The organism is Neisseria sp. P0014.S002 (assembly GCF_051958295.1).
GTDB classification, from domain to species: Bacteria; Pseudomonadota; Gammaproteobacteria; order Burkholderiales; family Neisseriaceae; genus Neisseria; species Neisseria flavescens_B.
Genome location: NZ_JBQCVO010000001.1, coordinates 371,998 through 428,511, shown reverse-complemented (window position 1 = coordinate 428,511; position 56,514 = coordinate 371,998). Strand labels below are relative to the sequence as shown.

The following is a 56,514-nucleotide window of genomic DNA, read 5'->3' as shown; positions in this document are numbered from 1 at the left end:
CCTTTTTTGTTTGCCTGTCCGATTTTAAAACTTCACGTTTACACTGCCGGTAAAGCTGCGGCCCATTTGCGGCGTATCAGAGAGGAAGCTGCTGTGGGCGTAAACGGATTGATTGAGCAGGTTGTCGGCTTTGACGTACCAATTCCACTCGCCATAGCGCGTATTGCGGCGGTAGTTTGCGCCGAGGTTGAGCATATGGTGTCCGGGCGTGCGCGTTTCGTAACGGGCGAGTTTGTTTTGGGCGAACACGCGGTAGTAGTCCAAATTGGCATCGATACGGTCGGTCAGCGAGGCTTTCAGGTGGACACCGAGGCGCGCAGCCGGAACGCGAGGGGCGTTTTGGTTATCCTGTGCGATGAAAGGACGGTTGCCGTAGGCATCTTCCCTACCCGGCAGGGACGGCAGGTTTTTCAGACGGCCTCGTACATAGTCGCCGGAAACGCCGAGGCGGTAGCGCGGTGTCGGTTTGAAGTAGATTTCACCTTCCGCGCCGTAGAAGTCGGCGCCGGATTGGTTGTAGCGCACGAGCTTCATTTCGCTGTCGTCTTCGATGGATTTGGGGCCGCGTCCGTCGTTTAAGGTTTGGGCGTAGATGTAGTTGCCGAAGCGGTTGCGGTAGAGTGCCAGATTGTATTGCCAGCGGTCGCCTTCGTAGTCCAGCGCGAGTTCGATGTTGTTGGAACGCTCTTTGTTGAGGTGTTTGTTGCCGACTTCAAAGGTGTTGGTGGCGACGTGTTTGCCGTGCGCGTACAGCTCTTGCGTTGACGGCAGGCGTTCCTGATGGGAGGCAGTCAGGCTGAGTTTGTGTTGTGGCGTGAAATACCAGTTGCCCGAAAGTGCGAACGATCGGGCGGTTTGGCGGTGCGTGCCGAGGTCGGGCAGGGGCTGGTTGTAGTAGTTTTCCCGATCAATCAATGCTTTGTCGTACTGGATGGAGGCTTTTTGTTTTTCCACGCGTACGCCGCCTTCAAGCGCGAAGTTGTCCCAGTTTGCCTGTTCTACACCGAAAAAGCTGTAATGGCGCACATTATTGTCAATCAGCATCGGTTGTTGGACGGTTTCAGGAATGGCGGAAAGCGCGCTGGATTTTTGTCCCAAATATTGCACGCCCCAGCTGCCTTTCAGACGGCCTATGGGTTGATGGCGCAACTCGATACGGGCGTTGTGTGTTTTGTTGTTGAAGAAGTTTTCTACTGCATCGCCTGCTTTTTCGTCGTGGTGGTAGTCGTTGCGGTTTAGGTGTACGCGTAGGGCTTCAAAACCGGGGAATGGCTGCTTCCATTCGGCGCGGAGTTCGTAGCGTTTGTTGCGCAGGTCTATCCACGGTTTGCCGTTGTGGGCATGGGCGTGTGCATTATCGTCGTCGTGAAAGCCGCAGCTCAAGCCCGGATTGTCGTAATCAACGTCTTCTTCGGTCAATAAGTGCGGATAAAGCTGCAAATAGCGTTTGTTGATCAAGCTCTTTTGCCAGATGATGTCGGCGTGGCAGTCGTCGTAGAGATGGCTGTGGGCAGGCAGGCCATAGCGGTCGCGACGGTCGCTGTACGCCACGCCGAGGAAACCTTTATCCCCAACCCAAGACAGGCCGATGCTGCCGGTTTTTGAATCGGCATGGCTGTCGGGCAGTCGTTTCAGACGGCCTTCTTCTTTTTGATAGCGCGGTACGGCGTAATCACCCGATTTGCGGTACAAGCCTTCGGTATGCAGCACGAAGTTGTTGCCCAAACCGATATTGATGCCTACGGATGTCAGTTTTTCCAAATTGTCGCTGCTCAAACGCAATCCGGCTTCGCCCGATACGCCGTTTTCAGGCATTTTTTCGGGGATTTTTCCATCGGCAACATCGACCAAACCGGCCACATTGCCCGAGCTGTACAAGAGCGTAACCGGGCCGCGCAGGATTTCGACCTGTTGAGACAAGGCGCTGTCCACCATCAAGGCATGGTCGGGCGAGAAGTCCGCCATGTCACCGGTTTCGCCGTGATGGTTCAACACTTTAATCCGTCTGCCTGTTTGACCGCGAATAACAGGAGCGGACGCGCCGCCACCGTATTGCGAGGCATGAATGCCCGGTACGCCGTCTAAAGCATCGCCTAGGTTGACGGCTTTCTGGCGCAAGGTATCGCCGGAGATGATTTTGTCGGAGGCGGTCGAAGTGTGTAAAAGCCCCGACGTGGTGCGCGGACGGCTTTTGCCGACGACGGTAACCTCTTCCAGTTCAACAGACTGCTCGGTTTCATGCGCTTGGGAGAGGATAGGGGTGCTGATTAAAAGAATAGATAAAACAATGGGCTTGAGTGTGGTTTGTGTCATTTTAGTTTCTCATCATATTTCGAAAGGCTGTTATTATATAACATTGCGCCATTTATATGATAAGACTTTTGAGAAAAAAAGGCCGTCTGAAAACGAAGCGTGGTTTTCAGACGGCCTTTAGCTTGTATGTAGGTTTAAATGAAAATGGAACAATCTCTCTGTTGCCTGGTTTGGGTAAGGCAGAAAGTCATGGCAGATGGTTTGCTTTCATTGAAAGCATTACTTGGTTTCGGCGGCTTTAGCGCCAGCGGTCTCTGCAATCAGATCAAGGAATACCAACGGCTTTTTGCCGATATTTTTGAGCGCATGGGACTGGCCGGGGCGGGCGATGGTAATGTCGCCGGCGCCGACTTCGGTTTGTTTGCCTTCGCTATCGGTAAACAGGCCTTTGCCGGATACGATGATGTAAACGTCTTCATTGCCGGTATGTTTGTGTTGGCCGATGGAAGCGCCAGGTGGAAGAGTGAGCCAGCCGATTTCTTTGAATGCGTCTTGGTCGGCGGTTTGATGGCGCGTGAAGGCAAAGCTGCCGAGCAAGGGGCCTTGGCCTCCGGCTGCGTTTTCGCGGTTCCATTCTGCTAAGTCGGCTTTTTTGTACACTTGGATGTTGCGGTCTGTGGGGGTAGTTTGTTCGGCAGCTTGAACGCTGATGGATGTGCCGAGCAGAAGGGCGACAGATAATGCGGCAAATAGTGGTTTCATGGTGATTTTCCGTTTGTCAGGTTGAGTCAGATAATGCGGATTCCGTTTTCAGACGGCCTGCGGGGTTGAAACGATTAACCCCGCAGGCTTCCCCCCAAGATTTATTTCACATTGCGCAGATAGTTCAACAATAAAGGAACAGGGCGGCCGGTCGCGCCTTTTTCACCGCCGGATTTCCATGCGGTACCTGCGATGTCGAGGTGTGCCCATGGATAGTCTTCGGTGAAGTAAGACAAGAATGTTGCGGCGGTAATCGTGCCTGCACCCGGCGTGCCGATGTTTGGAATGTCGGCGAAATTGGATTTGAGTTGGTCTTTGTAGGTCTCAAAGAGCGGCAGTTGCCATGCTTTATCGTCCACGTTGCGGGAGGCGGCGAGCAGGCTGTCGACCAAATCTTGATTGTTGCCCATCACGCCGCTGACGTCATGGCCCAAGGCGATGATGCACGCGCCGGTCAGGGTGGCGACGTCGATGACGGCTTTAGGTTTGAATTGTTCGGCGTAAGTGAGCGCGTCACACAAAATCAGACGGCCTTCGGCATCGGTGTTCAACACTTCGATGGTCAAGCCTTTCATGCTTTTTACGACATCGCCCGGTTTGTTGGCCGCGCCGGAAGGCATGTTTTCACAAGTGGCGACGACGGCGATGAGGTTGATCGGCAGTTGCAGTTTGACGGCGGCGCAGAAGGTGCTGATAACGGTTGCCGCGCCGCACATGTCGAACTTCATTTCGTCCATGTTTAGGCCGGGTTTGAGGGAAATGCCGCCGGTGTCGAAGGTAATGCCTTTGCCGACCAATACCACAGGCGCGGCTTCTTTGTCGGCTGCGCCGAAATAGCTCAGTTCGACCAAATATGGGTCTTCGACGCTGCCTTTGGCGACAGACCAGAACGAACCCATGTTTTCTTTGATGTAGTCTTTTTCAATGATTTTAGCGTGTGCGCCCAATTTTTCGGCTTCGGCTTTGGCGGTACGCGCGAGGAATTCAGGCGTACATTCGTTGGGTGCGGCATTGCCCAAGTCGCGGCAGAGGCTTTGTCCGTAAACCTGCGCTTCGGCAACGCGCAGGGCTTCTTTGACGGCGGCTTCGTGTGCGCTGTGGAACACAGCTTCTGCAAATTTGGCCGGTTTGGCTTCTTTTTTGTAGCGGTCGAAACGGTAGGCGGCATTGCCGAACGCTATCGCAAACGCTTCGGCAACGGCTGCTGCTTGCGCTTCATCGAAAGCATGAACGTCCACATTGACCGTTTCTTGATTTTGCGCCCATTTGGCGGCTTCGGCTGCGGCTTTGTTCAGCGCGGCGCGGTCGGTTTTTTCGAGGCGGGCAACGGCAATGGCTTGCAAACCGTTGTCCGTCGGGATTTTGGTGTCGGCGAAATTTTGACCTTCTTCAAGGGAAGCGAAGAGGGCGAGGGCAGTCGGGTTGCTCAGTTGCGATGCTTCGGCGCAGACAAATAATTGCGCACCTGCCTGTTGAGCCTGCAAAGTTTCGGCTTTTGTGCTAAATTTCACGTTTATTCTCCTGATTGGAACGGTTGTCGGTTGTTCAGACGGCATGTTGACCAACCGTCCGAACAGATGAAAATCATTGTACTCCATTTGTGTCATGCCGTCTGAAGCCTTATTAATAAATATAGGTTTCCCATAAACCGTATACCACGCTCAATCTTATGATTTACCAAAGAAACTTTATTAAAGAACTTTCCTTTACTGCCGTCGGCATCTTTGTCGTCCTCTTGGCGGTATTGGTGTCTACGCAGGCCATCAACCTGCTTGGCCGCGCAGCCGACGGGCGTGTCGCCATCGATGCCGTGTTGGCCTTAGTCGGCTTCTGGGTAATCGGCATGACCCCGCTTTTGCTGGTGTTGACCGCATTTATCAGTACGTTGACCGTATTGACCCGCTACTGGCGCGATAGCGAGATGTCGGTCTGGCTTTCTTGCGGATTGGCATTGAAACAATGGATACGCCCGGTCATGCAGTTTGCCGTGCCGTTTGCCATTTTGATTGCCGTCATGCAGCTTTGGGTGATGCCGTGGGCAGAGTTGCGCAGCCGCGAATATGCTGAAATTTTGAAGCAGAAGCAGGAATTGTCTTTGGTGGAAGCCGGCGAGTTCAATAACTTGGGCAAGCGCAACGGCAGGGTTTATTTTGTCGAAACCTTCGATACCGAATCCGGCATCATGAAAAACCTCTTCCTGCGCGAGCAGGACAAAAACGGCAACGACAACATTGTTTTTGCCAAAGAGGGCAATTTTTCGTTGACCGACAACAAACGCACGCTTGAATTGCGTGACGGCTACCGTTACAGCGGTATGCCCGGCAAAGCCGATTACAACCGCGTTTCTTTCCAACACCTCAGCCTGATTATCAGCACCACGCCCAAACTCATCGACCCTGTTTCACACCGCCGCACCATTCCGACTGCCCAACTGATTGGCAGCAGCAATCCCCAACACCAAGCGGAATTGATGTGGCGTATTTCCTTGACCGTCAGCGTTTTGTTGTTGTGCCTGCTTGCCGTGCCGCTTTCCTATTTCAATCCGCGCAGCGGCCATACCTACAATATCCTGATTGCCATCGGTTTATTTTTGGTTTACCAAAACGGGCTGACTTTCCTGCGCAATGCTGTGGAAGACGGCAAAATCCATTTTTGGCTCGGACTGCTGCCTATGCACATCATCATGTTTGTGATTGCCGTCGTCCTGCTGCGCGTGCGCAGTATGCCCAGCCAACCCTTCTGGCAGGCGGTTGCCAAAAGTCTGACATTGAAAGGCGGAAAATGAACCTGATTTCACGTTACATCATCCGTCAAATGGCGGTTATGGCGGTTTACGCCCTCCTTGCCTTCCTCGCTTTGTACAGCTTTTTTGAAATCATCAACGAAGTCGGCGATCTTGGAAAAGGCAGCTATAACGGCGCAAAATTGGGGCAGTATGTTTTAATGCAGATGCCTGCGCGCGCATATGAACTGATGCCGCTTGCCGTTTTGATCGGCGGCCTGATTTCCCTCAGCCAACTGGCTTCCGGCAGCGAGCTGACCGTTATCAAAGCCAGCGGCATGAGCACCAAAAAGCTGCTGTTGATTCTGTCGCAGTTCGGTTTGATTTTCGCCATTGCCACCGTTGCGCTCGGCGAATGGGTTGCCCCCGCGCTGAGCCAAAAAGCCGAAAACATCAAAGCCGCCGCCATCAACGGCAAAATCAGTACCGGCAATACCGGCCTTTGGCTGAAAGAAAAAAACAGTATTATCAACGTGCGCGAAATGTTGCCCGACCATACGCTTTTGGGCATCAAAATTTGGCAGCGCAACGATAAAAACGAACTGACCCAAGCGGCAGAAGCCGAATCCGCCGTTTTGAATCCTGACGGCAGCTGGCAGCTGAAAAATATACGCCGCAGCATATTGGGCGAAGATAAAGTCGAGGTTTCTACTGCTGCCGAAGAAAACTGGCCGATTTCCGTCAAACGCAACCTGATGGATGTATTGCTCGTCAAGCCCGACCAAATGTCTGTCGGCGAATTGACCACTTATATCGACCATCTGGAAAAAAACAACCAAAATACCCAAGTCTATGCCATCGCATGGTGGCGCAAGCTGGTGTATCCCGTTGCCGCATGGGTGATGGCGCTTGTTGCCTTTGCCTTTACCCCGCAAACCACGCGCCACGGCAATATGGGCTTGAAACTCTTCGGCGGTATCTGCCTTGGTTTGCTGTTCCACTTTGCCGGACGGCTCTTCGGCTTTACCAGTCAGTTGTACGGCGTGCCGCCGTTTTTGGCGGGCGCATTGCCGACGGTTTTGTTTGCGCTGTTGGCGGTGTATCTGATACGTCGTCAGGAAAAAAGATAAGGCAAAATAAACTTCAGGCCGTCTGAAAGGCAATCTTCAGACGGCCTGAGTATTTTGTGTGCAAAAAACAAAATGCTAAAGTAAAATAATACCTTTCCAAACCAATGCGGCTATTGAAAATGTCCCAAACCATCTGCTTGAATATGATTGTCAAAAACGAAGCGGCAATCATCGAAGAAACACTGGCCAACATCACCGACCACATCAAACTTGACTACTATGTCATCAGCGACACCGGTTCGACCGATGATACCGCCGGCGTGATCCGCCGCTTTTTCGATGCAAAGGGCATCGCAGGCGAGATTCATCATGATGGTTGGCAAAATTTTGCATACAACCGCAATCAGGCTTTGAAACACGCAAAAGACAAAACCGATTATGTGTTGATTTTTGATGCGGACGACCGCTTTGAAGGCAAATTGGAATTGCCCGAGCTGACCGCCGACCGCTACCGCCTCCGCATGAGAAATGCCATGGGCAGCGTGGTTTATTACCGTCCGCTGTTGTTGCGCAATGACGGTACATTCTACTGGCGCGGCGTATTGCATGAGTTTATCGAAACCGACAAACAAGATACCAGCGAAGCCACGCTTCATGGCGACTATACGGTTCTCAGCGGCCGTTTCGGCGCGCGCAGCAATATGGCGAATAAATACCTGCTTGATGCGGTTTCTTTGGAAAAAGCGTTTTACAGCCCTGAAGATGAAGACCTGAAACCGCGTTACGCCTTTTATGCGGCGCGTTCTTATTGGGATTCTGATATGCCCGAACGTGCGAGCGAATGGTTTAAAAAACGCATCGAGTTGGGCGGTTGGATCGAGGAAGTGACGGTTTCTTACCAACAGCTTGGCGAGTGCTACAAATTAATGGGCAAACGCGATGAAGCCTTGGCGACTTGGTTGGCAGGCTACGATTACAATCCGCGCCGTGCCGAGTGTCTCTACCTTGCGCAAACCATGCTGCGTCAGGAAGGAAAATACCGTATTTCCCATGCGATCGGCCTGATGGCGAAACGTATCCCGTTCCCGAAAGACGATATTCTTTTTGTCCAAAGCAATGTTTATCAGTTGGACATCGACTATGAATTGTCGGTTACCGCCTATGCGGCCGGCGATTTGCGCCAAGGCTATGAGTCTTGCCGACACTTGCTCTTGCTTAATGTACGCGAGGCATTGACCACAGTGACCATGCAAAATATGTGGCTCTACCGCGAACACGCGCAAACCGAAACGCGCGAAGTGTTGGAGCAGCTGGTGGCGGTAATGCAGCCTTATGCCGAGCAGGGCGGACGTTTGGCAGAAGTGACCGAATATTTTGCCGATATTTTGAAAAACCGTTAATCAGGTCTTTGACCCAGCCGTCAGGCCGTCTGAAAGGAAATTTTTTGAGCAAGCGCAATCTGTTTTCCGTCGATAAATCTTTGGATCAGCCCGAACGCGTCCTCTTGGTCGGCGTGATGCTGACGGCGGACTATTCCGGCGCAAACGAAACGCGCGAGCGCGGCTTTCAGACGGCCTTGACCGAAGCGGCAGAATTGGTGAGCGCGGCCGGCGGCGATTTGGTTTCTATCGAAACGTCACGCCGTGACAAACCGCATCCGGCTTTGTTTGTCGGTACGGGCAAGGTGGAAGAGTTGGCGGCAGTGGTCAAGCAGCATGATGTCGGGTTGGTTGTGTTCAACCACGAACTCACGCCGACACAAGAGCGTAATCTGGAAAAAGAGCTTCAATGCCGCGTACTCGACAGAGTGGGTTTGATTTTGGCGATTTTTGCCAAACGCGCCCAATCGCAGGAAGGTAAGTTGCAGGTGGAGCTGGCTCAGCTGAATCATTTGAGCGGACGGCTGGTGCGCGGTTATGGACATTTGCAAAGTCAGAAGGGCGGTATTGGCTTGAAAGGGCCGGGCGAAACCCAGTTGGAAACCGACCGCCGTTTAATCGGACAAAAAATCACGGCATTGAGAAAACAGCTTGCCGATGTCCGCAAACAACGCGCCACGCGCCGCAAATCGCGCATGAGCGGCCGTCTGAAAACCTTTGCCATTGTCGGCTATACCAATGCCGGAAAATCCAGCCTGTTCAACCGCCTGACCAAAGCGGACGTATTGGCGAAAGACCAGTTGTTCGCCACTTTGGATACCACTGCGCGTCGGCTTTTCCTATCGTACGAGGCGAGCGTGATTTTGACCGATACCGTCGGCTTCGTCCGCGATTTGCCGCACAAGCTGGTGTCGGCGTTTTCCGCTACTTTGGAAGAGACGGCGATGGCGGATGTGCTACTGCACGTCGTTGATGCCTCCAATCCCGATTTTGAACGGCAGATGGACGATGTCAACGAAGTCTTGGAAGAAATCGGCGCGCATGAAATTCCGCAATTGGTGGTGTACAACAAAGTTGATTTGCTGCCGTCAGGTATGCGTGAAGCAGGCATTTTGCGCGACAACTCCGGGCATGCCGTCGGTGTGAATGTTTCCGTTGCCGCAAGTTTGGGCTTGGACGGTTTGCGCGAAGCGATGATTGAATTGGCGGTACAGCCAAATGCTTGATAGTATGGAATGAAACAAGGCCGTCTGAATGTTCAGACGGCCTTACCGTAAAATTCTAAATCCGAGGATTATGCCGACAGAGGGCTTTTCTTTTTGAACACGCTTTCGTAAAGCATCCAAGCGGCGAGGCTCAGGTATACGGTGCTGGACAAAATGCCGATAACGGCAAAGATAGGCATAAGGCGATCAATCATGGTGAGGTTTCCCAATAAGTTAGTTTTATAAGTAAATGTGTGTTTTTTTATTTCCGTCTTCGCGGAATGGCTAAAGTATGCTGCTTAAATGGATTGAGGTCAATAAAAAATGTATTGGGATTTTTAAAAAAGTTCCATTTTTACATTAAAATAATTGGAAGTTTTTAAAGATAAACGGTATTTATATGTTACCGTTCATCATCTGATAAACGGTCAATACTTTGTTTTCCATGTTTTTTATAAAATTCGACAGTCTATTAATTCAAAAGTAAATGAAATGAGGCGGAAAAACGCTTTTTGCTAAAATGTAACACCCTGAGATGATTGTTTCAGGCCGTCTGAAAAATAAATCGAACACATTATGACATCTTCCACACATCCCCAAAAAAACTGCTTCCATTGCGGACTTGAAGTCCCGGAGCATCTGCATCTGACGGTTCGTTTTGAAGACGAAGAACACGAAACCTGCTGCGCCGGCTGCCAAGCGGTGGCGCAGAGTATTATTGATGCAGGTTTGGGCAATTATTACAAACAGCGTACTGCAGACGCGGAAAAATCCGAATTGCCGCCACCGGAAGTGTTGTCGCAATTAAAACTATATGACTTGCCCGAAGTGCAGGCTGATTTTGTTGAGGTTGGTGCAGGGGATGAGCGCGAGGCGGTGTTGATGCTGGGCGGCATTACCTGCGCCGCGTGTGTGTGGCTGATTGAGCAGCAGTTGTTGCGCATGAAGGGCGTGGTGCGCGTGGATTTGAATTACAGCACCCACCGTTGCCGCGTGGTGTGGGACAGTGCCCACATCGAATTGTCGGACATTCTGCTTAAAATCCGCCAAACCGGTTATACCGCCGCGCCTTATGATGCGCAAAAAATCGAGGCGCAGGCGCAGAAGGAACGCAAACAGTTTATCGTCAGATTGGCCGTGGCCGGTCTGGGTATGATGCAGACGATGATGTTTGCCCTGCCGACTTATTTTTACGGTGGCGACATCGAGCCGCTTTATTTGGAAATCCTGCATTGGGGCGGCTTTTTGATGGTGTTGCCCGTTGTGTTTTACAGCGCGTTGCCGTTTTACCGCGGCGCATGGCGTGACTGGAAAAACCGCCGTGTCGGCATGGATACGCCGATTGCCATTGCCATTGTGATGACCTTTATCGCCGGTATTTACAGCTTGGCTACCAACGCAGGGCAAGGCATGTATTTTGAATCCATCGCCATGTTGCTGTTTTTCCTGTTGGGCGGGCGTTTTATGGAACAGATTGCCCGACGCAAAGCAGGCGATGCGGCGGAGCGGTTGGTCAAACTGGTTCCGGCATTCTGCCACCGTTTGCCGTCTTATCCGGAAAGTGATGACATCGAGGAAGCCGCAGTCGTCCGCCTCAATATCGGCGATACGATTGTTGTGAAGCCCGGCGAAGTCATTCCGGTGGACGGTACGGTTTTATCCGGTGAGAGCGAAGTTAACGAAGCCATGTTGACCGGCGAAAGCCTGCCCATTGTGAAAAGGCCGTCTGAAAAAGTAACCGCCGGCACGCTCAACACCAGCAGCCCTTTAATCATCCGCACTGACCATACCGGCGGCAACACGCGCCTGTCCCATATCGTCAAACTGCTCGACCGTGCGCTGGCGCAAAAACCGCGTGCCGCCGAGTTGGCCGAAAAATACGCGTCCAGTTTTGTGTTTGGCGAACTCTTGCTTGCGATTCCCGTTTTTATCGGCTGGGCTTGGTATGCCGACGCGCACACTGCCTTGTGGATTACTGTTGCCCTGCTGGTCATTACCTGCCCGTGTGCCTTGTCGCTCGCTACCCCGACCGCGCTTGCTGCTTCTACCGGTGCGCTGGCCAAAGACGGCATTCTCATCAGCGGCAAACAAAGCCTGGAAACACTTGCCCAAATTGACGATGTCGTGTTCGATAAAACCGGTACGCTGACCAAAGGGCAGCTCTCAGTCAGCCGTATGTTGTCCGCAGGCCGTTTGAACGAAGTCCAAGCCCTTGCTATCGCCCAAGCATTGGAACAGCAATCCGAACACCCCATCGCCCGTGCCATTTTGAACCATATGCTTTCAGATGGCCCTGTATCCGCGCTTGATGTGAAAGTGCAACAACGGGTCAACCGTATTGGGCATGGCGTCAGCGCGCAAATCGAATTTGATGGCGAAACCCAAGTTTGGGCTTTGGGTAAAGCGGCGTTTGTTTCGGAAATTGCCGGTCATCTGCCCGAAGCCTTTACCCATATCGACCACACTGGCGGCATTATTTTCTTGGGCAATCAAAGCGGTTTTCAGACGGCCTTTTTACTGGAAGACCAAATCAAAGACAGCGCTGCTGAAATGTTGCAAACCCTGAAACAACACGGCATCTGTCTGCACCTTTTAAGCGGCGACCGTCAGGCTGCCGTAGCCCAAGTCGCGCAAGAGCTGGGTTTAGATGCCTATCGTGCCGAAGCCACGCCTGAAGACAAGCTGGCTTATGTAGAAAATCTGCAAAAACAAGGGCGTAAAGTCATGATGATCGGCGACGGTATCAACGATGCCCCCGTCCTTGCCCAAGCCGACGTGTCGGCTGCCGTGGCCACGAGTGCCGATGTGGCACGAGACGGTGCCGATGTGGTTTTGCTCAATGATGATTTGAACGTTTTGCCCGTGATGATGGAACAGGCACGCCGCACTCATCAAATCATCCGCCAAAACCTGACTTGGGCGAGTGCATACAATCTGGTTGCCGTTCCGCTGGCCGTGTTTGGTTACGTTACCCCGTGGATCGCCGCGCTCGGCATGAGTTTCAGCTCACTGCTGGTGTTGGGCAATGCCTTGAGATTGTTGAAAACCAAAAAGGCCGTCTGAAAACGGCAAATCCATTGCTCAAACGAAAGAATACGCCATGCCTAAAGCCACTTTTTATACACACGTCGCCCAGCCGGCTGCCTTTGCCTGCCGCCTGATTGCGCGCGCCATACGCGATGGCGGGCAGATTTTGGTGTGGTCGGATTCTGCTGCGGCAGTACAGCAACTAGACGTTGATTTATGGCAGCAGATTCCCGAAAGCTTTATTCCGCATGAAGTCTGGCTGCCTACCGACCCCATGTCGTCTGAAACGCCGGTATTGCTTGTGTTTGGAAACGCATTACCGAATATTCCGCAAGATTGCACGGTTTTAAACCTGTCTGCCGATTTTTGGAGCCAAGCACCGGCCATTCCAAACCGTATCCTTGAAATTGTGGGCAACAGCTTGGAAGATTTGGCCGAAGCCCGAGACCGTTTTCGAGCTTATCGTCAGAGCGGATTTGAGATTGAGCATTTTTCGAGAGAAGGGAAGGATTGAGTGTTGAAAATATTCAAGGCCGTCTGAATATAAACAAAGGGACATTTTGATGATGTCCCTTTATTTTTTAGATTGATTATCGGAAGGCTTCGCGCCATATGCCATAAAATATGAGGCAACAGCAGAAAGAGTAGAAATAGTGGAAAAAGCGTTCAAAAAGGGAGGTATTGGCAAGATACCATTGAACAGACTGATGGTGGTGTTGGGGATTTTTGAGGATTAAGTTGGGGAAACGGACAATCGAAGGTACGGCAAGCAAGTCAAACAGATTGAAGAAAACTGTAACCAATAATGAAAAACCGATTGTCTCATGAAATACGTCGAATGGCTGCAATGACAGGGTGTGTGTAAATAGGGAGGTCAGGGCAGATTTGTTGGACATCCATAAATAAAACAGCCCCCCGATAGACAGGTAAAGCGCCAATCAGGCCCATATGGATAGTTTGCGTGGCAAATAGAGGATAAAGAATAAGTTGAGCAGGATAAAGAAAATAGGGAAGACTGATTTCATGGGTTTGTTTGCTTACAGTTTGGTATTTAAAGCTGCTAAGGGAAACTTATTATTGATTGTATGAAGGGCTGCCTTAGGAAAAGACAGTCTGAAAAGGCCATTCTATTTTAGGCCGTCTGAAAAAGATTTGCGTAAGAGCAAGCAAGGGTTTCAGACGGCCTTAAGTCTTTTTGAAGTCAAAATCCGATGGTTCAGGGTTCGGTTTTTGAGGCCGAGTTGGCGAAATAGCGGTTGGATACCGGATTGAAGATGAGGAGCAGCAAAACAGGGTGGAGAATGGATTGAATAATGATTTGTTGAAAGCTATAGCTCGCCATATCGCTATACACCATGATCAGCGAAGCGGCCGCTAGCACAACAGCCAGCCAACGGGCAGCACGGTTGCCTGAAAGCAGACCGACGGCAATAAATACCGGCAAGGAAAGGAGGATGAAGTATAGAGGCATAGACAGCCACCAAGGCAGGAAAGGGAATGCTAAAGCTGCAACTTCTATCAGTAAATCGCCCGAATAAATCGCAAGAGCAACAGTGGTAAAGCAAGTAAGGGCAGTTAGGATGAAATAGAGAACTACGGCGACGGTAACAGGGACTGGACGTTTCATATAATAAAATCCTTGGAGGGGATATCGGGGATAAGGATTGAAATCGGCATCGGCCAAACCTTGTTATTGAAGGCGATAGCCGTCTGAAAGCAGGCTATTCGTCTTTCTCAAATGAAGAAAGCTTGATAATGGCAGGCTGGAAGACTGCAACCAAATAGATCATGATAGGAAGGATGAGATACGTAAAAGGAATATCTGCGCGAAATAGTGCAATCAGAAAGGCAAGGTATAAGGTCAGCAGGGCGATGAAAATAACGCTCTTTTTCCATGTCGCCTGGCGGATTTCTTTTGCAGTCGGTTGCTTATAGCGGACTTTTTTGTGGCAGGTCGGACATTCTTTAATGCTCTTCAATCCTTTGAATGCACTACCTCGAATCGGATTGGAACAATGCGGACAAGAGAATGGGGACGGTTTCATTATTTTTTACTGAGCTGTAGGTATTGCCCATCCGGGAAAATGGGTTGGATGGGCAATGTATATGTTTATTCGTCTTTTTCAAAAGATGAAAGTTTGTTTTGAATCGGGATAATGTAGTAGACGAGAAAGCCTATAACTAATGCCGTACTGATATATGGGGGAAATGTACCAAACAGGCTGATCAGTATTGCCGCTACGATGCAGACGACTACTACAAAAATAGCGAAAGGCTTTAGTAAAGCTTTGAAATATTCGCCAACAGGCGGTTTTTTGAATTTGACTTTTTTATGGCAGGAAGGGCATTCTTTAACTGCAGCTAATCCTTTAACCAATCCGCCTTGGATCGGGGCATGGCAGTGTGGGCAGGGGAGTGAAGGATTAAGATTGTTCATTGTATTCAACCTGACTTATGGTTTGGAAAGGTGGGGTGGTATCGATGTTGCCGATACCACCGCTATTTATCGGAAACAATAGGCTTATTGGGAGTATTTTTTGCCTAAAGCTTCGGCAGCTTTTTGTATTTCTTGATTGGCTGCACGCAGGGTTTCTTGCAGTTTTTGAGATTTTTCTTGGAAATCTTTGGCAAATTTGAGCGAATCTTTATCTTTGCCGTTGATAGTCAGCTCAGAAGCATGTTTGCCTGCATAAATCATCATGTTGTTGGCAGCACTGCTGACTTGTAATGTACGATCCAGAACTGCTTTGATTTCAGGATCTTTGATGTCGAGGGCAGCTGCGCTCTGATGGAATTGTTCCAGTGCGGCAGTCAGTTTGTTCATCTGCTCCAAAGCTTCTTTTTCTTTATTTTGGTTAGCCAAGTTTTGCAATTCTAGGCCTAGCTGAGTAATTTTTTGAGCTTCTTCACCAGTGGTGAAGTGAATGAATTTTTGCAATTCAGCAAGACCGTCTGGAGATTTTTTATCGGAAATAACAATAGGTTCGGCCAGTTTAGGATCTGCTTCCGGGAATTCGCTCAGGGCTTTTTCGTATTTGTTGGCCGGGCTCGATTCGCTTTGGGCAACTTGTTCTGCCGGTTTGTCGCTGCTGCCTTTATTGCCGGAGTCGCCGCAAGCTGCCAGCAGGGAAGCGGTCAAGATTAGCATACCGAATTTGTTTAATACGTTCATATTAGGATTCCTTCTTAAGTTAGTGGGAAAATTGGGGGAAATTTGTTTTTATTGATGAGCGTAGATAATTATTTATACTTTTGTTCTATTTTATTACAAATTTGTTTATTTTTCTCAAATTAGGTTAAGTGATATGTTTTTGGAATTAAACGGCGAAGATGGATGGTTGTAAAATATTGAACATATGATGAAATTAACAAGGGTAATAATAAGGTAGGCTATGCTGTTTTAAGCTAAAGTAGATTTTTTCATTAAGATGTTTTTGGTTGATGTAATGGAAATAAAAAGGCCGTCTGAAACAATAAAGTTTCAGACGGCCTTTTTGACTGGCTGGAATTAGTTGCCCAAGTCGAATGCTTTATGTAGAACGCGGGTGGCCAGTTCCATGTATTTTTCGTCAATCAGGACGGATACTTTGATTTCGGAAGTTGAAATCATTTGGATGTTGATGCCTTCTTCTGCAAGGGTGCGGAAGATTTTGGCAGCTACGCCGACGTGTGAACGCATGCCCAAGCCGACTGCGGAGACTTTGCATACGGTGTCGTCGCCGTCGATGTAAGCGGCGCCGATGCTGTCTTGGCGTTGTTGCAGCAGTTCGATGGTTTGTTTGTAGTCGCCGCGTGGAACGGTGAAGGAGAAGTCGGTTGTGCCTTCGCTGCCGACATTTTGGATGATCATGTCGACTTCGATGTTGGCATCGGCAACTGCGCCGAGGATTTGGTAGGCAACGCCGGGTTTATCAGGTACGCCGCGTACGTTGATGCGTGCTTGGTTTTTGTCGAATGCGATACCGGTTACGGCTGCTCTTTCCATGTTGTCGTCCTCTTCAAAGGTAATCAGGGTGCCGTTGCCGCCATCTTGCAGGCTGCTGAGTACGCGCAGGCGCACTTTGTATTTTCCGGCGAATTCTACGGAGCGGATTTGTAAAACTTTTGAGCCGAGGCTGGCCAATTCGATCATTTCTTCGAATGTGATCGTGTCCATGCGGCGTGCTTCGGGTACGACGCGCGGGTCGGTGGTGTAAACGCCGTCCACGTCGGTGTAAATTTGGCATTCGTCGGCTTTGAGGGCTGCGGCGATGGCAACGGCGGAGGTGTCCGAACCGCCACGGCCGAGGGTTGAGATATTGCCTTCGCTGCTGATGCCTTGGAAACCGGCTACGATAACGACTTTACCGGCGGCCAAATCGGCACGCATTCTTTCGTCGTCGATGTTTTCGATGCGGGCTTTGGTGTGGGAAGTGTCGGTTTGGAGGGCGACTTGCCAACCGGTGTAGCTCTTGGCGTCAACGCCGATGTCTTTCAGGGCCATGGCCAGCAGGCCGATGGTTACTTGTTCGCCGGTAGCGAGAACGACGTCGAGTTCGCGCGGATCGGGATGCTCTTGCATTTCGTGCGCCAGTGCGACCAGTCGGTTGGTTTCGCCGCTCATGGCGGATACGACGACTACGATGTCGTGTCCTTCGGCGCGGGCTTTGGCGACACGTTTGGCTACGTTTTTAATGCGTTCTGGCGAGCCTACTGATGTGCCGCCGTATTTATGTACGATTAACGCCATGTTTCGTGCTTTCTTGTGGGGTTTGTCGGGCAGCTTGGTTTGCTGGAAAAAGGGTTATTATTACTATTTTTTACATGAAATTCAAGGATGGGAGGCGCTTTTTTGAGTAAATACGCATAAAGGGGTTTGGTTACAAAAGGCCGTCTGAAAGTTTTCAGACGGCCTTGCTGATTATCGGGCTAAAAGGGCAGCCTGCTGGTGTTGAACCAATTCGGCAATGCCTTTGTGTGCGAGGGCAATGAGTTTGCCCAATTCTTCGATGCTGAACGGAGCACCTTCGGCCGTACCTTGAATTTCGATGATTTTGCCGGATGCGGTCATGATGATGTTAACGTCGCTGTCGCAGCCTGAATCTTCGGGATAGTCCAAGTCCAAAAGCGGTACGCCGCCCACCACGCCGGCGGAAACGGCGGCAACGGCTTCTCGGATGGGGTTTTCGCTGATAAGGCCGTCTGAAAGGAGTTTGTCCACGGCGATTTGCAGGGCAACGTAGGCGCCGGTAATGGAGGCGGTACGCGTACCGCCGTCGGCTTGGATAACGTCGCAGTCAATCAGGATTTGGCGTTCGCCGAGTTTTTCCATATCGACGACGGCGCGTAGCGAGCGGCCGATCAGGCGTTGGATTTCTTGAGTGCGGCCGGACTGTTTGCCCGCGGCAGCCTCGCGGCGCATACGGGAGGCGGTGGAAGCCGGCAACATACCGTATTCGGCCGTTACCCAGCCTTGTTCTTTACCGCGCAGGAATGGTGGGACATTTTCGTCGATGGAGGCAGTGCAAATGACTTTGGTGTTACCGCATTCGATAAGGCAGGAGCCGTCGGCGTGGGGGAGGAAATTGGGGGTGATTTTGATATTGCGCAGGCTGTCGGCGGCGCGGCCGGTGCGGGTGTAGTCGCTCATGATGGTCCTTTGAGGGAATAAAAAACAGGTTGCCTTGAATTATAGAGGAATTTGGTACCAAAGGCCGTCTGAAAATCGTCGGTCGGGTGTGTTATAGTGTCCATACTTTCACTCGTATTTGGAAACGGAGTAAAACCATGGCTACAAGACGAACTATTCAAATCCACAGCATGACCGGCTTTGCCAATGCCGCAGGCGAATGCGGCGGTAAGCGGATTAATTTGGAAATCCGCGCGGTCAACCATCGTTATTTGGATGTCCAATTCCGTATGCCGGAAGAGTTGCGCTATTTGGAAGGCGCATTGCGCGAACAGATTGCCGCAGCTGTGGCGCGCGGTAAATTGGAGTGCCGCATCCAGCTGCAAGATGCGGCCTCTGGCGGACAGACTTTGGAGGTCAATCAGGATTTGGTCGCACAGCTGGCGCATTTAAACAAAGAATGGCGTAAGGAACACAATTTCGGCAAGCTGAGCGTGGCCGACGTTTTGCGTTTCCCCGGCGTTTTGGCAGGGCAGGGCGAAGACTCTGAGGCCTTGGCGAAAGGTGTTAAAGATTTATTGACCGGCGCGTTGAAAGAGTTTACCGCCGCCCGCAAACGCGAAGGCAAAAAGCTGGGCGAACATTTGCTGCAACGTCTGACCGCTATGGAAGAGATTGTGGACGCTTTGAATGAATTGTTCCCAAGCCTGCTGCAGGCGCATATGGACAAAGTCAAAGCCCGTTTGGCAGAAGCTGTCGGCAATATCGACAACGACCGCTTGCAACAAGAATTTGCTTTGTTTATTCAAAAATCCGATGTGGATGAAGAATTCAGCCGTTTACGCACCCATATCGCCGAAGTGCGCCGCATTGTTACCGAAGGCAAGGGCAGCGCAGGCAAACGTCTGGATTTCTTGATGCAAGAGTTGAACCGTGAAGCCAATACCTTGGGCAGCAAAGCCATCGCCGCCGAATGTACGCAAGCATCGGTTGAACTGAAAGTCTTGATCGAGCAAATGCGCGAACAGGTTCAAAATATCGAATAAATCGATAACGAACAGATAAAACAAGGCCGTCTGAAAAGTTTCAGACGGCCTTTGTGTTGATATTGGGTGGAATCGGAGTGGTTTGTTTTTAAACATTATTGGATGGCGGATTTCCTGTTTCGTTACTGTAATTGCGCACAACAGTTAACATGTGTTAAATTATGGCAATTATTGTCATGATAAAAACATACAAAGGAGTAAAAACATGAACTTTCTGACCGCTGTCAGCCGACAAATGACCCGCTTCACCGCCCTGATTATCGTCCTTGCCTCCATCATCGCCTTTATCGAACCTGCCACTTTTTCGTGGGTGAAAGGCGATACGCAAGTCGTTGTACTCGGCATCATCATGCTCGGTATGGGCATGACTTTGGGCAAAGAAGATTATCAAATTTTGGCACAACGTCCACTCGATATTTTTATCGGCGCCATCGCCCAATACACGATTATGCCGCTGCTTGCCATCGGTATTGCCAGAGCCTTTGACCTTTCGCCCGGATTGACGCTGGGTTTGGTTTTGGTCGGTACTTGTCCGGGCGGCGTTTCGTCCAATATCATGAGTTTTTTGGCTAAAGGCGATGTTGCCTTTTCGGTTGGCATGACGACTGTTTCCACCGTCCTCGCGCCTGTGATGACGCCGCTGTGGATGACTTATTTGGTCGGACAAACCGTCGAAATGGACGGCTGGGGTATGTTCAAATTTATGCTGCTCGTTACCCTGTTGCCTGTCGTTATCGGCTCTGTCGCCAATATCTTGCTGCATAAAAAACACTGGTTTGAAGACGTGCGCGCGATTATGCCGGCTGTTGCCGTTGTCGCGTTTGCCTGCATCGTCGGCGGCGTTGCTGCCGTTCATGGCCATCGTTTCGCCGAATCCGCCTTCGTGATGGTACTCGCCATCGCTGCCCACAACATCGGCGGCTATATTCTTGGCTATTACAGCGGCGCGCTGACCGGCATGAATACCGCCAAAAAACGTACCCTTGCCATAGAAGTCGGTGTACAAAACGCCGGACTTGCCACCGGTTTGAGTGCTAAATTCTTCCCCGGTAATGCCGAGTCTGCAGTTGCCGCCGCCGTTGCTTGCGTTTGGCACTCTGTATCGGGAACGGTTTTGGGCAATTTGTTTGCATGGTGGGACAAGCGTAAGCAATAAGCCGGTAAATATTTCCAGATAACAAAAGGCCGTCTGAAAACAGAATAAGGTTTCTTGTTTTCAGACGGCCTTGTAGGTTGTCAGGACAGGCAAACACGCGCAAAATCGCTTTGCTTTTTAGAGATGGATATGATGCTTGCAGATTCGTTTTTTTATTATCTGGTATGGGTCGGTTTTTCCGCCGGGCTAATGGATGCGGCCGTTGGCGGAGGCGGGCTGTTGCAGATTCCCGGATTGTTCAACCTATTGCCAAACGCTACGCCTGTGGCCTCGGTGATGGGTGTCAATAAATTTGCTTCCTGCTGCGGCACGTTGACCGCGACGGGGCAATATCTGCGCCGAATCCCCGTGCCGTGGAAAATGCTGCTGCCTGCCGCGGCGTTGGCATTTGCCGCTTCATATTTGGGCGCGAAAACGGTAGTGTATTTCCCCGTGCAATATATGAAACCGGCGATGCTGGTCATCATGATTGCCATGTGCCTGTACACTTTTTTGAAAAAAGACTTGGGGCAGACGGTGCGCACTGAAAAGATGACACGCCGCGAAACTTTATGGGGCTTATTTTTCGGCGCGTTAATCGGGTTTTACGACGGCGTGTTCGGGCCGGGAACGGGCAGCCTGCTGGCTTTTGTGTTCGTCCGCTTTTACGGCTACGATTTTTTAGCGGCGAACGCCTCGGCAAAGGTCATCAATTCGACTACCAATCTTGCCGCGCTGATGTTTTTTATCCCGCAAGGCCATGTCGTGTGGGCATGGGCGATACCGTTGGCGGTGGCAAATTTATGCGGCGGTGTGGTTGGTGCGCGCTTGGCAATACGCGGCGGAACCAAGCTGCTGCGTTACGGATTTATGTTGCTGCTGTGCCTGACTATTGGGAAGTTTGCTTGGGATTTATTGGGTTGATATCGAATGAAAAAAGGCCGTCTGAAAGTTTCAGACGGCCTTTGTGTTTTACAGTTTAACCGAATGCTCGCGTGTTTCGTGGAACACGATGTCCGGCCAGCGTTCTTGTGTCAGATTCAGGTTGACGCGGTTAGGTGCGAGATAGGCGAGGTTGCCGCCTGCGTCTATCGACAGATTGCCTGCATTGGCTTTTTCAAACTCCGCCAGCTTTTTCTTGTCTTCGCACGATACCCAGCGCGCCGACCAGATGGATGCGCTGTCGAACACGGCTTCTACGCCGTATTCGTTGGCGAGGCGCGAGGTAACGACTTCAAACTGCAACACGCCGACCGCGCCCAAAATCAAATCTGCGCCGCTCATCGGTTTGAAAACCTGTACCGCGCCTTCTTCGCCAAGCTGTTGCAAACCTTTTTGCAGTTGCTTGATTTTCAGCGGGTTTTTAATGCGTACGCTGCGGAACAGTTCGGGCGCGAAGAAGGGGATGCCGGTGAACGCCAGTTGTTCGCCTTCGGAGAAGCTGTCGCCGATTTGGATGTTGCCGTGGTTCGGGATGCCGATGATGTCGCCGGCGTAGGCTTCTTCCACCAGCTCACGATCGTGCGACATGAAGGTCACCACGCTGGAGGCGGCGATTTCGCGGTTGATACGCAGGTGTTTCATCTTCATGCCGCGCTCGAATTTACCGGAGCAGACGCGCAAGAAGGCGATGCGGTCGCGGTGTTTCGGGTCCATATTGGCTTGGATTTTGAAGATAAATCCGGAAAATTTCGGCTCGTCCGGCTCGACCATGCGCGCGGTCGCGTCGCGCGGTTTCGGCGCAGGCGCCCATTCAATCAATGAATTGAGGATTTCCTGAATACCGAAGTTGTTAATCGCCGAGCCGAAGAACACGGGCGTGAGTTCGCCGGCGAGGAATTCGTCAAGATTAAATTCATTGGAGGCAGCCTGCACCAATTCGATTTCGTCGCGCAGCTGCTGGATTTCCAACGGGAAGCGTTGTTCCAATTCGGGATTGTCGATACCTTTGATGATGTCGAACTCGTGCGGCAGACGTTCGCCGCCGGCTTCAAAGAGATAGATTTCATCGTTCAGGATGTGGTACACGCCTTTGAAGTTTTTGCCCATGCCGATCGGCCAGGTTACGGGCGCGCAGCGGATTTGCAGGATGTTTTCCACTTCGTCCAGCAACTCCAAAGAATCGCGCACTTCGCGGTCGTATTTGTTCATGAACGTGACAATCGGCGTATTGCGCAGGCGGCAGACGTTCAAGAGTTTGATGGTTTGTGCTTCCACACCTTTTGCCGCATCGATGACCATCAAGGCGCTGTCGACGGCGGTCAACACGCGGTAGGTGTCTTCGGAGAAGTCTTGGTGTCCCGGAGTATCCAAGAGGTTGACGGTATGGTCTTTGTAGTCAAACTGCATTACGGACGAGGCCACGGAAATGCCGCGCTGCTTCTCGATGTCCATCCAGTCGGAGGTGGCGAATTTGCCGGTTTTCTTGCCTTTTACCGTACCCGCGCTCTGAATCGCACCTGAAAACAGCAAGAGTTTTTCGGTCAGCGTGGTTTTACCCGCGTCGGGGTGGGAGATGATGGCAAACGTGCGGCGGCGGCGCACTTGGTCGAGGATTTCTTGGGACATGGTTTTCTTTGCAAAAAGTTTCAGGCCGCTTTTTCAGACGGCCTGAAGGATATGGGTGTTGGAAAACAGGCTAAAATAAGGGCGTGTGCAACACGCCCTGCAATGGATTGAAAGATGCGGAATTGTACAAAAAAATGCTTGATAATTCAATGTTTGTGCCAAAACAAAGGCCATCTGAAAAGTTTCAGACGGCCTTTGTTTATGAATCGATGATTAAATATCCATCGGTTTCCATTCCGCGCCTTTTACCGGCGGCAGCCATGATTGCGTACCGCTGGAGGCAAATCCCCACAAGGTGTCAGGGAGGCCGTAATGGTCGGCGCGCGTCGGGTCGAGTTGCGTTTCGATTTCATCTTCGCGGCCTTCACGGATTTGCGTGGCGATGTGCGGATTAATCATCACGGTTTTGCCCAATGCGATAAATTCTGCCCAGCCGGTTTCATAGGCGGCCAAAATTTGGTCGGCGGTAAACAGGTTGCCCACGCCGATAAGCGGCAGTTTGCCGTTGATGCGTTCGTGGATGAACTGCATACGGGTTTGCGCGGTATCGCCGCCGCGACGGATTTTTTTATCAAATTCCCACAGGGAAACGTGCAGATATTGCAGCGGTTTTTGTACCAATGCGTCAATCAGTGCGCCGGTTTCGGTCATGGTTAAGCCGTCATCGCCCGGTTCTTCGGGGGAGAAGCGGTAGCCGATAATGAAGTCGTCGCGCTGGTGTTTTTCACGGACGGCAACCACGGCATCGATAACGGCCAGCGGGAAGCGCATTCTGTTTTCCAAGCTGCCACCCCATTGGTCGTTGCGGCGGTTGCTTTGGGCAGAGTAAAACTGTTGGATCAGATAGGTATTGGCACCGTGGATTTCCACGCCGTCAAAACCGGCACGAAGTGCCAAATCGGCGGCTTGCGCATAAGAGGCGATGAGTGCTTCGACTTCTTTTGCGGTCGCTTCGCGTGCGTGTTCGGCTTCGCTGGCGGAAGCGCTGATTTTATCGAGACCGTCCAAAAGGTCATCCATGGCTTTGGAACCGCCGTGATGAATTTGTAAAATTGCTTTTGCGCCTTGCTGTTGCAGGATTTGTGCGGTTTCTTTCAGGCTGTCGAGGCAGTGTTCGCCTGTGGCTTCAGGTTGGCCGTGAAAGGCTTTGCCGTCTTTTTGAACCAAAGTGGCGGCAGTGATAAACATGCCCATATCGCCTGCGCGGTTGCTGAGGAAGGTACGCTCTTGGTCGCTGATTAAACCGTCGGCTTGTGAGCCGAAATGGGTCATGGGGGCGACGACAAGGCGGTTTTTGATGGTTACGCCGTTATTGAGGGTGTATGTTTGAAAGAGTGTGGCGTATTTTGAATTCATGGAGTTTTACTCTTGATAAGTGAATGGTCGGCATAGAATTGGGCCATTCGGGAATTTATCAAGTACACAGGCCGTCTGAAAAGTTTCAGACGGCCTGTGTATTCTTTAAGCCTTAGGATTAAAGATTGGGATTAACAATGATTTTTACTGCGGATTCATTGTTGTGGATCAAGCGCTCGAAGCCTTCGGAAATCAATTCGTCCAGTTTGATGCGTTGGGTGATGAAAGGCTCAAGGTTGATTTTGCCTTCTTCAACCAATTTGATGGTTTCGGCGTGGTCGTTGCAGTAGCCGATGGTGCCGCGCACGTCCAGCTCTTTCATCACGACGCTGTGGACGTTGATGGTAGCGGGGTGGCTCCAGATGGAGACGATAACCAAATTGGCCGTGGGCTTGCACGCTTCAACCAAAGTATCCAGAACTTTGTTCACGCTGGTACATTCGAATGCGACGTCTACGCCTTCGCCGTTGGTCAATTTTTTCACTTCTTCGACGACATCGACTTCAGACGGGTCGAGGATGTAGTCGGCCACACCGGCTTCGCGGGCTTTGTCTTTGCGCGCTTTGCTCAATTCGGTGATGATGACTTTGATGCCTTTGGCTTTCAACACGGCGGCAAGCAGCAAACCGATCGGGCCTGCGCCGCCAACCAATGCGACGTCGCCTGCTTTCGCGCCGCTGCGGACATAAGCGTGGTGGCCGACGGACAGAGGCTCAATCAAAGCGGCTTGGTCCAATGGGATTTTGTCGGAAATAGGGTGTACCCAACGGCGTTTAACGGCGATTTTTTCAGACAAGCCGCCACCGCAGCCGCCCAAGCCGATGAAGTTCATGTCTTTGGAGAGGTGGTAGTTGCTGCCTTCGCCGGTTGGTACGTCGTCGCGGATGATGTAGGGTTCGACAACAACGTGTTGGCCGACTTTGATGTCGTCCACACCTTCGCCTACGGCATAAACCACGCCGGAAAATTCGTGACCCATGGTGACTGGCGCAGACTCGCCGGAGATTGGGTGCGGATGGCCGCAAGGCGGAATGAAAATCGGGCCTTCCATGAATTCGTGCAGGTCGGTACCGCAGATACCGCACCACGCAACATTAATGCCGACAGTACCCGGAGCTACGGTTGGCTCTGGAATGTCTTCGATGCGGATGTCGCCTTTGTTATAAAAACGTGCTGCTTTCATTGTAACGCTCCTTTTTTAAAGTGGAGGCCGTCTGAAAAAGACGGTCAATTAGGGAAAGGGAAGCAGTGTGGCGTGTGAAATGGTTTTATTGATATGTTTTATGTTTATTATTTTACTACTAATAATATGGAAATGGTTTGTCTTTGCTCAAATTAAAGTTTGTAAATGAAAAAAAAGGCCGTCTGAAATGGATAATCTATTTTCAGACGGACTGGGGCAATAGTTTGAATGCGTTATGGTGTAGGATTGTTACTTTTGCCGCGCTTCAGATGTTTTTGGTAGGCGATGACGTAGTCGGCCTTGCTTAAGCCCGCCAATACGCGAATATGGGCGGCGGCGGATTTGGACATGGATTCCAAGGTATAGCCGCCTTCCAGTACGGAAACGACACGCCCCTGACAGCTTGCCGTTGCTTGGACGATTTTGTGCGTCAGCCAGGCAAAATCGGCTTCATGCAGGTTCAGACGGCCTGTTTCGTCTTGTTTGTGCCCGTCAAAACCAGCTGAAAGCAACACCAACTCGGGGCGGAAAGCTTCCAGCTTGGGCAGCCATTGTTCACGGATGGTCGTACGGAAGATACGGCTGCCTGTGCCCGGTTTGAGGGGCGTATGCAGCATATTTTTGCTGCCGGCGTATTGTTCCGCCTCCGGGAAGGGGAAGATGTCGGTTTCAAACAGGTTGAAAAACATCACGCGCGGATCGTCTTGGAGAATCTCCGCCGTACCGTCGCCGAAGTGGGCGTCGAAATCGATGACGGCGATGCGTTGCAGGCGGTACTGGGCAATGGCGTGCATCACGCCGGCGGCGGTGTTGTTGACGAGGCAGAATCCGCTGGCGCTGTTGCTGTGGGCATGGTGGCCGGGTGGGCGGATGGCGCAAAAAGCATGCCAAGCCTTTTTGTTCATCACCATATCGACTGCCTTGACAACGGCTCCGGCTGCAAAACGGGCGGCTTGGAGGGAGTCGTGGCAGATGACCGTATCGTCATCGATGCGGTGGATTTTGCCGGGGATCGGCTGGGCGGCTTCCAATTCGTGCAGATAATTGCGCGAATGAACCAATGCCAGTTGCGCATCTTTGATTTCGGGTGCTTCAGCGGTTTGCAGGTCACGCCAAATGCCTTCCTTTTTTAAGGCGGCTTGAATGGCGCTGATGCGTTCGGGCTTGTCGGGGTGGTTGGTGCCCGGCTGATGCTGCAGAAATATCGGATGGGAAATCCATACGGTGCGGGCATTTTTGCCGAGTAGTCGACGCAGCAGGGTACGCACGCGCCAAATGATTTTTTTAAGCATGGAAAGTGTGTCTCGAACGAGTCGCACGGACTGCTAAATATGGTTAATAAATACGGAAATGCTTGGAAATTTTTCAGACGGCCTTTAGAATAGCTCAATTTTACAGTCCGACCAACTGCGTTTGGGACTGTATGCAGTTTTTTACTTTATCTTAAAACTCAAAAGAACGGATATATTATGAATCAAGCTGTGGCTCAATTTGCCCCTTTACTGCTGATTATGGTGGTGTTTTACTTCCTGATTATGCGTCCTCAACAAAAGAAATTCAAAGCACACCAAGCTATGCTGGCTGCTTTGAAAGTAGGCGATAAAGTCGTTTTGGCTGCAGGTTTCAAAGGCCGCGTGACCAAAGTCGGCGAGCAATTCTACACTGTCGATATCGGCCAAGGTGCGAGAATCGAAGTGGAAGTGGAACGCAACGCGATTGCCGCGAAAGCCGAATAATCCGTTTTTTTGCGAAAAGCCGCCTCATTTTCCGAGTGCGGCTGTTTGCCTTTATAAATAAAGCAAAGGTTTACCATGAACCGTTATCCTTTATGGAAATACCTGCTGATTGCGTTCACGATTGTGGTTGCGGCTGTTTACTCGCTGCCCAACCTTTTCGGTGAAACGCCTGCCGTACAGGTATCAACCAACCGACAAGCCATCGTTATCAATGAGCAAACCCAGTCTAAAGTGTCTTCTGCGTTGCAAAGCGCAGGTATTCAGACGGACGGTATGTTCATTGTCGATAATTCGCTGAAAGTGCGTTTTAAAGATACTGAAACGCAACTGAAAGCGCGTGATGTCATCGAAAGCACTTTGGGCGAAGGCTATATTACCGCGCTCAACCTTTTGGCGGACAGTCCTGAGTGGATGGCGAAAATTAAAGCCAATCCGATGTTCTTGGGTCTGGACTTGCGCGGCGGTGTGCATTTCACCATGCAGGTGGACATGAAAGCCGCGATGCAGAAAACGTTTGAACGTTACGCCGGCGATATCCGTCGCGAATTGCGCCGCGAAAAAATCCGTACCGGTACAGTGCATCATACTGAAAACGGTCTGACCGTGCCTCTGCAAGATGCTGCCGATGTACAAAAGGCCTTGCCTCAGTTGCAAAAAATGTTCCCTGAAGCCACTTTGCTTGCAGACGGTAACAATATCGTGCTGACTCTGTCTGAAGAGGCGATCAATAAAGTACGCACTGATGCGGTTAAGCAAAACATCAACACTTTGCACAACCGTGTGAACGAATTGGGTGTGGCAGAGCCGGTTATCCAGCAATCCGGTATTGACCGCATCGTTGTACAGCTGCCGGGTGTACAAGATACTGCCAAAGCAAAAGACATTATCGGTCGTACCGCGACTTTGGAAGTGCGCATGGTGGAAGACGATCCGATTAAACTGCAGGAAGCCTTAAACGGTAATGTGCCGACTGGTTACGAGTTGCTGTCAAGCGGTGGCGATCATCCGGAAACTATTTTGGTCAACAAACAAGTTGAACTGACCGGTGACAACATCAACGACGCGCAGCCTAGCTTTGACCAAATGGGTGCGCCTGCCGTGAGCCTGAGCTTGGACAGCGCAGGTGGCAGCATTTTTGGCGAATTGACTTCGGCCAATGTGGGTAAACGTATGGCTATGGTGTTGATCGACCAAGGTAAATCCGAAGTCGTGACCGCGCCTGTCATCCGCGCCGCTATTACCGGTGGCCGTGTAGAAATTTCCGGCAGCATGACAACTGCCGAAGCCAACGATACTTCATTATTGCTGCGTGCCGGCTCGCTGGCGGCGCCTATGCAAATTGTCGAAGAACGTACCATCGGCCCGTCTTTGGGTAAAGAAAACATTGAAAAAGGTTTCAATTCTACTTTGTGGGGCTTTGCCGCCGTTGCTGCGTTTATGGTGGTTTACTACCGCCTGATGGGTTTCTTCTCTACCATCGCTTTGAGTACCAATATCTTGTTCTTGGTAGGTATTTTGTCTGCCATGCAGGCAACGCTGACCCTGCCGGGTATTGCCGCGTTGGCATTGACATTGGGTATGGCGATTGACTCCAACGTATTGATTAACGAACGTATCCGTGAAGAATTACGCGCAGGTATACCACCTCAACAGGCCATCAACCTCGGTTTCCAACATGCTTGGGCAACCATTGTCGACTCTAACTTGACCTCTCTGATTGCCGGTATTGCTTTGTTGGTATTCGGTTCCGGTCCTGTACGCGGTTTTGCCGTTGTACACTGTATTGGTATTCTGACCTCGATGTATTCGTCTGTGGTCGTGTTCCGTGCTTTGGTCAACCTGTGGTACGGCCGCCGTCGCAAATTGCGGAATATTTCCATTGGTGCGGTATGGAAGCCGAAAGCTGAAATGGCAGAAGGCAAGGAGTAAAACATGGAATTATTTAAAATCAAACGCGATATTCCGTTTATGAGCTACGGCAAACTGACGACCTTTATTTCGTTGGTTACGTTTATCGCCGCCGTGTTCTTTTTGGTAACCAAAGGCCTGAATTTCTCCGTCGAATTTACCGGCGGTACGGTGATGGAAGTCCAATATCAGCAGGGCGTGGATGTGAATCAAACGCGCGAACGCCTTGATACGCTGAAAATGGGTGATGTACAGGTTCAGGCATTGGGTACGAACAAACACATCATGATTCGCCTGCCGAACAAAGAAGGCGTAACGTCAGCCCAGCTGTCCAACCAAGTGATGGATTTGCTGAAAAAAGACAATCCTGACGTTACTTTGCGCCAAGTTGAATTTATCGGCCCTCAGGTTGGTGAAGAATTGGTTACCAATGGTCTGATGGCGTTGGGCTTCGTGGTGGCAGGTATTATTATTTACTTGTCCATGCGTTTTGAGTGGCGTTTTGCAGTGTCCGCAATTATTGCGAATATGCACGATATCGTGATTATTCTCGGCTGTTTCGCCTTCTTCCAATGGGAATTCTCTCTGACTGTCTTGGCAGGTATCTTGGCAGTTCTGGGTTATTCCGTGAACGAATCTGTGGTTGTGTTTGACCGTATTCGTGAAAACTTCCGTAAGCCGCATATGCGCGGCCACACTGTGCCGGAAGTCATCGACAACGCGATTACCGCAACCATGAGCCGTACCATCATTACCCACGGTTCGACCGAGGCAATGGTTGTTTCTATGCTGGTGTTTGGCGGCGCAGCCTTGCACGGTTTCTCTATGGCGCTGACCATCGGTATCGTATTCGGTATTTACTCTTCCGTATTGGTTGCCAGCCCGCTTTTGCTGATGTTTGGCTTGAGTCGTGAGAACATTGCCAAAGAAGTGAAGAAAAAAGAAGAAGTTGTAGTCTAAACACTGCAATAATTCGATAAAGGCCGTCTGAAAATTGATTGAATCAGTTTTCAGACGGCCTTTTGTATTTAAATTTCAGAATGTTTTGTTTTAATGAAATAGGAGGGGATAAATGTGAAAGAAATAGAAAAAAATAGGAACAATATAATTTTGTGATGAATCAAGTTTATTGTCTGATATCCCCTTAATTGCTTGTCAGTCCCAATATTTTAAAACATAATACTTTTGCCCCCGATGCTGGAGTTTTACTACAAGTACATGATTTGCAAAAAATCTGTCGGGTGTGCAGACCCTGCCAATCAACCTCAAAAAAGGAAGGCCAAGAATGAAAGTAACCAGTTTCGGCGAAGTGCTGTGGGACGATTTTCCAAATGGAAAGGTATTAGGTGGTGCACCCCTGAATGTTACCGTTCGTTTGCAGTCTTTGGGTATCGATACTGCCATCATCAGCCGTCGTGGCGATGATGCCGATGGCGAAGAATTACTACACCAGATTCAAAGTAAAAACGTCAATACTGATTATTTGCAGGTTTGCCATGAATGTGCGACCAGCTTGGTGAAAGTACACTTGGACAAGTATGGCAGTGCGTCTTATGAGATTGTTTACCCTTGCGCGTGGGACAGGATTGCGGTTGATGATGCGGCAATCAAACGTGTGGCAGAGTCCGATGCTTTCGTTTTTGGCAGCTTGGCAACCCGTGATGAAATTTCGCGTAAAAGCTTGGCTATTTTGCTGAAAGAAGCCAAATTCAAAATTTTTGACGTTAATCTACGCAAGCCTCATTACGATATTGACCGCTTGTTAGAGACCATGAAACAGTCCGATATGGTCAAACTCAATGATGATGAGTTGTATGAATTGGCTGCGGCTTATGGCTCTCCTTATCACAGTATCGAGCAAAATATCGGCTACCTCGTTGAGCTGACAGGCGTCAAAATCCTTTGCGTGACTTTGGGCAGCCATGGCGCGGTTTTGTATAAGGACGGCGAGTTATACCGTCATTGTGGTTTCCGCGTCAAAGTGGTGGATACTGTCGGCTCCGGCGACAGCTTTCTTGGCGGCTTGACTTACAAACTGCTGAATAATGCGCCTCCTCAAGAAGCCATTGCTTTTGCTTGTGCGTTGGGTGCGTTGGTGGCCTCGCGCCATGGCGCGACGGCGGATATTTCTTTGGAAGAAATTGAAGCATTTATGAATCCGGCTTGATGCTTCGATAATAGATATAAAAAGGCCGTCTGAAAAACCATTAAATCAGGTTTTCAGACGGCCTGAGTGTTTTCAGGCTTTACCAATAAGTTGTAAAACATTCCAAGTTGGTATTTTTTGGGCCGCCGCCTTCTTCGGTTGGTGAACCAATCATCATCAGGCCGATGATTTTGTCTTTGTCGGCACACTCAAATGCTTCGCGCAACAATGGGCTGTTGACCCACATGCCCGTAATCCAAACATTGTCGAAGTCTTGGGCTGAAGCAGCCAGTTGTAAAGCATAGGCGGCGCAGCCGGCAGTCAGCATTTGCTCCCATTCAGGTTTGGGTTTTGCCACTTCACGGTTCGGCGTAAATGTAACGCCGATAATCATGGGCGCCATGTTGCCGACGCGTTCAGCTTTTTTCATAGCATCATCGCCGAAGTTGAGTTCGGTAACGGTATTGCTCAACAGCTCGCGGAAACGTTGTAAGCCGGCTTCGCTTTGAATCACAGTAAAGCGGTAAGGGCGCATATTGCCGTGATCAGGAACTTGTGTTGCCGCTTGCAGCATTTGTTCCAGTTGCTCGGCATTGGGTGCCGGAGCAGTCAGTTTTTTGGAAGAGCGACGCGTGGTGAGGAGATTTAAGGCATCCATTTTTATTCTTTCTTGTGAATTCGAATGAGAATAATTATATAGCAGAACGATAAATAAATCAGCAAAGGACTAAGGCCGTCTGAATTAAGGTTTCAGACGGCCTTTGAGTTTTACAGGATACCGTTGTTTTGTGTATTTTCAGTAATCAGTGCTTTGCTGATTTCGTCGGCGGTATAACTCTTACCGTTTCCGAATACAAAGCTGTCGACATTATTGTTGGCAATGTCATGGATGGTAAGGGTGTCGCCTGTATCTTTGATGGTTAGGACCCAATCATCGCCGGTTTTCAACTGTAAATCTTTCAGCGTAAGCCCTTCTTTGAAAAGGACTTGGGTATCGCTGCCACCATACGGATTAAAGGTGTCGTTGCCGCTGTTTCTGCCAAACATGATAACGGTGTTGTCGGCACCCGGGTCGGTAATGGTATCGTTGCCGCCGGCTGTATCGACAATGTTGATGCCTCGGCCCAAAGTAATGGTTTCATCGCTGCGATTGCCCCTGTATTCGACAACAGAAGTGTAACGCGACAAATCTAAATCGCTGTTGTCGCTATCGGCGTGGATGGTGTGGTTGAAGTTGTTGTACACATCTCGGTTGAGTTCTTCAATGGGTTGGCTGGTGTATTGGACGATGTTTGTGTTGCCGATCATGTGCGGGATAGACAGTTTGAAGTGGTTGATCAGCTCGCCTGTGCTGTATGAGGTATTACCGTCAAACTGAAATTCGGAAATCGCACCATAAATGCCACTTTGGTTTTTGATGGTTAAAACATCGTCTGTGCCTTTAATGCGGATATGCCAAGTATCGCCATCCAACAGGGGATTGGATACAAATTGGTTGCTGTCGGGCATGTCGGCAATCCCGGTTCTGTCGTAACCTTTTTCAACGGTAATTTCGAGGTCGTCAAGGGTAATGCCGCCGGCAAATTTAACGACGTTGGCGTTGAGTCTGTGTAGGCTTGCTTCGCTGTCAAAACCGAAGTTGTAGTCGAAAATGGTGTCGTGACCGTAACCTTTCCCGAAAACATAGGTATCGTTGTGTTCGCCGCCTTCCAGATAATCATTGCCTGCGCCGCCGTCGAGTAAGTCGGCGCCTACATGGGCATAGAGTTTGTCGTTGCCGTTGCCGCCATAAAGTTTATCGTCGGAAGCGGGTTCGTTGCCGTAATAGGTTTCGCTGTGTTCGCGCAAGATGTCATCGCCGTCGTGGCCATAAATGGTGTCATGGCCGTCGTTGCCGCCGTCAATTTCATTGTTGCCTGCATTGCCATGCAAGATGTCATCGCCGTTTGTGCCGACAAATTTAATGGTTTCAGCCTTCAGCGCTTGGAAGGCTTGTTGGAACTGCGCGGCAGTGTAGGTCTGGTCGTTGAACTGGAAGCGGTCGATGGAAATACTGCCATCCGCGCTGATTTGGTTTTGAATCAGGGCTGAACCTTGCTCCGAAGTAATTTCCCAGCTTTGGCTGCCGTCATCGTTATGAATGGTCTTCAGGTTGAGCTTGGCATTGCTCAGGCCGTCTGAAAACTTGAGGATATTGATGCCTTGGTTGTCGATAATGGTATCGTTGTCGCCGTAGATATAGGTATCGTTTCCGACACCGCCTTTTAGAATGTCTTTACCCTTGTCGCCCACCAAAATGTCGTCGCCTGCATCACCGTTGATGACATCGTTACCGTCGCCGCCATCCAGATAATCGTTGCCGTCGCCGCCATTGATGTTGTCGTTGCCACCCATGCCGTAAACGGTATCATCACCGCGTCCGCTGTTGAGGCGGTTGCGGCCTTCGTTACCGGTCAGGATGTTATTGCTGTTGTTACCGGCGGCAAAAATATTGGCCGAGCCGGTCAAGGTAACATTTTCGACGTGGGTAGCGGCAGTATGAGAAATGCTGCTGAATACGGTGTCTTCGCCGCCGCCAGCCTGTTCAATCACCACGTCTTTTATATCATCAACGTAGTAAGTGTCATTGCCGTCTCCGCCTTCCATAATGTCGGCACCGGCTTTGCCGTCGATAATATCATCTCCGGATGTGCCGATCAGATGGTCATTGCCGTCGTTGCCATCGATGGTCTTGCCACTTTCGGTATGCTCAGTCAGGGAAATATTGAAATATTTGGCAAAGCTGTTTACATCCAGTTTTTGTGTGCCGATGATGAATTGGGAGACTGCCGGTGTTGTACCGTTTTGAGTGTATTGGTTTTTGATGGTTAAAACGGCGTTGCTGTTTTTCACGGCAATCAACCAGTCTTTACCACCGGTTTCGTTGTTTTGGACTTCAATGGTTAAATCGTTAAGGCTCAGGTCGGTATGAAAGCGGATACTGTTGTGGCCTTGATTGTCGATGATGGTGTCTTGCTCGCTTTTGTCAGAGAAGAGGTAGGTGTCGTCGCCTTCGCCACCTTCAAGCACATCGTTGCCTGCTTCGCCGTTGAGGATGTCATTGCCCGTTTCGCCGAAAAGAAGGTCATTGCCTTCGCCGCCATTGATGACATCGTTGTCGCCACCGCCATAAACGATGTCGTCACCGCGACCGCTGTTGAGGCGGTTGCGGCCGTCATTGCCGATGAGGATGTTGTTGCTGTTGTTGCCTGCGCCAAAAATGTTGGCGGTACCGGTCAAAACAAGGTTTTCAACGTGGTTTGGAAGGGTATAGCTGACGTTGCTGTAAACCGTATCATCTCCGCCATTTGGGTTTTCAATGATTTTATCGTCGCTGCGGGTTACATGATAAACGTCATCTCCCGATGTGCCTGTTGTTGCTTGTGCAAGGGGGGATGGCTGCAATTGCTCTAAATGTCGTAATTCAAATTGCGCATTGGGGGCGCGCATTGCTTTTTCGATTGTCATGATATTTTCTTTAGATATTGATGAGAGTAACAAGGAAGTAAACGTATCCGGCATATGGCCGGTATTGCTTAATTTGTATTGTGTTTAGGCTGTATATACTAGTGCCGAAATTTGATAAAAACAACAAAAACGTTAAGATATGACAATATATAGAGAGCCTTATCAGGCTTAGTTTGCCGTCTATTCTTTTGCTAAATGGCTTTGCCTTATGCGGCTGTTTTGTTTCCTATATACCACACATCAATTTCCATAGTTTCAAACTATGAATGGTTGTAAAAAGGCCGTCTGAAAAAAGAAGCAGGTTTCGCATTGCAAAACCTGCTTCTGATTTTTCAGACGGCCTGTCTGATTACAGAGTACGGGCAACTTCGACGATGTCGAAACATTCGAGTTGGTCGCCTTCCATAATCTCGTTGTAGCCTTTGAGCATCAGACCACATTCAAAGCCCATGCGGACTTCTTTGACGTCGTCTTTGTAGCGTTTCAAAGAAGACAGCTCGCCGGTATGGATAACCACGTTGTTGCGGATGAGGCGGACATGGGAATCGCGTTTGACCACACCGTCGGTAACCATACAGCCTGCAATGTTGCCGACTTTGGAAACGGAGATAACCTGACGGATTTCGACCGTACCGGTTACTTGCTCTTTCTCTTCCGGAGAGAGCATACCGCTCATGGCGGCTTTCACGTCGTCGATGGCATCGTAAATGATGTTGTAGTAACGGATTTCCACGTTTTCATTCTCAGCCAGTTTGCGTGCGGAAGCATCTGCACGGACGTTAAAGCCGATGATGAATGCGCCGGAAGCGATGGCCAAGTTAACATCAGATTCGGTAATGCCGCCAACGCCGCTGTGCAACACGTTCACTTTCACTTCGTCGGTGGACAGTTTTTTCAGGCTGCCCGCCAAAGCTTCGTAAGAACCTTGTACGTCTGCTTTGATGATGACGGACAAGGATTGGGCTTGGTTTTCGCCCATGTTGTTGAACATGTTTTCCAGTTTCGCGGCCTGTTGTTTGGCCAAGCGTACATCGCGGTATTTACCTTGACGGAAGAGGGCGATTTCACGCGCTTTTTTCTCGTCGGCCAATACCATTGCATCTTCGCCTGCGTTCGGAACGTCGGACAAGCCGAGGATTTCGACAGGGATAGACGGACCGGCTTCATTGATGGCTTTGCCGTTTTCGTCAACCATCGCACGGATTTTACCGAATGCAGTACCGGCCAGCAGCATATCGCCTTTTTTCAGCGTGCCGCTTTGAACCAAGAGGGTGGCAACCGCGCCGCGGCCTTTGTCCAAACGTGCCTCAACGATGATACCTTTGGCAGGTGCATCGACTGGGGCAGTCAGTTCCAAAACTTCAGCTTCAAGCAAGACGGCTTCGAGCAATGCATCGATGTTCAGGCCTTTTTTAGCGGAAACGTCGATGAACTGTACATCGCCGCCCCATTCGTCAGGTACGACTTCATGCGCAGTCAGCTCTTGGCGGATACGCTCTGGGTTGGCGGCTTCTTTATCGATTTTGTTGACGGCAACCACCATCGGTACGCCCGCCGCTTTGGCATGGGCAATGGCTTCGATGGTTTGCGGCATCACGCCGTCGTCGGCGGCAACCACAAGAATCACGATATCGGTTGCTTTCGCACCGCGCGCACGCATGGCGGTAAACGCTTCGTGACCCGGAGTATCCAAGAAGGTAATCACGCCACGTGGGGTTTCAACGTGGTATGCACCGATGTGTTGGGTAATGCCGCCCGCTTCGCCTTGTACCACTTTGGCGCGGCGGATGTAGTCCAGCAGGGAAGTTTTACCGTGGTCAACGTGACCCATCACGGTCACAACCGGAGGACGCGGCAATGCTTCGGCTTCTACTGCTTCAACGCCTTCATCCAAGAATGCTTCAGGGTCGTCGGCTGCGGCAGGTTTACCGATGTGGCCGAGTTCTTCCACCACAATCAGGGCAGTGTCTTGGTCGATAGATTGGTTGATGGTTACCATCATGCCCATTTTCATCAGGGCTTTAACCACTTCGACACCTTTAACGGCCATTTTGTGTGCCAAGTCGGCAACGGTAATGGTTTCAGGTACCAAGACTTCGTGTACGACGGGCTCAGTCGGCGCTTGGAAGGCGTGTTGGTTTGGCTCAAGTTTGAGTTTTTTACCTTTTTTGCCACCGCGCACACGTTCTTCATCGCCATTGCGTGCATTGTTGCGGTCGCGACCACCTTTGCCGCCTTTGCCTTTGGCATTGCGGCCTTGGTTTTCTTCGTCACGGTCACGACGGTCTTCTTTTTTACCGCGCGCGTTGTGTTCGGATTTGCCTTCGCTGGATGCTGCTTTGGCTTTCTCGGCAGGTTTATGGCGTTCGCCTGATTTGGCTTCTTTAGTAGGTTTTGGGTCTTGTTCGGCCTGTTGTTTCATGGCTTCGCGGCGTGCTTGACGCTCTTGTTTTTCTTTCAACAAGGCTTCTTGATGCGCACGCAGGGCGGCGGCACGACGGGCTTCTTCATCGCGTTGAGCCTGTTCTTCAACGCTAACGACAGGTTGCGGTACGGCAGGAGCGGCAGGTTTGGCTGCCTTTTTCGCTTCTTTGCCTTTGCCGCCTTTGTCTTGTTTGGCTTTGGCAGGTTTCTTGGATTCGGCTGGTTTTTCAGCTTCAACGGATTTTTCAGACGGCTTGTTGTCTGCTTTCGCTTCAACTTTTGCTTCGGCCTTGGCTTCTACGGCTTCAACCGGTTTGGCTTCTTCTTTTTTGGTTTCGGCAGGTTTGCCTTCCGCTTTTGGTGCGGCTTTGGCTGCTTTCAGTCTGGCTGCTTCGGCCTCTGCTTTGGCACGGGCTTCGGCCTTTGCGGCAGCTTCTGCTTCGGCTTTGGCTTTTTCTTCGGCAGCTTGGGCGGCTGCTTTTTCTGCTTCGGCTTTTTGGTTTTCCGCTGCTACTTTGGCTTTGGCTTCCGCTGCCAATTCTTCGGAAGAAGGAATGGTAACGGCACGGCTGCGGCGGCGTGTTTCCACTTTTACGCCGTCAACGGTGCTGACTTCGGTTTTTTTGCGGCGGATGCTGATGGTGCCGCTGTTGCTGCCGTTTTTCTTTTGCAGGTAAGCAGTCAACAGTTGTTTGTCGTCAGTGGTTATGCTGTCATTGCCACTGTTTTTGTTGACCCCGGCTTCTTTCAATTGTTTAAGCAAATCATCGACGGGGCGGTTTAGTTCGGCGGCAAATTGCGCTACAGTTGTATTACTCATTCAGTACCCCCTTAGTTATTTTCTTCAGTAAACCAGTGTTCGCGTGCAGCCAAAATCACTTTTTTGGCTTCTTCTTCGTCAACACCGGTAATTTCGACCAATTCGTCAACAGACAATTCGGCCAGATCATCGCGTTGGGTAACGCCGGCTTCGGCCAGTTTGCGCAACATATCGGAATCTACGCCGTCCAAATTGCGCATGTCTTCAGACACTTCACCCAGTTTTTCTTCTGCGGCGATGGTAATGGTCAGGATCGCGTCGCGTGCGCGGTTGCGCAGGGTTTCAACGATTTCTTCGTCAAAGCCGTCAATCGCGAGCAATTCTGCCGCTGGAACGTAAGCAACTTCTTCCAAAGTGGCAAAACCTTCTTCCACCAAGATATCGGCGGTTTCGTCGTCGATGTTCAAGTGGGTTGTGAAGAGGTTGCGGATAACGGCATCTTCGGCGGCATTGCGCTCGTCGGCTTCTTCAACGGTCATGATGTTCAGCTGCCAGCCGGTCAGGATGGAAGCCAGGCGGACGTTTTGACCGCCGCGGCCGATGGCCAGCGCCAGTTGGTTTTCATCAACAATCACGTCAACAGCGTGTTTGTCTTCGTCAATCACAATGCGGCTTACTTCGGCAGGAGACAGCGCATTCATCACGAATTGGGCAGGTTCAGGAGACCACAATACGATGTCGATGCGCTCGCCGGACAATTCGTTGCTCACGGCGTTAACACGGGAACCGCGCACGCCGATACAAGTACCTTGCGGGTCGATGCGTTGGTCGTTGGCTTTAACGGCAACTTTGGCGCGTTGGCCGGGGTCGCGTGCTACTTCGCGGATTTCCAACAGGCCGTCTGCAATTTCAGGCACTTCGTTGGCGTAGAGTTTGGCCAAGAAGTCGCCGCTGGTACGGCTCAAAATGACTTGTTTGCGGCCGGTATTGCCGATTTCGTCCACACGCAGGAAGAGGGCGCGGATGCGGTCGCCGCTGCGGAAGTTTTCGCGCGGAATCATTTCTTCGCGCGGAATCAGTGCGTCCAGTTTGCCTGCGACGACTTCAACGATGATGCCGTGGCGCTCGACGCGTTTTACCGTACCGGAAACGATGTCTTCTTTAGAAGCGAGGAACTCGTTCAGGTTTTGCTCGCGCTCCGCATCGCGGATGCGTTGCAGAATAATTTGTTTGGCAGTTTGCGCGGCTTGGCGGCCGAAGCCTTCGTTTGGCAGCTGCTCTTCGTAGTATTCGCCGATTTGGATGGTGGTGCCGGGAATTTCTTCTTGGATTTCCTCGATGGTTTTTTCTACATCAGGGTAGGTGTAGTCTTCATCGGCAACAATCAGCCAACGGCGGAAGGTTTGGTATTCGCCGGTATCGCGGTCGATTTCGACGCGCACGTCCATGTGCTCGCGGTCGGCTTTTTTCTTGGCTGCAGTAGAGAGGGCGAATTCAAGGGCTTTGAATACGACTTCCGTTTCAACGTTTTTTTCACTTGCCAGCGCTTCGGCCAGCTGTAACATTTCGCGACTCATTTTCTAGAATCTCCAAGTAATCGGTTTTTAAAATTTAAATTCGGGGCGCAAACGGGCTTTGTCGATGTTGCTCAATTCGATTTGGGCAGTTTTGCCGTCGAAAGAGACGGTAACGATGTCGTTTTCGCAAGATTCGATGCGGCCGATGAAGTTTTTCTGACCATCAATCGGCAGGCGTGTTTTGATTTTGGCGTTCTGGCCGGCAAAGCGCACGAAGTCGGCGGCTTTTTTCAGCGGACGGTCAAGGCCCGGGCTGGAGATTTCCAAACGTTTGTAGTCGATGTCTTCAACCATAAACACGCGGCTCAGATGGTTGCTGACAGTGGCGCAGTCTTCGACGGTGATACCGCCTTCTTTATCGATGAAAACGCGCAAATCGCCTTGTGCGGTCAGTTCGAAATCGACCAGCTCGTAACCCAAGCCGGGCAGGGTTTTATCAAGAATGCTTTGAATATCCATGCTTCTCCAGAAGTACATAAACAAAAAAATGGCCGCGCGGCCATTTTTCGTGTGATTTGAAAAATTGGCCTATTATAACTGTTTTCAAGATAAAAGAAAAGTGTTGATTTGGCGTGGATTTTTTGAAGTGATTGCTTAAATGTAAAGGGTAGGGTTGAGGCCGTCTGAAAAGGAAATTGTTGACAAGTTTTGATATGGTACCCCTAAAATTATTTTTGAAAACAAAGAATTGGTATTGCTTTGTTTTCAGACGGCCTTGTATTTCCTGATTTTTCGTGCTTGCACAATGTGCAAGGCGGTTCTACAATTTCTTCATACCCACCGAATAAGAAAGAAGGCCGCCATGTCCGCACACCCGATTTACAATTTTTCCGCAGGTCCTGCCGTATTGCCGGAAGCGGTATTGCGTACCGCGCAACAGGAAATGCTCGACTACAACGGTACGGGTTTCCCCGTGATGGCGATGAGCCACCGTTCGGATATGTTTTTGAGCATTCTGCATCATGCCGAACAAGACTTGCGCCAGCTTTTGAATATTCCTTCCAACTATAAAATCCTGTTTTTACAGGGCGGTGCGACCACGCAATTTAATATGGTGGCCATGAATTTGGCGCACGGTTTTACGACTGCCGATGCGGTGGTAACGGGCAACTGGAGCCGTATTGCCTATGAACAGATGAGCCGTTTGAGTAATGCCGAAATCCGTTTGGCCGCGCATGGTGGCGAGCAATATGCCTATAAAAACCTGCCTGCGGTGGAGGATTGGGATGTCAACCCGAATTCTGCGTTTGTTCATTTTGCGATTAATGAAACCGTAAACGGCTTGCAGTATCAAAACGTCCCCAAACTTTCAGACGACCTGCCGCCGCTGGTGTGCGATATGTCGAGCGAGATTTTGTCGCGTGAGTTTGATGTATCCGATTACGGCTTGATTTATGCCGGCGCGCAAAAAAATATCGGTCCTGCCGGTGCGACCGTGGTCATTATCCGCGAGGATTTGCTGGAGCGTTGTCCGAACGATATTCCCGATGTGTTCAACTACAGTTCGCATATCAACCGCGACGGTATGTACAACACGCCGTCCACTTATGCGATTTATATGTCGGGTTTGGTGTTCCGCTGGCTGCAAACGCAGGGCGGTGTGAAAAAAATTGAAGCGGTCAATCGAATAAAGGCGCAAACCTTGTATGAGACGATAGACGGCAGCGGCGGTTTTTACATCAATGATATCCATCCTGATGCGCGGTCCAAAATGAACGTGGTCTTCAAAACCGTAAGCGAAGACTTGGACCGCCGTTTTGTGTTGGAAGCCGAGTTGCAGGGCTTGTGCCTGCTTAAGGGTTATAAAACCGTCGGCGGTATGCGTGCCAGTATTTACAATGCGATGCCGCTTGAAGGTGTGAACGCGTTGGCCGACTTTATGAAAGATTTTCAACGACGTTACGGTTAAGATGAAGATAAAAAGGCCGTCTGAAACTGGATTTCAGACGGCCTTTTGATTTGAACAAGCCTTATTCGGTGACTTCTTCAGTGATGCTGTCGCGGTAGATGGTGCTGTCGTAAGTCGGAACAGGAGGAGGCAGCAGATTGTCGAGAGTCAGCACGGAAGGGTTCAGCGTAGGATAGCCGCTGAAGGTAACGGAATAACCGCCGTTGCCGGTACTGCGGACTTTGGCATGCGCGCCCAACGGGAAAGTGGTTTTGTTGGTAATGTGGCCGAATGGGAAGCCGGTCAACACAGGAATCTTGGCGGTACGCGAAATGTGGTTGACGACGGCGGAGAAGTCGTAGCTGGAGTCGTACACGTCGCGGATGGTACCCATGCGGAAATCGCCGAAGATGATGGCACGTTGTTTTTGCAAAACACCTGACAGATACAGCGTATTGAGCATGCGCTCGATGCGGTAGGGTTGCTCGCTGACGTCTTCGATAAAGAGGATGCCGCCTTGAATATCGGGCATGTAAGGCGTACCGGCGAGGGAGGCGAGAACGCTGAGGTTGCCGCCCCACAATGTACCTTCGACGTTGACATCGGCGCGTTGGATGGTTGGGACATCAACGATGTTGACGTTGTTGGTCGTGCCGCGGATGAAAGAATCCATGGTAAAGACGCTGGGGTCTGCTTTGCCAAATTCGCTGTACACCATCGGACCGGCAAAGCTCATCATATTGCCTTTGGCCAATAGGGCGAGTTGGACAGCGCACACGTCGCTGAAACCGAAGAACAATGTACCGCGTTCGCGCATTCTGGCGCCGAGTGAGGCAAAGTCGATTTGCGGCAGGATGCGTGCCGCGCCGTAGCCGCCGCGCAGGCCCATCAAGACTTTGGGCGTTTCGACACGGCCGCTGGCAACGTCTTGGAAGTCGGCGGCGCGTTGGGCGTCGCTGCCGGCAAAGCGTTGGTAACGGCGGCTGCCTGCCTGTTGGTTGGTTACGGTAAAGCCTGCGTTGTAGAGGCGGGTCAGGCCGGTGGTCACGCGGTTGGGGTCTTCGGCAAAGCCTGACGGCGCAACAACGCGCAGGAGGTTGTCGCCGGAACGTGGCGGATGGGGTTGCTTAGGTTGCACGGTTTTGGCTTTCGCGGTGGTAGAAGTGGTTTGGGTTTGCGGCGTGGTGGTCGTGCCTGTGCCGCAGGCTTGCAACAACCCTGCGCCTGCCGCGGCAGAGCAGGTACGCAGGAAATGGCGGCGCGTGGTGGAGTTCATTGAGGTTTTCCTTTCGTTATATGTTCAGACGGCCTGAGGCGTGTCGTATCGAATCATAGAGGCCGTCTGAAAGTTTAAGCGATTAAGTTTTTGATTTGTTCCGGCCAATTTTCGGGCAAGGTCATACCGTGTTCGCGGACGGGCGCGGCCCAAATCGGCGCGGGGAAGTTGGCATCGTTTTCAAAGCGGGCGATGACGTGCCAATGCAGGTGGGGCACAACATTGCCAAGGCTGGCCAAATTGATTTTTGCCGGGCGGAAGACTTGGCGCATGGCAGCTTCAACCTGATACACCATTTCCATGATTTCGTTGCGTTCGGCAGGGGAAAGGTCGGTCATCTCGGAAACATGGTCATTCCAAATAACGCGGCAGAATGCCGGTGCGCCGGCTTCGTTGTGGACGGCGATAACGCGCAGGTTTGGCGTTTGCAGCAAAATATCTTCGTTATCGGCAGTGCAGATAGGGCAGGTCATGGGTTTTTCTTTCTCAGTCTGAATAGGAATCGGATGATTTCAATCAGGATTTTTAGAATGAGGTAAATAGCAGTCAGTGTGATGAATGTGAAAAACCACGGTTCAGGTATAAACCACCAAAATAAATAGGCGGGCGTGATTAAGTCGTCACATTCTTCGGCACTCTTAACGTGATCGCACAATCCAAAGTTAAAATAATCATTGACATCATGAAAGGGCGAATAGGCGAACATAAGTGCTATTGGCGTCACACAAATCAATGCAATGATGGCAATCCAAAAGAATGGTTTGAGATATTTGAGTACAGTCATGGGTGAAGTGTTATACAAATTTTGCCGCCCCTTGATTAGCGAGCTCGTCGGCTCTTTCGTTTTCAGGGTGTCCGGCATGGCCTTTGACCCACGTCCAGCGGACATCGTGCTGTTGAACCAAACTATCCAGCTCTTTCCATAAATCATCGTTTTTGACCGGTTTTTTGGCGGCGGTTTTCCAGCCGTTTTTTTTCCAACCGTGTATCCAGCTTTCCATGCCGTTTTTGACGTATTGCGAGTCGGTGCAGATGACGACTTGGCAGCGGCGCTTTAAGGATTTCAGTCCTTCGATAACGGCGGTCAGCTCCATGCGGTTGTTGGTGGTTTCGGCTTCGCCGCCGAACAATTCTTTTTCGTGTGTGCCGTAGCGCATAAACACCCCCCAGCCGCCTGCGCCGGGGTTGCCTTTGCATGCGCCGTCTGTGTAGAGGTAAACGGGTTTATCCATGGGCATGTCTTTGTCGAATAAGGCGGTATCATAACATAAGGCCGTCTGAAATATCGGCAAATACGGTTTGCGCGTGTAAAATACCCTGCACTTTATCAATTGTTAAGTGGTGCGGGATTGGAGTTAGTTAAGTCTATAGGAATGTCGAAATCCAAGACTCTAAATGCGGTTAATTACTCGGAAGATATAGCCAATTTAGGAGCAAGTCGAAATAAAGGATTAAATGAAAGGATTTCTAATTTCCCAAAAGATCATTACATCAACGAATAAGCAACTAAAAATATTTATAAGGTCACAGCGTCAATTGATTTTAAGTAGAGAAATATGAGAATTATATTTGAGTATTATTTTAATGAAGTAAAAAAAGAATTTATTCCAACATGTAACTCAGAGTTTAAGGGGGATTATACGCCATTAATATCCTATTTGAATGATGACTTGGGAGATAAACGTGAATATAAAGAATTTCTCAAGAATGTTCTGAATATTTTAATAAATAATAGAGAAGAGGATATATCTTCTAATTCTTGGGGAGTAGATGTAGTAGGAGATGATATTTATATATTTTTTTTATATGATTCAGATAATAAACAATATCAAATTAAACTACCTAAAATAGAGTTTATTTTTATTATTAGACGATGGATTGATTTTTTAGATAAATCGATTAAGGACCCAAACTACCAAGAAATTATCGACTCAGAGGATGCTTATAAATGACAGTCATGATCGGTGGCCATTCCGCCTTAGGTAAGATACGTGTTGATCAGATATTATACACTTATCCAAATGGCGTATATCTTGCACAGATTTCCGCTTTTGATAGTGAAACTAATCAATATATTGTTAAAACTAACAATAATGGGGAGACCTTGATGTTTCCTCAAACGTGGACGGCAGATCGCATTAAAGTTGAAATTAATTCTGCTTATATGAATCAAGTAGATGATTTAGATCCTATTCGTAAAGCTGAAGGTATGTGGGTTGGCATTTCAAATTCAGGTGTGCGTATAGAAGGTTATACTTATCCTGTCGTCACGGCTTTTCCAAGTGCTGAGCAGGAGTAAAGATGAAACTTATTTTTACGTATATTCAGCATAAAGGGCAAATTATTCCGGTTTGCCATTTAGAGGGAAATCACCAATTAAATCCATTGACCGGTTATTTGAATGATCCAATGGGTGGTCCAAATTATTTCTCTTTTTTGGATCATTCATTGTCAATCTTAACAGATGAGACGATTCAAGAAGCGGATATTTCTTCCAATTCTTGGGGTGTTGAGGTGATGAACAATCAAGTGAATTTTTATTTTCTCTTTGCTCAAGGAGAGGAGTCACTTTATCTCACTTTGACTCGTGGAATTATGGTTGATGTGTTAAGGTTATGGCTGATTTTCCGAAGCCGAGAACCTGAAGAAGGCTTAATACAGCGCTTAGAGTTTTAGATTGGAAGGACGGTCAATTATTAAAGAGTTTTAAAATATCTCAAAAATTGACTGCATTTTATTGCCATTCAGAAAACCTTGGCAGAAGCTGTGTTGAAACCGTCAAAATAGAAAGGAAACATGATGAGCGAACAGCAAGAATTGTTTTGTTACAAACAGATGCCGGTGTGGACGGCGGATGAGATTCCCGAAGCCTTGTTGTCCAAACACAATACCGCCGCCGGTACTTGGGGCTGCCTCAATGTCCTCCAAGGCCGTCTGAACTTCAACGAAGTGGACGAAGCGGGCAATATTACGGCCACGCACGAGCTGACGCCTGAAAGCGGCGATTGGATTATCCATCCGCAAGCATGGCACTTTATCGCGCCGCAAACGCAAGACACGGAAATCCAACTGTCGTTTTACTGCGAGGCGGCGGACTATTTCAATAAGAAATACGGCATGAGCGCGACACATTCGGCCGTCCGCGCCGCCGAAGGCATCGTGCCTGCCGGCAAAGTGTTGGATATGGGCTGCGGTCAAGGGCGCAATGCGCTGTATTTGGGTTTGAAAGGTTTTGACGTTACCGCTGTCGATAATAATCCCCATGCAGTTCAAAACGTGGAAGAGCTGGCGCGTATTGAAGAATTGAATGTCCGCGCGTTTGAATACGACCTCAACGCCGCCAATATTCAGGAAAACTTTGATTATATGGTGGCGACCGTGGTGTTTATGTTCCTGATGCCGCGTTACGTTCCTGACGTGATTGCCAATATGAAGGAACACACCAACCCCGGCGGCTACAATCTGATCGTTTCTGCGATGGATACGGAAGATTTCCCTTGCCCGATGCCGTTCCCGTTCAAGTTTGGCGAGGGCGAGTTGCGCGAATACTATAAGGATTGGGAATTGGTGGAATACAAGGAAGAGCTGGGTTCGATGCACGCGAAAGACGAATTCGGCAATCCGATTCAGTTTAAATTCGTTACCATGTTGGCGAAGAAACCGCAATAAAGGTTTTGCCGTCAAAAGGCCGTCTGAATTCAGTTTTCAGACGGCCTTTGCCGTAATCAATCCACAATCCTTTTACCCAAAATCACCACGTCTGCCAACATGGTTTCCAAATCGCAGACTTGCGGCAGCCGTCCCCATTCTTCAAAACCGAAACGGTGAAACAGGTTCAGGCTCGGATAGTTGTGGCCGAACACAAGCGCGATGACGTTGCGGATGCCTAAGGACGGCGCGCGTTCGAGCATATGGCGCAACAGGATTTTGCCTACGCCTGCGCCGCGCATATCGTGGCGGACATAAACGCTGACTTCCGCGCTGATGTGGTAGGCGTAGCGTGGATGGTAGTCGCTGAAACTGCCCCAGGCCAATACGGTGCCGTCGGTATCGTAAAGGGCGTAGATCGGCCGTTTGTCCGTGTGCGCGGCAAACCACATTTCGCGTTCGGCAACCGTGGTCGGCGACAAATCGGCCGTGGATTGGCGCGTGGCCACGGTGCTGTTGTAAATATCGACGATGGCGGGCAAGTCTTGGCGCAGGGCAGGGCGGATGGTGTATTGCATTTCAGACGGCCTGTTATTGAATCAGTTTGGAGATAGTCTTAAAGGCCGGATGTTTGGCATCACCGAGCAGTTGGAACAAAATACTTTCGACATTGGAAACGGTAATACCTTGACGGCTCATTTGCGCCAAACCATTGTCGCGGTTGGCAGTCGTGCGCGAGGCGGTGCATTCAAAAGGCAGGGATACGGCGTAACCTTGCGCTTTCAAATCCAAGGCCGTCTGAAGCATACAGATATGCGCTTCTGCGCCCACTAAAATAACGTGTTTAATGTCGTTTTTGCGTAAGATTTCCTGAATTTCGGGCAAAAACGCCGAAAATCGGGTTTTTTCGACAACCGGCGTACCTTCAGGCAATAGCAGCGATACGGCGGACACAGTGTTGCCCAAACCTTTCGGATATTGTTCGGTTACGGCAAAGGGTACGTCCAAAGCCGTCAAACCTTGAATCAGCAGGCGACAGCGTTCCACCATTTCATCCGTGCCGGAAAGGGCGGGCAGCAGGCGTTCTTGAATATCGACAATCAGACAAAGCGTATTTTTTGGGCTCATGGCTTTTCCTTTCAGACGGCCTTGACAGCAAAATCGTTGAATCAGAATGCAATCATATAACAAGCCACTGGAAAAGTATTGCAGCTTGCCCTGTTTTAAAGCCCGAAATTCTTTTAAAATACCGCCTGATTTGAATTGATAGAGACCGACAACATGAATTTATACCAAACCGTCGAACGTGAAGCCCAAGCAGCCTTTGCCGCTGCCGGTTTGTCCGACAGCCCCGTCGTATTGCAGGCGGCGAAAAATCCCGATTTCGGCGATTTCCAAATCAACGGCGTGATGGGTGCGGCGAAAAAAGCCAAACAAAATCCGCGCGAGTTGGCGCAAAAGGTCGCCGAAGCATTGGCCGACAACGCCGTGATTGAAAGCGCGGAAGTGGCCGGCCCTGGCTTTATCAACCTGCGCCTGCGTCCTGAATTCCTCGCCCAAAACATTCATGCGGCTTTGAACGACGCGCGTTTCGGTATAGCGAAAACCGACAAACCGCAAACTGTCGTCATCGACTACTCTTCGCCCAATCTGGCCAAAGAAATGCACGTCGGCCATCTGCGTTCCAGCATCATCGGCGACAGCATTTCGCGCGTATTGGAATTTATGGGCAACACCGTTATCCGCCAAAACCACGTCGGCGACTGGGGTACGCAGTTCGGCATGTTGGTCGCTTATTTGGTTGAGCAGCAAAAAGACAATGCCGCGTTCGAGCTGGCGGATTTGGAGCAGTTTTACCGCGCCGCCAAAGTACGCTTTGACGAAGATCCTGCCTTTGCCGACACTGCGCGCGAATACGTTGTGAAGCTGCAAGGCGGCGATGAAACCGTATTGGCATTGTGGAAACAGTTTGTCGATATTTCGCTCTCGCACGCCCAAGCCGTTTATGACACACTGGGCTTGAAACTGCGCCCTGAAGACGTGGCGGGCGAATCAAAATACAACGACGATTTGCAGCCTGTGGTCGATGATTTGGTCGAAAAAGGTCTGGCAGTCGAAGACGACGGCGCAAAAGTCGTGTTCTTGGATGAGTTTAAAAACAAAGAAGGCGAACCTGCCGCATTTATCGTGCAAAAACAAGGCGGCGGCTTCCTTTATGCTTCCACCGACTTGGCGTGTTTGCGCTACCGCATAGGCCGTCTGAAAGCCGACCGCCTGCTGTACGTCGTCGACCACCGCCAAGCCCTGCACTTTGAGCAACTCTTTACCACTTCACGCAAAGCAGGCTATCTGCCGGAAGATGCAAAAGCCGAGTTTATCGGCTTCGGCACCATGATGGGCAAAGACGGCAAGCCGTTCAAAACACGCAGCGGCGACACCGTAAAACTGGTTGACCTGCTGACCGAAGCCGTCGAGCGCGCCACCACTTTGGTGAAAGAAAAAAATCCCGAATTGGGCGCGGATGAAGCCGCTAAAATCGGCAAAACTGTCGGCATCGGCGCGGTCAAATACGCCGATTTGAGCAAAAACCGCACCAGCGATTATGTGTTCGACTGGGACGCCATGCTTTCGTTTGAAGGCAATACTGCTCCTTACCTGCAATACGCCTACACACGCGTGCAAAGCGTGTTCCGCAAGGCAGGCGAATGGGACGCAACTGCGCCAACCGTTTTGACCGAACCTTTGGAAAAACAACTGGCCGCCGAGCTGCTGAAATTTGAAGACGTGCTGCAAAGCGTGGCAGATACCGCGTATCCGCACTACCTCGCCGCCTACCTCTATCAAATCGCCACCTTGTTCAGCCGCTTCTACGAAGCCTGCCCGATACTCAAAGCCGAAGGCGCAACCCGCAACAGCCGACTGCAACTGGCGAAGCTGACCGGCGACACGCTGAAACAAGGCTTGGAGTTGTTGGGTATTGATGTATTGAATGTCATGTAAGTTTTTGAATAAAAACGATGAAAGGCCGTCTGAAACTTTGCGTATTGCAAGGTTTCAGACGGCCTTTTTTATGCTTTGAAAAATATTGTGATGCCGTTGTTTGAGTCTAAGCGTTTTTATATTTGCTCAGGTAATGCGTTCAGACGGCCTTATCTTTATTTCAAATTGCTTGCCAACAACCAAGCCTGTGCTTCGGTGGCGTCGCTGAAATATTTGGGATGTTGGTTGGTCAGGAGGCTGGAAAGGCGCGCGCCGAGTTTGATCCAAATGTCGTCGGTAATGACGGCAACGCGACCGAAGTCGGTTTCGTGTTGGTTGAGGAATTTGATTTGCTCGACCGCCATATCGATGGTGAAGTCTTTCAACATGGACAAGTCCAACAGGATGTCGGGCAGATGGATTTTTTGTTTTGCGGCCAACAAGGCTTCTTCCAATTGGCGGAAATCGTCCAAAGTGAACTCGTTGTACAGCGCTACGTTTAAGCCGTAAGATTGTTCGCGGATGGAAATCATGGTGTTCTCCTTGTTAAATTATTGCTTCATCAGAAATTTTTTGATTGAGGCCGGAGTAAAGCTGCTGAACACGCCGCCTGCAACAATGATAACCATGCCGACAGCTTCCTGCCAAGTGATTTTATCGCCGAAAAGCAGTACGCCGGACAGGGCGGAGAAAACGACGGTCAGGTAGGAAAGCGAGGCAACGGTAAATTTCTTGCCGACCTTGTAGGCGCGGGTCATGGCCAGTTGGGCAATCATGGCGGAGATGCCGATGCCGGCCAGATAGGGCAGGGAAGATACGGTCAGCGGATGCCAGCCGGTAAAGCAGCTCCAAATAGCGGACATAATCAGGCCGGTAAGCGACAGATAAAACACCACGCGCCAGCCCGGTTCGCCCAAAAGCGAGAGTTCGCGCACTTGCAAATACGCCCAGCCTGACATGGCGCCGCCTGCCAAACTGATCAGCGCGGCAAATTCCTGTCCGCCTTGAAAAGATGGATTGAGCAACAGGATAACGCCGATAAAGCCCATAACCAGAATGGCTTGGGTATAAAGCGTAATTCGTTCTTTTAAAATGAAAAATGAAAAGATGGCAAGCCAGATGGAGGAGGTGTAGTTGAGCGTGACGCCTGTTGCCAGCGGCAGATGCATGACGGAATAAAGCGTGCACATCATGGCAAGCGTGCCGATGACGCTGCGGTTGAGATGGGTTTTCCAATGCGGCGTGGAAAATGTGTTGCCTTGCGCTTTGGCCATGATGCCTAAGAACAGGGTGGAGACCAGCATGCGCCAAAAGACCAGCTCGCCGCTGGAAAAGCCGAAATGTGTAAAGGCGGCTTTGACGGAGAGGTTCATGACGGTAAAGCCGAGCGCGGCAATAATCACCCATGCCGAGCCGAGCGGATCTTTTCTGACGGTTTCCATTTGATGGGTATGTAAAGCGATTTTATTAATAAGAAAATATTATACAGGTCAATCAGGCCGTCTGAAAAATATCGTTGGGTTTCAGACGGCCTTTTTATTAGAAAATGAGAATTATTATTGAATAATGAAGCGGGTTTTTATAGAATGGAAGCTCTGTTTGAAGAAAGGCTTGCCATGAAAGTATCTAATATTCCTGCTGTATTGCTGTCTGCTTTGTTTTCCATTGCCGTTTCTGCCGCGCCTTTGGGAGAGGTTTCTTCCGAAAACGGTAAAATTTTCAGCGGCGAAAATTACATGGTTGTTAAGAAAGACATGAAGAAAGGGGAGCAGATTAATCCGCACGATCATCCGGGTTTTAAAACGCTGATTTTTGCCGTTGGAAAAGGAAGCTTTGACGTAACGTTGAATCAGACTGAAAAACATACTGTCGGCGCAGGCTCGGTGTTGCGGTTTGGCGGCGATGCAGTGATTGAGGCTGTTGCAACCGAAGATGCGGATGTGGCAATTACTTTGATTAAGTAAACCGATAGATGATAAAAGGCCGTCTGAAAAATGATGTTTCAGACGGCTTTGTTTATTTAGTCAACTATTGCCATTAAGCGCAAATCAAATAGATGAAGCCGGAGCCGAAGATATCTGCCAAGGCGTGAATCAGGAAAAACGGCAGCAGGTTTTTGACTTTGTATTTGTAGAAGAAGTAGTACATCAAGCCGAAAACAACGCCGATAACGGTTGCCCAAAGCATGCCTTGATAAGTATGGAAGGAGACACGCACCAAGGTCGAATAGGCCAATGCCTGCCATTTGTATTTGTCTTCCACGCAGGTTAAAAGGCCGAGGAAACAGAATTCTTCGTAAAAGCCGTTTAAAAGGCCGTAGAGGATGGCCATCGGCGCAAGGGCGGCGAATTTGTCGAAGATGGATAATGGTTTGATGTATTGAAAGATTTCAGTGGTGAAGTAATTGTAGCCGCCGCTTAATGAAGTCACTGCATCGGCGGTCAGGCCCATCAGGATAAAAATCACAGGCGTCCAAAACAATACGCCTAAATTAAAGCGAATCGGCAGCTGTTTGAAGTCGAAACGGCGGATAATGAGGTAAATCAAAGCAATAGCAAGCAGCGTCAACTGCAGGCTCATGTTTTCAGAATAAGCCACGCCGGTTACCGCAGTATCGCGCACTTCTTCGGTAGCAGAGGCTGTTTCCACTTGCGGCATCAGGCTGGCGATATAAAGTTGGGTAGAACGGTAGGCAAATTGACCGAATAGGATGGCGGTCACAATCAGCATGTCAAACCAGCGCAGATGACGCAAAGGCTCTTTAGGGCGGATAGCGGCGAGTATGCTCATATTCTCCTCGTTACTCTAATAAATAGCGGTGCGCAATAGTCACATAAATATATAAAAATCGTCAACAATTATCACAATAAAACATAAATTAAAAAATCAGACCCTTTCAGACGGCCTGAAATGCTTCTAAAAATGCCATATTTTCAGAAGGGTTTATCTTCAAAAATATGGCATAATCACTTTATTGCAAACTAAGGAATCTTATCGTGAGTATTTCTCTGTCCCAATATCTACTTTACCTGCAATATATGTTGGCAGGCATCGCCATGACTGTAGTTTTCGGTGCCGTATATTTGCGGATTACCCCCGTCGAAGAATTGCGTCTGATTAAAAACGGCAATCTTGCCTGCGCTTTGTCGTTTGGCGGTACATTGGTCGGTTTCTGTCTGACGCTTGCCTCAAGTATTGCCCACAGTGTCAGCTTCATCGATTTTATCCTGTGGGGATTTGCCGCAGCAGTGATTCAGATTTTTGTCTATTTCGCTGCAACAATGATGATTAAAGGCGCTACCGCAGAACTTATTGGCAACAATGTCGCCGTTGGCGCGTTGTTTGGTGCAGTGTCTATCTCGATCGGCATTTTGAACGCTGCTTGCTTGACTTGATTTTGATGGTTGGTTCGATAGTAAAAGATGTGCTTATTCCAACTTCTGCCTGGAGGAATTATCGGTAGATTTTTTGACTGATAATGTCTTATGTCTGATGGTATTGGCGTTATAGTGAAATTTTGAAAGTATCAAAAAATTCAGACGGCCTGTTATATACAAGGCCGTCTGAAATGTTTTAACTGCTTAAGTTCGCTAAATTAGAACGAGTATTGCAATCTTATGCCTGTTTCACGAGTGCGGTTTTTAGGTTCGATCGCGCCCAATTGAATGAAGCCATAGTCTTCTGTAACGGTGAAGTTTGAATCTTTAACTTTCCAGCCACGATAGAACGGGGTCAGGGTGATTTTAGAACCGTTAGCGAATTTTTTAGATACAGGTACTTCCACCTCGATACCTTGTCCACCACCTTGTTTCATTCTGGTTTCTTCTCGATTTGGTTCGTAAGAATACTGGCGGCCTTTCACGGCACGATTGTAAGCAATACGAGGAGCAATCTCAAAGTTTGCAGGAAGGGCAACATTTACACCGGCATTGATTTGCGCATATGTGGTTCGGTTTTTGCGGTCATAATCATCAGGATCGACGCGTCGGCTCAAATCTCTCAGAACACGGTGTCCCAAGCCTGCACCGGCAGTCAGGCTAAAGCGATCGTTAATCGGATGTGTATATTCATATAAGGCACGGATATCGTATGCACGGCGTGGGGCATCTTTGAGTGTGGCAGAACCATAACCTGTGGATTCACCAAATCCATTTTGGAAACTTCCTGTGTAATCTGATTTACCGCGGGAATAACGGCCTTCCAATTTCGCTGCATGGCGATCGTTGAAACGGTATTTAACCCCCGCATTAATAGACCACAGGTTGCCTTTTTGTTGCATTATTCGGCTACCATCTTGTTCATATTCGCGATAGGTTTCGTTGTAATATTCGCTGCCAACGGTAAATTCAACAGGGCGGGCAGCCTGTGCGCCTACTGCAGCAGACAGTGCCAATACAGCAAGACAGAAATGAGCAGAATTTTTCATGTAAATTCCTTTTACTTTGTGAAAATCAGTGTGATAATTTAGTGATATAGCATGGTGGATTTTATAGTATTTAATGAATATTAACAATGCCGTTGGGGTAATATGTTGACTGTTTGGTGTGTTATTTAATGATTTACCGCAAGTATTTGTCTTTTTTATGAGACAGTGCAGATAAAAAGTCTGGAAATAGTGTAAAACTAAGGCAATATAAAGTCTAATTTTGAAGCCTGTTGGTATGTTAATGTTTCTAGGTAGGCTAGTTGGTTTAACAGTAAAAGCACATACGGCTGCTTACTCTATTTTCATACATAAAGACATTTTGAATGTTCATATTATATGACATTCTATTTATATAAAATAAGCGATATAACCGGCCAGGTAAATTGACCTGACTGCCCATAAGTTATCCCTTCTTCTTCAAATAAGGAACTGCGATGTTCAACTTTATCAAGAAACAGTTTATCGATGTCATTCAATGGCCGAATCCTGATGACAGCCTGCTGATGTGGCGTTTTCCGATTGCCGATGAGGAAATTCAAAACGGTGCGAGCCTGACTGTGCGCGAGGCGCAGATGGCGATGTTTGTCGATGAAGGCGTGACTGCCGACGTGTTCAGGCCGGGGCGTTACACGCTCAATACGCAAACGTTGCCTGTGTTGACCAACTTGAAAAACTGGGACAAACTCTTTGAATCCCCTTTTAAATCGGATGTTTACTTTTTCAATACCAAACAACAGCTCGCACGAAAATGGGGCACATCCCAACCTGTTACCGTGCGCGATGCCGAGTTTGGCGCGGTGCAACTGCGTTCGTTCGGTATGTATTCTTACCGCATCAGCGATCCGGCAAAATTCTTCAAAGAAGTCAGTGGGGTGGCGGCGCAATATAGTGGCATAGACTTGGAAAACCAACTGCGCAATATTGCAGTCACCCAATTGGCGGCCGCGTTTGGCGGCTCCGGTATCCCATTCTTGGATATGGCGGCGAACCAAGTTTTGCTGTCGCAAAAAATCGGCGAATTGCTTGGCGCGGAATTTGCCAAGCTAGGTTTGGTGCTGGAAAACTTCACTGTTGAAAGCATTACCTTGCCTGCGTCTATTCAGGCTGCGTTGGATAAGAAAATTTCGATGGGCGTTATCGGCGATTTGGGACGTTACACCCAATATCAAACCGCCGAATCCATTCCGCTTGCGGCACAAAATGAAGGCGGACTTGCCGGAATCGGTGCAGGCTTGGGCGTAGGTGCCGGTATTGGTCAGGCGATGGCGGGTGCCATGGCGGGCATGATGCAGCCGAATGCGCAGCACACTCAGCAAAATGTTCAGCCGGCTGCCGAAGATCCGCAGGCGAAATTGGTGAAACTCAAGTCTTTGCTGGATGGCGGTTTGATTTCGCAAGAAGATTTTGATAAAGCCAAGGCTGAAGTGTTGAAACAGTTGATTGGTTAAGCAATTGAAGGCCGTCTGAAAAATATCATTCAAAGAAGCATTAAGCTGCTTCTGTGAAAAGGTTTCAGACGGCCTTTTGAATCATTTGATTGAGTCCGTTCGGCGATTTGGTTTGTTTCTAATCTGAAATCATTGATAAAACCAGTTGATATAAACATTAAGGCCGTCTGAAACACTCCAACCCATTCTGAAAAAGCAAATCCATGTCTCAAACTCCTTTCTTCAAAACCGACTGCCCAAGCTGCGGCGCACCTGTCGAAGCGCATTCTGCTTCTGCCGTGACGCTGGTGTGCGGCTATTGCAACAGCATGCTGGTGCGGCAAGATAACGGCGTTGTCGACTCCGGCCGCGATTCCGCATTGCTGGAAGATTTCAGTCCGCTGCAAATCGGAACCAGCGGCACATTTGTCGCGCAACGCTTTACCTTGGTCGGACGGCTTCAGGTGCAATACGATGATGGCGCGTGGAATGAATGGTATGCGCTGTTTGACGATGGCAGGGCAGGTTGGCTTTCAGAGGCGGGCGATTTATATGTGATGACCATGCCGGTCGAAATCGATAATCCGCCGAAATTTGAAGACACGCGAGCCGGATTTAGCGAGCTGACTTTTCAAGATAAGCACTATATTGCCTCCGATGTCCGCAAAATCAGCTTGAAACGTGCCGCCGCGCAGGGCGAATTGCCGTTTGTTTTGAAAGAGGATACAGAAAATCGGGTTTCCGACTGGCGTTGCGAAAACCTTTTCATCACGCTCGATTACAACAATAAAACTCCCGAAGCCTTCTTCGGGCGCATGGTAAACCTAGATGATTTGAAGCTGGAAAACACGCGCCACGAAGATGAAATTAAAGAAAGCGCAGGCCGTCTGAAAGGCAGTATTACCTCTGAAAACTGTCCTAACTGCGGCTCATCCATTCATTGGGTGAACGGTCTGACTTCCCATCTGAACTGTCAAAGTTGCGGCAGCGAATTGGCAGTCGGCAAAGATAAAGCGGAGCTGATTACCGCCAATAATCTGCGGTTGTCGCAGAATACGCTGTTTACTCTGCCTATCGGCTCGACAGGCCGTCTGAAAAATAAAGAGTTTCATGTTATCGGCGCAATTAGATATTTAGAAACAGATGCGCAGGAAACATTCGACAACCTGTTCAACGGCGCCAACCGCGTGCTCACACCCGAAGGCCAATGGTCGGAATATCTGCTTTACAACCCAACTCAGGGTTTCTTATGGCTGGTTGAAGCTGATGAAGGTTGGAATATTTCCGAAACCTTGAACGATTGGCCGCGCCTCGACCGCAATCGTCAACCGCAAGGCTATGGCAAACTTTATGACTATGGCGGACGGGTCAGGATTGCCAGCGGAGCATTTTATTGGCGTGTCCGAAGCGGTGATTTGAATTATTACAGCGATTACCGAGACGGACAAAGCCGTAAGCTTGGTTCCGAACTAAACAGTCATGAAATGGCATGGAGTAG

At 49.8% G+C, this 56,514-nt stretch carries 53 protein-coding genes (1 of these 53 only partly in view); 23 read left to right on the top strand and 30 right to left on the bottom strand.

The window, feature by feature from the left end; all coding sequences use genetic code 11:
• Nucleotides 1-24 precede the first annotated feature (24 nt).
• The 3 genes from znuD to ACTHSX_RS01960 all read right to left on the bottom strand — a co-directional run bounded on the left by znuD (nucleotide 25) and on the right by ACTHSX_RS01960 (nucleotide 4,526).
• On the bottom strand, nucleotides 25-2,313 hold the full coding sequence (gene znuD / locus ACTHSX_RS01970; protein WP_440376456.1) for a TonB-dependent zinc receptor ZnuD: 2,289 nt from the start codon (nucleotides 2,311-2,313) through the stop codon (nucleotides 25-27).
• Nucleotides 2,314-2,532: 219 nt separating this feature from the next.
• Entirely contained in the window at nucleotides 2,533-3,015 is a 483-nt protein-coding gene (locus ACTHSX_RS01965) for a cupin domain-containing protein (RefSeq protein WP_440376457.1), read from the bottom strand.
• Nucleotides 3,016-3,116: 101 nt separating this feature from the next.
• Nucleotides 3,117-4,526 (bottom strand): leucyl aminopeptidase, encoded by a 1,410-nt coding sequence (locus tag ACTHSX_RS01960; protein ID WP_440376458.1) that lies wholly within the window; start codon nucleotides 4,524-4,526, stop codon nucleotides 3,117-3,119.
• A gap of 158 nt (nucleotides 4,527-4,684) precedes the next feature.
• Between ACTHSX_RS01960 and lptF the strand changes: the two genes are divergently transcribed.
• The 4 genes from lptF (at nucleotide 4,685) to hflX (ending at nucleotide 9,412) form a co-directional block, all read left to right on the top strand.
• Nucleotides 4,685-5,800: an LPS export ABC transporter permease LptF gene (gene lptF / locus ACTHSX_RS01955; RefSeq protein WP_440376459.1), complete on the top strand. Its 1,116-nt coding sequence runs from the start codon at nucleotides 4,685-4,687 to the stop codon at nucleotides 5,798-5,800.
• Nucleotides 5,797-6,867: an LPS export ABC transporter permease LptG gene (lptG, locus tag ACTHSX_RS01950; RefSeq protein ID WP_219089487.1), complete on the top strand. Its 1,071-nt coding sequence runs from the start codon at nucleotides 5,797-5,799 to the stop codon at nucleotides 6,865-6,867. Before lptF ends, lptG begins: the two co-directional genes overlap by 4 nt.
• 119 nt (nucleotides 6,868-6,986) lie before the next feature.
• Nucleotides 6,987-8,207, top strand: coding sequence for a glycosyltransferase (locus tag ACTHSX_RS01945; RefSeq protein ID WP_440376460.1), 1,221 nt, complete (start codon nucleotides 6,987-6,989; stop codon nucleotides 8,205-8,207).
• A 44-nt stretch (nucleotides 8,208-8,251) separates the two neighbouring features.
• Entirely contained in the window at nucleotides 8,252-9,412 is a 1,161-nt protein-coding gene (gene hflX / locus ACTHSX_RS01940) for a GTPase HflX (protein WP_440376461.1), read from the top strand.
• A gap of 68 nt (nucleotides 9,413-9,480) precedes the next feature.
• Here hflX and ACTHSX_RS01935 read toward each other — a convergent pair whose 3' ends face one another.
• On the bottom strand, nucleotides 9,481-9,606 hold the full coding sequence (locus tag ACTHSX_RS01935) for a hypothetical protein (RefSeq protein WP_003678791.1): 126 nt from the start codon (nucleotides 9,604-9,606) through the stop codon (nucleotides 9,481-9,483).
• Nucleotides 9,607-9,967: 361 nt separating this feature from the next.
• On the opposite strand from ACTHSX_RS01935, the gene ACTHSX_RS01930 reads away from it, so the two are divergent.
• Nucleotides 9,968-12,454 carry a heavy metal translocating P-type ATPase gene (locus ACTHSX_RS01930; RefSeq protein ID WP_440376462.1) on the top strand — a complete coding sequence of 829 codons (2,487 nt, stop codon included), beginning with the start codon at nucleotides 9,968-9,970 and terminating at the stop codon, nucleotides 12,452-12,454.
• 37 nt (nucleotides 12,455-12,491) lie between these two features.
• Complete coding sequence (locus tag ACTHSX_RS01925; protein ID WP_440376463.1) at nucleotides 12,492-12,932, top strand: DNA polymerase III subunit chi; 441 nt, start codon at nucleotides 12,492-12,494, stop codon at nucleotides 12,930-12,932.
• A 76-nt stretch (nucleotides 12,933-13,008) separates the two neighbouring features.
• Here ACTHSX_RS01925 and ACTHSX_RS01920 read toward each other — a convergent pair whose 3' ends face one another.
• The 7 genes from ACTHSX_RS01920 to rph all read right to left on the bottom strand — a co-directional run bounded on the left by ACTHSX_RS01920 (nucleotide 13,009) and on the right by rph (nucleotide 18,047).
• Nucleotides 13,009-13,314, bottom strand: a complete 306-nt coding sequence (locus ACTHSX_RS01920) for a hypothetical protein (protein ID WP_440376464.1) — start codon at nucleotides 13,312-13,314, stop codon at nucleotides 13,009-13,011.
• A gap of 320 nt (nucleotides 13,315-13,634) precedes the next feature.
• Nucleotides 13,635-14,045, bottom strand: coding sequence for a hypothetical protein (locus tag ACTHSX_RS01915; protein WP_440376465.1), 411 nt, complete (start codon nucleotides 14,043-14,045; stop codon nucleotides 13,635-13,637).
• Nucleotides 14,046-14,139: 94 nt separating this feature from the next.
• Nucleotides 14,140-14,463 carry a dimethyl sulfoxide reductase gene (locus ACTHSX_RS01910; RefSeq protein WP_440376466.1) on the bottom strand — a complete coding sequence of 108 codons (324 nt, stop codon included), beginning with the start codon at nucleotides 14,461-14,463 and terminating at the stop codon, nucleotides 14,140-14,142.
• A gap of 65 nt (nucleotides 14,464-14,528) precedes the next feature.
• Nucleotides 14,529-14,855 (bottom strand): purine permease, encoded by a 327-nt coding sequence (locus ACTHSX_RS01905; protein WP_223168895.1) that lies wholly within the window; start codon nucleotides 14,853-14,855, stop codon nucleotides 14,529-14,531.
• A gap of 84 nt (nucleotides 14,856-14,939) precedes the next feature.
• Nucleotides 14,940-15,590 carry a hypothetical protein gene (locus tag ACTHSX_RS01900; protein WP_440376467.1) on the bottom strand — a complete coding sequence of 217 codons (651 nt, stop codon included), beginning with the start codon at nucleotides 15,588-15,590 and terminating at the stop codon, nucleotides 14,940-14,942.
• 336 nt (nucleotides 15,591-15,926) lie between these two features.
• Nucleotides 15,927-17,147, bottom strand: coding sequence for an aspartate kinase (locus tag ACTHSX_RS01895; RefSeq protein ID WP_004519299.1), 1,221 nt, complete (start codon nucleotides 17,145-17,147; stop codon nucleotides 15,927-15,929).
• Between the two features lie 171 nt (nucleotides 17,148-17,318).
• Entirely contained in the window at nucleotides 17,319-18,047 is a 729-nt protein-coding gene (gene rph, locus ACTHSX_RS01890; protein ID WP_003686003.1) for a ribonuclease PH, read from the bottom strand.
• A 137-nt stretch (nucleotides 18,048-18,184) separates the two neighbouring features.
• Here rph and ACTHSX_RS01885 point away from each other — a divergent pair, with 137 nt between their 5' ends.
• From ACTHSX_RS01885 to ACTHSX_RS01875, 3 genes are all read left to right on the top strand, one after another.
• Nucleotides 18,185-19,072: a YicC/YloC family endoribonuclease gene (locus ACTHSX_RS01885; protein ID WP_440376468.1), complete on the top strand. Its 888-nt coding sequence runs from the start codon at nucleotides 18,185-18,187 to the stop codon at nucleotides 19,070-19,072.
• Between the two features lie 205 nt (nucleotides 19,073-19,277).
• A complete protein-coding gene (locus ACTHSX_RS01880; RefSeq protein WP_295847517.1) occupies nucleotides 19,278-20,228 on the top strand; it encodes a bile acid:sodium symporter family protein in 951 nt (316 codons plus the stop codon).
• Between the two features lie 132 nt (nucleotides 20,229-20,360).
• Nucleotides 20,361-21,131 (top strand): sulfite exporter TauE/SafE family protein, encoded by a 771-nt coding sequence (locus ACTHSX_RS01875; protein ID WP_440376682.1) that lies wholly within the window; start codon nucleotides 20,361-20,363, stop codon nucleotides 21,129-21,131.
• A 48-nt stretch (nucleotides 21,132-21,179) separates the two neighbouring features.
• On the opposite strand, the gene ACTHSX_RS01870 is transcribed toward ACTHSX_RS01875, so the two are convergent.
• The 4 genes from ACTHSX_RS01870 to ACTHSX_RS01855 form a co-directional block, all read right to left on the bottom strand.
• A complete protein-coding gene (locus ACTHSX_RS01870) occupies nucleotides 21,180-22,775 on the bottom strand; it encodes a peptide chain release factor 3 (protein ID WP_440376469.1) in 1,596 nt (531 codons plus the stop codon).
• Between the two features lie 213 nt (nucleotides 22,776-22,988).
• Nucleotides 22,989-24,131, bottom strand: a complete 1,143-nt coding sequence (locus ACTHSX_RS01865) for an NADH-dependent flavin oxidoreductase (RefSeq protein ID WP_440376470.1) — start codon at nucleotides 24,129-24,131, stop codon at nucleotides 22,989-22,991.
• 118 nt (nucleotides 24,132-24,249) lie between these two features.
• Nucleotides 24,250-25,314, bottom strand: a complete 1,065-nt coding sequence (locus ACTHSX_RS01860; RefSeq protein ID WP_440376471.1) for a 2,3-butanediol dehydrogenase — start codon at nucleotides 25,312-25,314, stop codon at nucleotides 24,250-24,252.
• 233 nt (nucleotides 25,315-25,547) lie between these two features.
• Nucleotides 25,548-26,606 (bottom strand): histone deacetylase family protein, encoded by a 1,059-nt coding sequence (locus ACTHSX_RS01855; RefSeq protein ID WP_440376472.1) that lies wholly within the window; start codon nucleotides 26,604-26,606, stop codon nucleotides 25,548-25,550.
• Nucleotides 26,607-26,783: 177 nt separating this feature from the next.
• Here ACTHSX_RS01855 and yajC point away from each other — a divergent pair, with 177 nt between their 5' ends.
• The 4 genes from yajC (at nucleotide 26,784) to ACTHSX_RS01835 (ending at nucleotide 31,125) form a co-directional block, all read left to right on the top strand.
• Nucleotides 26,784-27,050 carry a preprotein translocase subunit YajC gene (gene yajC, locus ACTHSX_RS01850; protein ID WP_003678762.1) on the top strand — a complete coding sequence of 89 codons (267 nt, stop codon included), beginning with the start codon at nucleotides 26,784-26,786 and terminating at the stop codon, nucleotides 27,048-27,050.
• A 75-nt stretch (nucleotides 27,051-27,125) separates the two neighbouring features.
• Nucleotides 27,126-28,979, top strand: coding sequence for a protein translocase subunit SecD (gene secD / locus ACTHSX_RS01845; RefSeq protein WP_440376473.1), 1,854 nt, complete (start codon nucleotides 27,126-27,128; stop codon nucleotides 28,977-28,979).
• Nucleotides 28,980-28,982: 3 nt separating this feature from the next.
• Nucleotides 28,983-29,918 (top strand): protein translocase subunit SecF, encoded by a 936-nt coding sequence (gene secF, locus ACTHSX_RS01840; RefSeq protein WP_049350727.1) that lies wholly within the window; start codon nucleotides 28,983-28,985, stop codon nucleotides 29,916-29,918.
• 325 nt (nucleotides 29,919-30,243) lie between these two features.
• Entirely contained in the window at nucleotides 30,244-31,125 is an 882-nt protein-coding gene (locus ACTHSX_RS01835) for a carbohydrate kinase family protein (RefSeq protein ID WP_440376474.1), read from the top strand.
• A 79-nt stretch (nucleotides 31,126-31,204) separates the two neighbouring features.
• Here ACTHSX_RS01835 and ACTHSX_RS01830 read toward each other — a convergent pair whose 3' ends face one another.
• From ACTHSX_RS01830 to rimP, 5 genes are all read right to left on the bottom strand, one after another.
• Nucleotides 31,205-31,762: a nitroreductase family protein gene (locus ACTHSX_RS01830; RefSeq protein ID WP_440376475.1), complete on the bottom strand. Its 558-nt coding sequence runs from the start codon at nucleotides 31,760-31,762 to the stop codon at nucleotides 31,205-31,207.
• A 110-nt stretch (nucleotides 31,763-31,872) separates the two neighbouring features.
• Entirely contained in the window at nucleotides 31,873-34,611 is a 2,739-nt protein-coding gene (locus ACTHSX_RS01825; protein WP_440376476.1) for a calcium-binding protein, read from the bottom strand.
• A 349-nt stretch (nucleotides 34,612-34,960) separates the two neighbouring features.
• Complete coding sequence (gene infB / locus ACTHSX_RS01820; RefSeq protein ID WP_440376477.1) at nucleotides 34,961-37,855, bottom strand: translation initiation factor IF-2; 2,895 nt, start codon at nucleotides 37,853-37,855, stop codon at nucleotides 34,961-34,963.
• An 11-nt stretch (nucleotides 37,856-37,866) separates the two neighbouring features.
• Nucleotides 37,867-39,372 carry a transcription termination factor NusA gene (nusA, locus tag ACTHSX_RS01815; RefSeq protein WP_049330906.1) on the bottom strand — a complete coding sequence of 502 codons (1,506 nt, stop codon included), beginning with the start codon at nucleotides 39,370-39,372 and terminating at the stop codon, nucleotides 37,867-37,869.
• 27 nt (nucleotides 39,373-39,399) lie between these two features.
• Nucleotides 39,400-39,831 carry a ribosome maturation factor RimP gene (gene rimP, locus ACTHSX_RS01810; RefSeq protein WP_003685973.1) on the bottom strand — a complete coding sequence of 144 codons (432 nt, stop codon included), beginning with the start codon at nucleotides 39,829-39,831 and terminating at the stop codon, nucleotides 39,400-39,402.
• Nucleotides 39,832-40,174: 343 nt separating this feature from the next.
• On the opposite strand from rimP, the gene serC reads away from it, so the two are divergent.
• Nucleotides 40,175-41,281 (top strand): phosphoserine transaminase, encoded by a 1,107-nt coding sequence (serC, locus tag ACTHSX_RS01805; RefSeq protein ID WP_440376478.1) that lies wholly within the window; start codon nucleotides 40,175-40,177, stop codon nucleotides 41,279-41,281.
• 61 nt (nucleotides 41,282-41,342) lie between these two features.
• Here the strand turns inward: serC and ACTHSX_RS01800 are convergent, their stop codons facing one another.
• From ACTHSX_RS01800 to rnhA, 4 genes are all read right to left on the bottom strand, one after another.
• On the bottom strand, nucleotides 41,343-42,536 hold the full coding sequence (locus tag ACTHSX_RS01800; RefSeq protein WP_440376479.1) for an LD-carboxypeptidase: 1,194 nt from the start codon (nucleotides 42,534-42,536) through the stop codon (nucleotides 41,343-41,345).
• Nucleotides 42,537-42,610: 74 nt separating this feature from the next.
• Entirely contained in the window at nucleotides 42,611-43,009 is a 399-nt protein-coding gene (locus ACTHSX_RS01795) for an HIT family protein (RefSeq protein WP_107810229.1), read from the bottom strand.
• Entirely contained in the window at nucleotides 43,006-43,320 is a 315-nt protein-coding gene (locus tag ACTHSX_RS01790; protein WP_440376480.1) for a hypothetical protein, read from the bottom strand. Before ACTHSX_RS01790 ends, ACTHSX_RS01795 begins: the two co-directional genes overlap by 4 nt.
• 10 nt (nucleotides 43,321-43,330) lie before the next feature.
• Nucleotides 43,331-43,768 carry a ribonuclease HI gene (rnhA, locus tag ACTHSX_RS01785; protein ID WP_440376481.1) on the bottom strand — a complete coding sequence of 146 codons (438 nt, stop codon included), beginning with the start codon at nucleotides 43,766-43,768 and terminating at the stop codon, nucleotides 43,331-43,333.
• A gap of 324 nt (nucleotides 43,769-44,092) precedes the next feature.
• Between rnhA and ACTHSX_RS01780 the strand changes: the two genes are divergently transcribed.
• The 4 genes from ACTHSX_RS01780 to tehB all read left to right on the top strand — a co-directional run bounded on the left by ACTHSX_RS01780 (nucleotide 44,093) and on the right by tehB (nucleotide 46,205).
• On the top strand, nucleotides 44,093-44,488 hold the full coding sequence (locus ACTHSX_RS01780; protein ID WP_188209224.1) for a DUF5376 family protein: 396 nt from the start codon (nucleotides 44,093-44,095) through the stop codon (nucleotides 44,486-44,488).
• Nucleotides 44,485-44,835, top strand: coding sequence for an EndoU domain-containing protein (locus ACTHSX_RS01775; RefSeq protein ID WP_250579145.1), 351 nt, complete (start codon nucleotides 44,485-44,487; stop codon nucleotides 44,833-44,835). The genes ACTHSX_RS01780 and ACTHSX_RS01775 overlap by 4 nt, the downstream gene beginning before the upstream one ends.
• Before the next feature lie 2 nt (nucleotides 44,836-44,837).
• The gene (locus tag ACTHSX_RS01770; protein WP_250579146.1) at nucleotides 44,838-45,212 is read left to right on the top strand and encodes a DUF5376 family protein; all 375 of its coding nucleotides are present in this window, start codon (nucleotides 44,838-44,840) and stop codon (nucleotides 45,210-45,212) included.
• Nucleotides 45,213-45,335: 123 nt separating this feature from the next.
• On the top strand, nucleotides 45,336-46,205 hold the full coding sequence (gene tehB, locus ACTHSX_RS01765) for an SAM-dependent methyltransferase TehB (protein WP_440376482.1): 870 nt from the start codon (nucleotides 45,336-45,338) through the stop codon (nucleotides 46,203-46,205).
• A 56-nt stretch (nucleotides 46,206-46,261) separates the two neighbouring features.
• On the opposite strand, the gene ACTHSX_RS01760 is transcribed toward tehB, so the two are convergent.
• The gene (locus ACTHSX_RS01760; protein ID WP_070461353.1) at nucleotides 46,262-46,762 is read right to left on the bottom strand and encodes a GNAT family N-acetyltransferase; all 501 of its coding nucleotides are present in this window, start codon (nucleotides 46,760-46,762) and stop codon (nucleotides 46,262-46,264) included.
• A gap of 13 nt (nucleotides 46,763-46,775) precedes the next feature.
• Nucleotides 46,776-47,312 carry an isochorismatase family protein gene (locus ACTHSX_RS01755; protein WP_440376483.1) on the bottom strand — a complete coding sequence of 179 codons (537 nt, stop codon included), beginning with the start codon at nucleotides 47,310-47,312 and terminating at the stop codon, nucleotides 46,776-46,778.
• 153 nt (nucleotides 47,313-47,465) lie between these two features.
• Between ACTHSX_RS01755 and argS the strand changes: the two genes are divergently transcribed.
• Nucleotides 47,466-49,184 carry an arginine--tRNA ligase gene (argS, locus tag ACTHSX_RS01750; RefSeq protein WP_440376484.1) on the top strand — a complete coding sequence of 573 codons (1,719 nt, stop codon included), beginning with the start codon at nucleotides 47,466-47,468 and terminating at the stop codon, nucleotides 49,182-49,184.
• Between the two features lie 155 nt (nucleotides 49,185-49,339).
• Here argS and ACTHSX_RS01745 read toward each other — a convergent pair whose 3' ends face one another.
• Nucleotides 49,340-49,696, bottom strand: a complete 357-nt coding sequence (locus ACTHSX_RS01745; RefSeq protein WP_003745709.1) for an STAS/SEC14 domain-containing protein — start codon at nucleotides 49,694-49,696, stop codon at nucleotides 49,340-49,342.
• A gap of 18 nt (nucleotides 49,697-49,714) precedes the next feature.
• A complete protein-coding gene (locus ACTHSX_RS01740) occupies nucleotides 49,715-50,605 on the bottom strand; it encodes a DMT family transporter (protein ID WP_440376485.1) in 891 nt (296 codons plus the stop codon).
• Between the two features lie 174 nt (nucleotides 50,606-50,779).
• Between ACTHSX_RS01740 and ACTHSX_RS01735 the strand changes: the two genes are divergently transcribed.
• Nucleotides 50,780-51,127 carry a hypothetical protein gene (locus ACTHSX_RS01735; protein ID WP_440376486.1) on the top strand — a complete coding sequence of 116 codons (348 nt, stop codon included), beginning with the start codon at nucleotides 50,780-50,782 and terminating at the stop codon, nucleotides 51,125-51,127.
• A 73-nt stretch (nucleotides 51,128-51,200) separates the two neighbouring features.
• Here ACTHSX_RS01735 and ACTHSX_RS01730 read toward each other — a convergent pair whose 3' ends face one another.
• On the bottom strand, nucleotides 51,201-51,953 hold the full coding sequence (locus ACTHSX_RS01730) for a CPBP family glutamic-type intramembrane protease (protein ID WP_440376487.1): 753 nt from the start codon (nucleotides 51,951-51,953) through the stop codon (nucleotides 51,201-51,203).
• 206 nt (nucleotides 51,954-52,159) lie between these two features.
• Here ACTHSX_RS01730 and ACTHSX_RS01725 point away from each other — a divergent pair, with 206 nt between their 5' ends.
• A complete protein-coding gene (locus ACTHSX_RS01725) occupies nucleotides 52,160-52,558 on the top strand; it encodes a DUF350 domain-containing protein (protein WP_440376488.1) in 399 nt (132 codons plus the stop codon).
• A 200-nt stretch (nucleotides 52,559-52,758) separates the two neighbouring features.
• Here ACTHSX_RS01725 and ACTHSX_RS01720 read toward each other — a convergent pair whose 3' ends face one another.
• On the bottom strand, nucleotides 52,759-53,589 hold the full coding sequence (locus ACTHSX_RS01720; RefSeq protein WP_063075970.1) for an outer membrane beta-barrel protein: 831 nt from the start codon (nucleotides 53,587-53,589) through the stop codon (nucleotides 52,759-52,761).
• 434 nt (nucleotides 53,590-54,023) lie between these two features.
• Here ACTHSX_RS01720 and ACTHSX_RS01715 point away from each other — a divergent pair, with 434 nt between their 5' ends.
• On the top strand, nucleotides 54,024-55,037 hold the full coding sequence (locus ACTHSX_RS01715) for an SPFH domain-containing protein (protein WP_440376489.1): 1,014 nt from the start codon (nucleotides 54,024-54,026) through the stop codon (nucleotides 55,035-55,037).
• 203 nt (nucleotides 55,038-55,240) lie between these two features.
• Nucleotides 55,241-56,514, top strand: the 5' portion of a protein-coding gene (locus tag ACTHSX_RS01710) for a DUF4178 domain-containing protein (protein WP_440376490.1). 421 nt of this gene lie beyond the right edge of the window; 1,274 of the gene's 1,695 nt are visible here — the first part of the coding sequence; it begins with the start codon at nucleotides 55,241-55,243; the stop codon falls past the right edge of the window.

Excerpts from the sequence above, each read along its gene's own strand:
- ACTHSX_RS01735 (WP_440376486.1), top strand. The coding sequence starts at position 50,780 with ATGAAAGTATCTAATATTCCTGCTGTATTGCTGTCTGCTTTGTTTTCC.
- ACTHSX_RS01905 (WP_223168895.1), bottom strand. The coding sequence starts at position 14,855 with ATGAACAATCTTAATCCTTCACTCCCCTGCCCACACTGCCATGCCCCG.
- infB (WP_440376477.1), bottom strand. The coding sequence starts at position 37,855 with ATGAGTAATACAACTGTAGCGCAATTTGCCGCCGAACTAAACCGCCCC.
- ACTHSX_RS01870 (WP_440376469.1), bottom strand. The coding sequence starts at position 22,775 with ATGTCCCAAGAAATCCTCGACCAAGTGCGCCGCCGCCGCACGTTTGCC.
- ACTHSX_RS01860 (WP_440376471.1), bottom strand. The coding sequence starts at position 25,314 with ATGAAAGCAGCACGTTTTTATAACAAAGGCGACATCCGCATCGAAGAC.
- ACTHSX_RS01800 (WP_440376479.1), bottom strand. The coding sequence starts at position 42,536 with ATGAACTCCACCACGCGCCGCCATTTCCTGCGTACCTGCTCTGCCGCG.
- ACTHSX_RS01825 (WP_440376476.1), bottom strand. The coding sequence starts at position 34,611 with ATGACAATCGAAAAAGCAATGCGCGCCCCCAATGCGCAATTTGAATTA.
- ACTHSX_RS01770 (WP_250579146.1), top strand. The coding sequence starts at position 44,838 with ATGAAACTTATTTTTACGTATATTCAGCATAAAGGGCAAATTATTCCG.
- ACTHSX_RS01865 (WP_440376470.1), bottom strand. The coding sequence starts at position 24,131 with ATGAATTCAAAATACGCCACACTCTTTCAAACATACACCCTCAATAAC.
- ACTHSX_RS01715 (WP_440376489.1), top strand. The coding sequence starts at position 54,024 with ATGTTCAACTTTATCAAGAAACAGTTTATCGATGTCATTCAATGGCCG.
- ACTHSX_RS01760 (WP_070461353.1), bottom strand. The coding sequence starts at position 46,762 with ATGCAATACACCATCCGCCCTGCCCTGCGCCAAGACTTGCCCGCCATC.
- ACTHSX_RS01900 (WP_440376467.1), bottom strand. The coding sequence starts at position 15,590 with ATGAACGTATTAAACAAATTCGGTATGCTAATCTTGACCGCTTCCCTG.
- ACTHSX_RS01755 (WP_440376483.1), bottom strand. The coding sequence starts at position 47,312 with ATGAGCCCAAAAAATACGCTTTGTCTGATTGTCGATATTCAAGAACGC.
- secF (WP_049350727.1), top strand. The coding sequence starts at position 28,983 with ATGGAATTATTTAAAATCAAACGCGATATTCCGTTTATGAGCTACGGC.
- ACTHSX_RS01730 (WP_440376487.1), bottom strand. The coding sequence starts at position 51,953 with ATGAGCATACTCGCCGCTATCCGCCCTAAAGAGCCTTTGCGTCATCTG.
- ACTHSX_RS01965 (WP_440376457.1), bottom strand. The coding sequence starts at position 3,015 with ATGAAACCACTATTTGCCGCATTATCTGTCGCCCTTCTGCTCGGCACA.
- ACTHSX_RS01835 (WP_440376474.1), top strand. The coding sequence starts at position 30,244 with ATGAAAGTAACCAGTTTCGGCGAAGTGCTGTGGGACGATTTTCCAAAT.
- rnhA (WP_440376481.1), bottom strand. The coding sequence starts at position 43,768 with ATGGATAAACCCGTTTACCTCTACACAGACGGCGCATGCAAAGGCAAC.
- yajC (WP_003678762.1), top strand. The coding sequence starts at position 26,784 with ATGAATCAAGCTGTGGCTCAATTTGCCCCTTTACTGCTGATTATGGTG.
- ACTHSX_RS01930 (WP_440376462.1), top strand. The coding sequence starts at position 9,968 with ATGACATCTTCCACACATCCCCAAAAAAACTGCTTCCATTGCGGACTT.
- ACTHSX_RS01925 (WP_440376463.1), top strand. The coding sequence starts at position 12,492 with ATGCCTAAAGCCACTTTTTATACACACGTCGCCCAGCCGGCTGCCTTT.
- ACTHSX_RS01915 (WP_440376465.1), bottom strand. The coding sequence starts at position 14,045 with ATGAAACGTCCAGTCCCTGTTACCGTCGCCGTAGTTCTCTATTTCATC.
- ACTHSX_RS01920 (WP_440376464.1), bottom strand. The coding sequence starts at position 13,314 with ATGTCCAACAAATCTGCCCTGACCTCCCTATTTACACACACCCTGTCA.
- argS (WP_440376484.1), top strand. The coding sequence starts at position 47,466 with ATGAATTTATACCAAACCGTCGAACGTGAAGCCCAAGCAGCCTTTGCC.
- ACTHSX_RS01895 (WP_004519299.1), bottom strand. The coding sequence starts at position 17,147 with ATGGCGTTAATCGTACATAAATACGGCGGCACATCAGTAGGCTCGCCA.
- ACTHSX_RS01740 (WP_440376485.1), bottom strand. The coding sequence starts at position 50,605 with ATGGAAACCGTCAGAAAAGATCCGCTCGGCTCGGCATGGGTGATTATT.
- ACTHSX_RS01875 (WP_440376682.1), top strand. The coding sequence starts at position 20,361 with ATGCTTGCAGATTCGTTTTTTTATTATCTGGTATGGGTCGGTTTTTCC.
- znuD (WP_440376456.1), bottom strand. The coding sequence starts at position 2,313 with ATGACACAAACCACACTCAAGCCCATTGTTTTATCTATTCTTTTAATC.
- ACTHSX_RS01795 (WP_107810229.1), bottom strand. The coding sequence starts at position 43,009 with ATGACCTGCCCTATCTGCACTGCCGATAACGAAGATATTTTGCTGCAA.
- secD (WP_440376473.1), top strand. The coding sequence starts at position 27,126 with ATGAACCGTTATCCTTTATGGAAATACCTGCTGATTGCGTTCACGATT.
- ACTHSX_RS01885 (WP_440376468.1), top strand. The coding sequence starts at position 18,185 with ATGGCTACAAGACGAACTATTCAAATCCACAGCATGACCGGCTTTGCC.
- ACTHSX_RS01745 (WP_003745709.1), bottom strand. The coding sequence starts at position 49,696 with ATGATTTCCATCCGCGAACAATCTTACGGCTTAAACGTAGCGCTGTAC.
- lptF (WP_440376459.1), top strand. The coding sequence starts at position 4,685 with ATGATTTACCAAAGAAACTTTATTAAAGAACTTTCCTTTACTGCCGTC.
- nusA (WP_049330906.1), bottom strand. The coding sequence starts at position 39,372 with ATGAGTCGCGAAATGTTACAGCTGGCCGAAGCGCTGGCAAGTGAAAAA.
- ACTHSX_RS01855 (WP_440376472.1), bottom strand. The coding sequence starts at position 26,606 with ATGCTTAAAAAAATCATTTGGCGCGTGCGTACCCTGCTGCGTCGACTA.
- ACTHSX_RS01775 (WP_250579145.1), top strand. The coding sequence starts at position 44,485 with ATGACAGTCATGATCGGTGGCCATTCCGCCTTAGGTAAGATACGTGTT.
- lptG (WP_219089487.1), top strand. The coding sequence starts at position 5,797 with ATGAACCTGATTTCACGTTACATCATCCGTCAAATGGCGGTTATGGCG.
- tehB (WP_440376482.1), top strand. The coding sequence starts at position 45,336 with ATGAGCGAACAGCAAGAATTGTTTTGTTACAAACAGATGCCGGTGTGG.
- ACTHSX_RS01935 (WP_003678791.1), bottom strand. The coding sequence starts at position 9,606 with ATGATTGATCGCCTTATGCCTATCTTTGCCGTTATCGGCATTTTGTCC.
- serC (WP_440376478.1), top strand. The coding sequence starts at position 40,175 with ATGTCCGCACACCCGATTTACAATTTTTCCGCAGGTCCTGCCGTATTG.
- ACTHSX_RS01790 (WP_440376480.1), bottom strand. The coding sequence starts at position 43,320 with ATGACTGTACTCAAATATCTCAAACCATTCTTTTGGATTGCCATCATT.
- rph (WP_003686003.1), bottom strand. The coding sequence starts at position 18,047 with ATGAGCGACTACACCCGCACCGGCCGCGCCGCCGACAGCCTGCGCAAT.
- ACTHSX_RS01910 (WP_440376466.1), bottom strand. The coding sequence starts at position 14,463 with ATGAAACCGTCCCCATTCTCTTGTCCGCATTGTTCCAATCCGATTCGA.
- ACTHSX_RS01880 (WP_295847517.1), top strand. The coding sequence starts at position 19,278 with ATGAACTTTCTGACCGCTGTCAGCCGACAAATGACCCGCTTCACCGCC.
- ACTHSX_RS01945 (WP_440376460.1), top strand. The coding sequence starts at position 6,987 with ATGTCCCAAACCATCTGCTTGAATATGATTGTCAAAAACGAAGCGGCA.
- ACTHSX_RS01780 (WP_188209224.1), top strand. The coding sequence starts at position 44,093 with ATGAGAATTATATTTGAGTATTATTTTAATGAAGTAAAAAAAGAATTT.
- ACTHSX_RS01720 (WP_063075970.1), bottom strand. The coding sequence starts at position 53,589 with ATGAAAAATTCTGCTCATTTCTGTCTTGCTGTATTGGCACTGTCTGCT.
- rimP (WP_003685973.1), bottom strand. The coding sequence starts at position 39,831 with ATGGATATTCAAAGCATTCTTGATAAAACCCTGCCCGGCTTGGGTTAC.
- ACTHSX_RS01830 (WP_440376475.1), bottom strand. The coding sequence starts at position 31,762 with ATGGATGCCTTAAATCTCCTCACCACGCGTCGCTCTTCCAAAAAACTG.